Source organism: Blastococcus goldschmidtiae (assembly GCF_031845325.1).
GTDB classification, from domain to species: domain Bacteria; phylum Actinomycetota; class Actinomycetes; order Mycobacteriales; family Geodermatophilaceae; genus Blastococcus; species Blastococcus goldschmidtiae.
Map to the genome: position 1 here is coordinate 1 of NZ_JAVREI010000020.1, position 54,954 is coordinate 54,954.

Consider the following 54,954-nt stretch of genomic DNA (forward strand, 5'->3'; position numbering starts at 1 on the left):
TCCGGCCGGCCCAGCTCCGCCCGGATCAGCATGGCCATCAGGCCACCCAGGATGAAGAACATGAACGAGACGGCCAGATACATCAGGCCGATGGTCTTGTGGTCCGTGGTCCGCAGCAGGTTCGACAGCCGCGAGCCCCTCTCGACCACGTGAGCCGGGCTCGGCCGACTCACGATGGGCGCCGGTGCAATCGTCACGGCCAGCAGCTTAGACGGGCCCTCCGCCGTCGCTGCCGCGGGACGGGGCGGGCGCGCCGCGCGTCGCCGGGCGCCAGCGGCGGGCCCTCAGCGCGGCCGGCGGTAGGTCGTCAGCCGGACCGCGGCGGTCACCTCGACCCGCTCGGGCAGCACGCCCAGCCGAGCAGCGCGTTCACCGGCCGACAGGTGCCGGGCGTGCGGGCCCATGCCCACCAGCGTGGACACGGCGGCACGGTCCAGCCGGAGGACGTCGCGCCGGTCGGTGCTCGCCACGGGGACCAGGTGCGGCTCCAGCGAACCGGCCAGCCGGGCCGTCTTGTCGGGGTCCACCCGCAGCAGCCCCAGCGGGCCGACCAGCTCGGTCAGGTGGTCGTCCGCCGGCGTCACCACGACCAGCCGGCCCTCCGGACGCAGCACCCGCGCGATCTCCGGGCCGTTGCGCGGGGCGAAGACGACGAGCACGCGGTCGACGGCGCCGTCCCGGACCGGGAGGCGCGCCCAGGTGTCGGCGACGACCGCCATCGCCCGCGGGTGCGCCCGGGCCGCCCGACGCGCGGCGTAGGGCGAGGAGTCCAGGACGACCCCGGTCGCACCGGGGGCGCGCTCGAGGACGGCGGCCAGGTGGTGCCCCGTCCCGCCGCCCAGGTCCAGCAGCCGCTCCGGCGCCGCTCCCCCGGCCTCGAGCACGGCGTCGCCGAGCGCGGCGCTCACGCCGGCGTAGTGGCCGGCGGCCAGGAAGGACACCCGGTCGGCCACCATCTCCGCGGAGTCGCCCGACGGCGCGCGGTGCCCCGGCGGCAGCAGGGTCACGTGCCCCTGCCGCGCCCGGTCGAAGGAGTGACCGACCGGGCAGCGCAGCACGTCCCCGCCGTCGGCCGGAGCGAGCGGGCCGGCGCACACGGGGCAGGCCAGCACCGCCACGGCGGTGTCCGGGAGCTCGGGACGGGTCGTCACGAGCGGGGCGGCACCGCGTGGAACACGACGTCGCGCAGCTGCCCGGCGTCGGCGACCGCGGTGACGAACGTGCCGTGGGGCTGGCGCCGCCGGTCGGTCGGCGACCCCGGGTTGATCAGCCGCAGGCCGGTCGGCGCGGTGGTGTCCCACGGGATGTGGCTGTGCCCGAAGACCAGGACGTCGTCGTCGGGGAAGCGCGCCGCGCAGCGGGCCTCCCGCCCCTTCGCGTCGCCGGTCTCGTGGACGACGGCGAAGCGGAGGCCCTCGATCTCGGCGCGCGCCACCTCGGGGAGGCGCTCGCGCAGCACGCCGTGGTCGTTGTTGCCGTACACCGCTACCAGCCGGCGCGAGCGCTGCTCGAACAGGTCCAGCAGCGCGTCGTCGACCCAGTCGCCGGCGTGCACCACCACGTCCGCGGACGCGATCGCGTCCCACAGGGGACGAGGTAGGTCACGGGCCCGCCGAGGGACGTGCGTGTCCGAGGTGAAGACCAGCGAGACGGGCACGACGACATCGTCGCAGGACGCTGCCTTCCTGCCCCCGGCCGGCGATCCGGCCCGCCCACATGCTGGGCTCAGCGCGACCCGGGGACGGATCCCGGTGGCGACGTCAGCGCTCGGCCATCGCCCGCAGCCGCGCGTTGTAGGCGTTGAGCTCGGCGTCGCCGCTGCGGTCGGCCGCCCGGTCGAGGGCACGGGCGCGCCGCTCGTCGGAGCCCATCCACGACACCAGGACGACGATCAGCACGATCACCGTGGGCAGCTCGCCGAAGGACCAGGCGATGCCGCCGGCCACGGTCTGGTCACCGACGGGATCGATGCCCCAGGCGGCCGGCGGGTCGGCGAAGCTGTCCACGAGCAGCGAGCTGGCGATCATGACCGCGACGCCGAAGAAGGCGTGGAACGGCACCGGGATGAGCAGCTCGAGGATGCGCGTCGGGTGGCTGTGGGTGTTCGGCCAGGGGTCCTGCGCGATGACCGGCCCGAAGAACAGCAGCCCGGTGACCACGAAGTGGGCGAGCATGAACTGGTGCCCGGCCGCGGTGCTCATCAGCGCGTCGAAGATCGGCGTGAAGTAGATGCCGTACAGACTGGCGATGAACAGCGGCACGGTGAACCCCGGCGAGGCGAGGAACCGGGTGAACCGGCTGTGCAGGAAGTTCAGCAGCAGGGCGCGGGGCGCCGCGGCCGCCCCCTCACCACGGGGCAGCGTGCGCAGCGCGAGCGTCACGGGTGCGGCGAGCAGCAGCAGGATCGGCGAGATCATTGCCAGGACCATGTGCTGGACCATGTGCAGGCTGAACAGCACCATGCTGTAGCCGTTGAGCCAGGTGCCGGTCACCGCGAAGACCGACAGCGTCCCCAGGATCCAGGACGCGGTACGCCACCAGGGCCAGCTGACGCCGGTCCGCCTCAGCCGGACGACGCCGACGAGGTAGGCCACCAGCCCGACGATGCTCAGGACGGCGAGCACCGACCAGGGCTCCAGGTGCGGCAGGAACATCCGGCCCCAGGTGGGCGGCTCGTCCGGCACCCACATCCCCGAGTCGTGCCCGTGATCCACCGACCGCCTCCTGCTCCCACCGTCCGCCGTGCCGGCTCCACTGTCCCACCCGGGCGGGCCCGGGGCGGCGTGCGGCCGGTCACCCTGCCGGGGACGTCGAGGGTCCGGGCGTCAGAGGTGGACGCCGCGCTCCCGCAGCCACGGGATCGGGTCGGCCTTCGTGCCGTTCAGCCCACCCTTGTGCACCTCGAAGTGCAGGTGCGGCCCGGTCGACTGACCGCGGTTGCCCAGCAGCGCGATGGTGTCGCCGGCCCGGACGAGCTGACCCGGCTCGACGAGGATCTCGTCCATGTGGCCGTAGACGGTGACGTCGCCGTTGTCGTGCTGGATGTAGACGACGAGGCCGTACCCGCTGGCCGGACCGGCCTCGAGGACGACACCGTCCATGACCGCGTACTCGGGGGTGCGCATGGGCGCCGCCAGATCGATGCCGGCGTGCACGGTTCCCCAGCGGGCGCCGAAGCCACTGGTGAGGCGGGCCCCGTTCACCGGCGCCACGACCTTGGGGCGGGCCGCCTCGGCCGCCAGCCGGAACGCCTCGGCCGCCGCCACCATGGCCTGCCCGTCGGCCGCGGCCTGGGCGTCGACGGCCGCGGTCTGGGCGGCATCGCGCTCGTTGCGGCTGACCACCAGCTCCTGCAGGAGCCGGGTCGACTCGGCGTCCGCCAGCACGTCGGTCGGCTCGGCGTCCACGCCGAGCTGCTCGGCCACGCTGACGCTCTCGGCCACCGCGGGCGAGTCGGCGCGGGCGGAGGAGTCGGAGTCGATGAGCGCACCCAGGCTCAGCGCACCGACCAGACCGGCGGCCAGGTAGAAGGCCGGCCGGCGGCGCACGGCCGGCACGCGGTCACGACCGAGCCCCCGGAGCGCACCGCCCGAGATGCCCGGAGCGGGCGTGGCCGGGTCGCTCTGCAGCGGCGCCGGCGCTTCGTCGACGAACGAGGGGACGACGGCGGGCACCGGCGCGGAGCACTCGTCCGGACCCGCCGTCGTGGCGACCACCGGTGCATCGACGGGGACCGGGGTGTTCTCGGGCGAACTCGCGGCCGGCCGGGGACGCGGGTGCGGCGTGGGACGCGGGTGCGGCGTGGGCCGCCGGACCACCGCAGCGGCCGGCTCGGCGGGAGCGACCGCCTCAGCCGCGGCCGGCTCGGCGGGGGCGAGCGGCTCGGCCGGAGCGATCCGCTTCGCGGCCGAGGTCGCAGCGCCTCCCGGAGCAGGTGCCGGCCGGGCGGCGGCCGCCTTCGCTGCGGTGGCCTTCGCCGCGGTCGCGCTCCGTGCGGTGGTGGTGCGCCCCCTGGTCGCGCCGGCCGTGGTCGCCTTCGCGGCGGCCCGCGACGTGGCAGCGGCGGTCCGTGCGGCGGTCGACCCCGCGGCGGCAGTGCCGGCGGCCTTCGCCTTCGCCGCCAGCGAACCGGCAGCGGTGACCGCCCTGGCCGCCGGGCGATTGGCCGACGGTCGCGTGGCCGTGGGGCGCTTCGTGGCCGGACGCGCGGCGTCGTCCCCCTCGGCATCCACGTCGGCCCCCGCGCGCGACGCCTTCCCCTGGCGCTGCGTCGGGACCTGCGGGGCGATCGTCCCGGCCGGGCGACGCGAGCTCCGACGGGCCGGGGCGGGCGTCTCGGCCGGTGCCGCCGGAGCGGCGTCCCGACCGTCGTCGACGGGTCGATCGTGGTGGAGCGAAGTCATGCACCTGGAGCTTCCGTAGGGGGCATTGCCGCGCTCCCGGGGAGAGGAGCGGGGCCCATGTAAACACGCCGTGATCGGTTCGTGATCTACGTCCTGGGGTATCGACCAGCAGTTCTGTGGTGTGAGCCACCGAACAACAATTATGTTGTTCGGCCGCCTGTAGATGGTTCGTGACGCACTGTGAGTGCCGCGCCGAAGCTGGTTGAAAGTTGCGCGACACAGTTCACGGGCGGGCAGGAAGCCGTCCTGGCGGCCGGAACACGGCCCGATCGAGGGAGACGAACCGCATGCGCGCAGTGACCTGGCACGGCCGAGGCGACGTCCGGGTGGAGACCGTCCCGGACCCGACGATCCAGGAGCCCACCGACGTGATCGTGGAGATCACCTCGAGCGCGATCTGCGGCTCCGACCTCCATCTGATCGAGGTCATGGCGCCGTTCATGTCCGTGGGCGACGTCATGGGTCACGAGCCGATGGGCGTCGTCCGGGAGGTCGGCCGCGAGGTGACCGAGCTCAAGGCCGGCGACCGCGTCGTCGTCCCGTTCAACATCTCGTGCAACACCTGCTGGATGTGCTCGCAGGGGCTGCAGTCGCAGTGCGAGACGACGCAGAACCGGGAGCAGGGCTTCGGGGCCTCGCTGTTCGGCTACACGAAGCTCTACGGGCAGGTGCCCGGCGGTCAGGCGGAGTACCTCCGCGTGCCCTTCGGCAACACCCTGCCGATCAAGGTGCCCGACGCCCCGCTCGACGACCGGTACGTGTACCTCTCCGACGTCCTGCCCACCGCGTGGCAGGCGGTGCAGTACGCGGGGATCCCGCAGGGCGGCAGCGTGCTGGTCCTCGGGCTCGGGCCCATCGGTGACATGTGCACCCGGATCGCCAAGCACCTCGGCGCCGGGCAGGTCGTCGCCGCCGACGTCGTCCCCGAGCGACTGGCGCGCGCCCGGCGCAACGGCATCACCGTCATCGACTCGACCACCCAGGCCGACGTCGTGGCCCAGGTGCGCGACCTGACCGACGGCCGCGGCCCCGACGCCGTGATCGACGCCGTCGGCATGGAGGCGCACGGCTCCCCGCTGGCGACCTTCGCCCAGAAGGCGACGGCGATCGTCCCGGACGCCATCATGGAGAAGGTCATGCAGGTGGCCGGGGTCGATCGGATGGCGGCGCTCAACACCGCCATCGAGGCGGTCCGGCGCGGCGGCACCATCTCGCTGTCCGGCGTCTACGGCGGCGCCACCGACCCGATGCCGCTGATGCGCATGTTCGACAAGCAGATCCAGCTGCGGATGGGGCAGGCCAACGTCTGGCGCTGGGTGCCCGACATCCTGCCGCTGCTGCTCGAGGGCGATCCGCTGGGCGTCGACGAGTTCGCCACCCACCGGGTGCCGCTCGAGCAGGCTCCCGAGGCGTACGCCAACTTCCGCGAGAAGAAGGACGGCGCCGTCAAGGTGCTGCTCCAGCCCTGACCGGCTCACCGGGGGCGGGCGGCTCCCCGCCCCCGGTGTGAGCAGCTCCACCTCCCCGACCGGGCATGGCCGGCGACGGTCGACCGCTGCACCGCGGAGGACGAGGCGCAGCGCCTCGCCCGGCCGCCCAGGACGATGTGGTCCGCCGGCTCCGCCCCGACCGCGTCCCTGGAGTCCCCGCCCGTGCCCCGCGCCCTGCTCGCCCTCGCCATCGGCGCCTTCGGCATCGGCACCACCGAGTTCGTCGTCATGGGCATGCTGCCCGAGATCGCCGACGGCCTCGACGTCTCCGTCTCCGCCGTCGGACTGCTCATCTCGGCCTACGCGATCGGGGTGGTCGTCGGCGCACCCACGCTCACGGCCGTGGGGCTGCGGTTCACCCCGCGCCAGACGCTCGTCGCGCTGATGGTCGTGTTCGTGGTCGGCAACCTGCTGGCGGCGCTGGCCCCCACCTACGGCACCCTCGCGGCGGCGCGGGTGCTCACCGCGCTCGCGCACGGTTCCTTCTTCGGTGTCGGTGCGATCGCCGCCCGCAGGGTCGTCGCCCCCGAACGCGCGACGCAGGCGATCTCGCTCATGGTGACCGGCCTGACGCTGGCCAACGTCGTCGGCGTACCGGCCGGCACGTGGGTCGCCCAGCAGACCTCCTGGCGGCTCGTCCTGGCCGCCATCGCCGGCATCGGCGTGCTCACCATCGCCGGGCTGCTCGCCTGGCTCCCGGCCGACGGCGGTGAGCCGGCGGACCTCCGCACCGAGCTCGCCGCGTTCCGCAGCCGGCAGGTCTGGCTCGTCCTCTCCCTCACGATGGTCGGCTTCGCGGCCACCTTCGCCGTCTACAGCTACGTGACCCCGATCCTCACCGACGTCGCCGGCTTCTCCTCGGCCGGCGTGACGCCGGTGCTCGCCCTCTTCGGCGTCGGCACCACCGTCGGCACGCTGCTGGGCGGGCGGCTGGGCGACCGGTTCGGCTTCGGGTTCGTCGCCGTCGGCATGCTCGGCGTCGCCGCCGTCCTCGCGGTCTTCGCGTCCACCGCAGGCAACCCCGTCGCCGCCGTCGTCCTGCTGGTGCTCTTCGGGACGCTCGGCTTCGCCATGGGGCCGATCGTGCAGAACGGTGTCATCGAGGCCGCCGACGTGCCCGGCGGCGGCAGCCTGGTCTCGGCGGCCAACCAGGGCGCCTTCAACGTGGCCAACGCGTTCGGGGCCGCGCTGGGCGCGCTGGTCATCTCCCAGGGGTACGGGCTCACCGCGCCGATGTGGGTCGGCGCCGCCCTGGCCGTCGTGGGCGCCGGCATCGCGTGGTGGGCCGGGCACGCCGACCGCCGGCAGGGGACGGCCCCGGTCCCCGAGCGCGCCGTGCCCGCGACGGAGCCGGTCGCGGCGCGCTGAGTCGCGCATACCCGGCCCTCCCCGGGTAGGGAGGCGCCATGACCATCGGCACCGCAGAACCCTCCGGCAGCTACCCGCTGGGCGATCGCCCCGTCTTCCGCCTCGGCTACGGCGCGATGCAGCTGGCCGGGCCGCACGTCATGGGACCGCCGGCCGACCGGGCCGAGGCCGTCGCGGTGCTCCGCCGCGCCGCGGAACTGGGCGTGAACCACATCGACACCAGCGACTACTACGGCCCGCACGTGGTGAACGAGCTCATCCGCGAGGCGCTGCACCCCTACCCGGAGGACCTCACCATCGTGACGAAGGTGGGCGCGCGGCGGACCCCCGAGGGAGACTGGCCCGAGGCGCTCTCGGCGGCGGAGCTCCGCTCCGCGGTCGAGGACAACCTGCGCAACCTCGGGGTGGACGCGCTCGACGTGGTCAACCTGCGGATGCCCGGGTTCGCCGAGCCGGTGGAGCGCTCGCTCGCCGAGCCGTTCGAGGCGCTGGCGCAACTGCAGCAGGAGGGGCTGGTCCGCCACCTCGGGATCAGCAACGTGACGACGCAGATGGTGGCCGAGGCCCGGGCCATCGCACCGGTCGCCTGCGTGCAGAACCACTACAACCTCGTGCACCGCGCCGACGACCCGCTCATCGACGCCCTCGCCCGCGAGGACATCCCCTACGTCCCCTTCTTCCCCCTCGGCGGGTTCAGCCCGCTGCAGTCGGCGGCGCTGGACACGATCGCCCGGCGGCTGGAGACCACGCCGATGCAGGTGGCGCTGGCCTGGCTGCTGGCCCGCTCGCCGAACCTGCTGCTCATCCCGGGGACGTCGTCGGTGGCACATCTCGAGGAGAACATGCTGGCCTCGGCGCGCGAGCTCGGTCCGCTGGAGCTGCAGGAGCTCGACCGGATCGGCGGGACCGGGGAGCCCGACGTCGACCTCTGATCAGGCCGGCTACGCCGCGTGCGCGGCGACGAACGACCCGACCGCCGCATCCAGCACTTCCCGGGTCGCCGAGGTGTCCCGGTCGACCAGCCACGTCGTCGTCGCGCCGTCCACCACGGTGACCAGCAGGCGGGCCAGCTCGGGCACCGGGCGGTCCCACCGCCGCCCGGTGAGTTCTGCGGCCCGTGCCAGCAGCCGGGAGGCCGCGTCGGTATAGGCGCGGTACTGCTCTCGTGCCAGTGACTGCAACGACGGATCGCGCAGGCGCGTGCAGGGCTTCGGCGACGATCCCCCGCGCGTGATCCCGGCGGCGAGCCCGTCGCGCACCATCACCCGGAGGGCGGCCTCGACCAGCGCCGCGCGGCGCTCCGGACCGCTAGCCGGGGCACCTCAGCCCGCCACGGGACCGAGCACCCGGTCCAGGTGTGCGTTGCCCAGCACGCCCGCGGGGTCCAGCCGGGCGCGCAGGGCGGTGAACTCGTCGAACCGGGGATAGCGGCTGCGCAGCGCATCGACGTCGAGACCGTGCAGCTTGCCCCAGTGGGGGCGGCCCCCGACGCTGCCGGCGACCGACTCCAGGGCGGCGAACCACGAGCCGGGATCGGTCCGCGCGGGGACGTGGGCGGCGATGTAGGCGGTGTCGCGGCCCGAGGCCGTGGACGGCGCGATGTCGTCGGCCGCCGCCACCCGCACCTCGACCGGGAAGGCCGCCCGGAACTCCCCCGCCGTCGCCACGCGGTGCAGCTCGGCCAGCACCGCGGGCGCCGCGTCGCGCGGAACGGCGTACTCCATCTCGACGAAGCGCACCCGGCGCCGGCTGACGAAGACCCGGTGCGAGGCATCGGTCCACGTGCGTGCGCCCAGGGCCCGGGCCGAGACGGCCGCGAGCGGGGGGATCAGCGCCGGCACGCGCCGGCCGGCCGCCACGACACCGGCGAAGACGGCGTTGGAGAGCACCTCGTCCTCCCAGACCGCGCGCCATCGGGGCAGCGGCTCCAGCTCCGCGCCCGGCGGCAGCCGGGTGTTGCGCTTGGTGAGGCACCGGTCGGTGTGCGGGAACCAGTAGAACTCGACGTGGTCGGTCGAGGACATGAACTCCTCGAACCCGTCCAGCAGCTCACCCAGGCGGGCGGGGCGCTCCTCGGCCCGCAGCGCGAACGCGGGCTCCGCCTGCAGGGTCACCGTGTCGATCACCCCGAGCGCGCCCAGCCCGACGCGGGCGGCGGCGAAGACGTCGGGGTGCTCGTCGGCCGAGCAGCGCAGCCGGGAGCCGTCGGCCAGCACCAGCTCCAGGGCGCGGATCTGCGTGGCCAGCCCGCCGAAGCGTGCGCCGGTCCCGTGCGTGCCCGTGGACAGGGCGCCGGAGACGGTCTGCCGGTCGATGTCGCCGAGGTTGGTCAGCGCCCAGCCCCGCGCGGCGAGCTCCACGTTGAGCCGGTGCAGCGGCATACCGGCCTGCACGGTGACCAGGCCGGCGTCGTCGACGTCCACCAGACCGGCATGCCGATCGAGGACCAGCTGCACGTCGTCGGGCCGCGCGATCGCCGTGAACGAGTGGCCCGAGCCGACCGGCCGCACCCGGCGGCCGGTGGCCGCGGCCCGTCGGAGGGCCGCCGCGATCTCGTCGGCGCCCGAGGGGTGGACGACGTCCACACCGGTCGCCCGCTGGTTGCCCGCCCAGTTGCGCCAGCTGCCGCTGCCCGTCACGAGGACTCCCGTCCCGGTCCCGCTCGCCGCGGCCCGCACGGCGGCAGCGTGGCGGTCACCGGGGACCGGGTCAAGCGTCTGGGACGGTCGACCCACTCGGCGCCGCCACACCGACCCATCCCCTGTTGATCATCGGCACCTGGCGGCACCCATCGGCGTGGCGATCAGCCATTCGCCGATGATCAACTGTGGCGGCAGGGAGGGCGGCCTCAGCGGGCGCGGGCGACGCGGGTCTCGTCGAAGACCGGCTCGGCCGACTCGTAGACCCGCCCGTCGGCACCGAAGACCACGAAGCGGTCGAAGGACCGGGCGAACCACCGGTCGTGGGTGACCGCCAGCACCGTGCCCTCGAACGCCTCCAGCGCCTCCTCGAGCGCCTCGGCGGAGAGGACGTCGAGGTTGTCCGTCGGCTCGTCCAGCAGCAGCAGCGTCGCCCCGCCCAGCTCGAGCATGAGGATCTGGAAGCGCGCCTGCTGACCGCCCGACAGGGTGCGGAAGGACTGGTCGGCGGAGTCGCTGAGCCCGTAGCGCCGCAGCGAGGCCATGGCCCGTCCGCGGTCGACGCCCGGACGACCCGGCTCCCCGTGCCACAGCAGGTCGACCGGCGTCCGGTCCTGCCACTCGGGATGCGCGTGGGTCTGCGCGAAGATGCCGGGGACGACGCGCGCGCCCAGCCGCCAGGAGCCGGTGTGCGCCACGTCCTGCCCGGCGAGCAGCCGGAGGAAGTGCGACTTGCCGGCACCGTTGGCACCGAGGACCCCGACGCGGTCGCCGAACCACAGCTCCAGGTCGAAGGGCTGCATGAGCCCGGTCAGCTCCAGCCCCTCGGCGATCACCGCCCGCACGCCCGTGCGCCCGCCGCGCAGCCGCATCGCGACCTTCTGCTCCGGAGGACGGTCCGGCGGCGGCCCCGCGGCCTCGAACTTGGCCAGCCGGGTCTGCATCGCGTGGTACCGGTTGGCCATGTCGGGCGAGTTGGCCGCCTGCTGCTGCATGGTCCGGACCAGGTCGATCAGCCGCTGGTGCTCCTCGTCCCACCGCCGCCGCAGCTCCGCCAGCCGCTCGTGCCGCGCGCTGCGTGCCTCGGGGTAGGAGGTGAATCCACCGCCGTGCACCCACGCCGTGCCGCCCTCGACGGTGATCACCCGGTCGGCGACCCGCGCCAGCAGCTCGCGGTCGTGGCTGACGAACAGCACGGTCTTGCGCGTCTCGAGCAGCCGCTGCTCCAGCCAGCGCTTGCCCGGGACGTCGAGGTAGTTGTCCGGCTCGTCGAGCAGCAGCACCTGGTCGGGGCCCCGCAGGAGCGCCTCGAGGGCCAGCCGCTTCTGCTCCCCACCGGAGAGCGTGGACAGCTCGCGGTACTTGCAGCGGTCGTAGGGCACGCCGAGCGCGGCGACCGTCACGGTGTCCCAGGTGACCTCCGCGTCGTACCCGCCCGCATCGCCCCACTGCGCGAGCGCGTCGGCGTAGGCCATCTGGGCCCGCTCGTCGTCGGTCTCCATGAGCGCGAGCTCGGTGGTCTGCACGGCGTCCCACGCCGCGCGGACGGCCGGCGGGGACAGGTCCACCAGCATCTGCTGGACGGTCGTGTCGTCGCGGACCGATCCGATGAACTGGCGCATCACGCCCAGGCCGCCGGTGCGGGCGATCGCGCCGGCCTCCGGCACGAGATCTCCGGCGATGATCCGCAGCAGGGTCGTCTTGCCGGCGCCGTTCTCCCCGACGAGCGCCGCGCGGGCGCCCTCACCGACGCGGAACGAGACCTCGTCCAGCAGCACCCGTCCGTCGGACAGGGTGTGCCGGACCGCGCTCACGTCGACCGAACCCGAACCGATGCCCACCCGGACATCCTCCCGGCACGGGCAACCGGGTTCCGACCGGCCCGGCGGCTCAGCTGACGTGCATCCCCAGCCGGTAGCGCGCCAGCCGCTCGACGAGCTCCGGCATCGCCCCGACCGGGGAGCCGCCGAGGTCCCGCCGGCTCTCCCGGACCACGCGCACCACCAGCTGCGGCCGCACCCGGCCGGCGTACTCAGCGCGCAGGCGGTCGACGGCCTGCTCGACGGCCGGATCCGCCGGACCGTCGAGGGGCAGCTCTGGCGACGAGCTTTGGGTGCTGGGCGGGACGGCGAGGGTCATCGACGGTCCTCCGAGGCGGTGCACCGGTGCTGTCCCGGTGACTCCCCCACCGTGCCGGGCCGCGCGCCCGGCGGCCAGGGACCTAGGTCACCGGGGCGGTCAGCCCAGGGCGATCGAGAGCACCGTCGCGCCCGCGGCCAACACCATGGCGAGCACGATCACGGCCGCCACCAGCCGGCGACGACGCTCCGCGGACGGATCTCCGGCACCACCCATCCCCATCACGGGGTGCACGCTACCGCCGGCCCCGCCCGGCCGTCCGACGTTCGGCCCGCGCGCCCCGGCGGTAAGGGACAACCCATGGCAGCCGTCATCACGCTGATCGTCGTCGTCACCCTGGGTCTGCTCGTCACCCGCGTGGCCACCGTCGCCCTGACCATGACCGGCATGACCCTGCAGCACGCCCGGTTCCAGGCGCGCTCGGCGTTCACGGGCACGGGGTTCACCACCTCGGAGGCCGAGGCGGTGGTGAACCACCCGGCGCGCCGGCGCATCGTCATGGTGCTGATGCTGGTCAGCGGCGCCGGTGCCGTCTCGGTGATCGGGACGCTCGTCCTCAGCTTCGCCGGCGTCGACTCGACCGGCGGCGGGCTGCAGCGGGCGGCGGTCATCGTGGTCGCGCTCACCGGTCTGCTGTGGCTGGCGAAGAGCCGGGTGGTGGACCGCTACCTGCGGCGGGTCATCGAGCGGCTGCTGCGCCGGTTCACCGACCTCGACGTCCGGGACTACGCGGCGCTGCTGCACCTGCGCGGGCGGTGGCGGGTGGTGCAGGTGCCGGTCCGCGAGGACGACTGGATCGCCGCGCACCCACTGGGACAGCTGCGCCTGCCCGAGGAGGGGGTCACGGTGATGGGCGTGGAGCGCGACGACACCTGGATCGGCGCCCCCAACGAGGAGCTGCACCTGCGCACCGGCGACGTCGTCGTCCTCTACGGCCGCCAGGCCATCCTCGATGACATCGCCGACCGGCTGCACGGGGAGGAGGGCGATGAGTCCGGGGAACGGTCCCGTGCCTGGCACGCCGCCACGCCACCGGTGGAGAGGTTCGAGCGGGCCCGGCCCTGACCTGTCGTACCCCGGTGCCAGGGTGGCCGGCGTGGACACACGGCACGAAGTCGGGCTGCTGCGGCTCGTCGCGCAGGGGCTGGCCGGCCCGCAGGCGGCCGGCCCGGCCGAGGCGGTCCGCCGGCTGACCGCCGCCCAGGGGCAGGACTTCCCGGGCGCGGTCACCGCGATCGCGCTGCGCACCACCGGGCGGTCGCGCGACGACGTGCTGGCCGCCCTCGACCGCGGCGAGCTGGTCCGCTCCTGGCCCATGCGCGGCACCCTGCACCTGACCGCCGCCGAGGACCTGCCCTGGCTGCTCGACCTGCTCGGCGAGCGGGCCATGGCCGGCCTCGCGAAGCGCCGGGCCTCCCTGGAGCTCACCGACGCCGACGTCGGCCGGGCGTGCGACGCCGTGGTGGCCGCGCTGTCCGGCGGACGGCGGCTGACCAGGGCGGAGCTGCTGGCCGCCATCGAGGCCGGCGGGGTGCCGGTGACCGGACAGCGCGGCTACCACCTGCTGTGGTTCGCGGCGCAGACCGGCCACACCTGCCTGGGCCCGACCGAGGACGGCGAGCAGCTCTTCGTGCTGCTCGACGAGTGGGTGCGCAGCCCCCGCCGGCTCGATCGGGACGAGGCGCTGGCCGAGTTCGCCACCCGGTTCTTCACCGGCCACGGGCCGGCCACCGTGCAGGACCTGGCGCGCTGGTCCGGCCTCCTGGTCCGCGACGCCCGGGCGGGGCTCGCCGCGGCGCGCCCGGGGCTGGGATCGCTCACCGTCGAGGGCACCGAGCACTTCCTCGACCCGGCCACTCCCGAGCTGCTGGCCGGCTGCCGGGAGGAGGCCCGGGCGACCTTCCTCCTCCCGGGCTTCGACGAGTACGTCCTCGGCTACGGCGATCGCAGCGCCGTCCTCGATCCCGCGTTCGCGACGCACATCGTGCCGGGCGGGAACGGCATGTTCCGGTCCACGGTCGTCGTCGACGGCCGGATCGTGGGCACCTGGCGGTACGAGGGCCGCGGCCCCCGCCGCGCCGCGGTCGGCACCGCCTTCCGCCCGGAGGACGCCGCCCTGGTCGCGGCGGTGCCGGAACTCGCCGCCGCGCTGCCCTGAGGCCGGTGCCGAGCGGTCAGCGACGCTCGAAGAGGAAGACCGGGATCTCGCGATCGGTCTTCTGCTGGTACTCGGCGTAGGGCGGGTAGGCCGCGACCGAACGGTCCCACCACACCCGCTTCTCCTCGCCGGTGATCTCGCGGACCACGCCGTCCCACGGCTCCGGGCCGTCCTGGACCGTCACCTGGTCGGGCGCGGCGCGCAGGTTGTGCACCCAGCCGGGATCCGTGGGCGCACCGCCCTGGGAGCCGACCAGCGCGTAGACGCCGTCGTGCTCGACCCGCATGAGGCCCTGCTTGCGCACCTTGCCGGTCTTCGCGCCGCGCGTGGCGATGATGATGATCGGCAGACCGGTGTCCATCAGCGTGTTGGCCTCGCGGCCACCGGTCGCCTCATAGCGCTCGACCTGCTCGCGGACCCAGTCCCACCTGCTCGGCTCGTACTCACCTTCCAGCGGCATGCCCCGAACCTAGACGAAGGACCCCGCCCTCCTCCCGCCGCGCTCCGCACGGCGCGAGCCTCGGGGCGAGGCCGTTCCACGACTCAGCGCGGAGCGGTGAAGTCGATGGTGTGCGGCACGAAGAAGCTCAGGTTGTCGGTGATCAGCCCGTCGCTCTCCCGGATGCCCAGGCCCGCCGGCTCGCCGTCGACGACCCAGGCACCCAGCACCGGGTGGTGCGGACCGTCGACGCCGGCGAAGTCGGGCAGCGGCGCGAACTCCTGCACGACGAACCCCTCGGTGCCGTACCGCCCGGGCAGCTGCACGGTCACCTCGCCGTCCCTGACGATCGCGACGTTCGCCCCCTCCCGTCCCCACAGCGGCTTGCGGACGTAGGTGCGCCAGGTCGAGGGCATCTCGTCGGCGAAGTAGGCCGGGAGGAGGTACTGGCCCAGCACCGGATCCGTACCGAACAGCTGCCACAGCACCGGCAGCAGCGCCTTGGTGCTCCACAGCATCTTGTAGGCGGGCTCGACCCACGTCGTGCCGCCGGGCCGCATGCCATCGGCGAGGACGGCCGGCCCGAACTCGTCCTCGACCAGCCACTCCCAGGGGTAGAGCTTGAAGACGACGTCGAGGTGGCGGCCCTGCTGGTCGTAGAACCGGCCGTCGCCGTCGTCGAGCACGATGTCCTCGACGACGAGCTCGATCGCCTCGTAGCCGGCCTGCACCACGGTGTCCATCAGGTAGGCGACGGTCATCCGGTCCTCGCCGGACGTCTCCTCGCTGGTCCAGGCCAGGTGCACGCGGGGACGCACGCCGGTGCGCCGCTCCCACCTGGTGAGGTTGCGCCGCCAGGCCGAGACGAGGGTGTCGTGCAGCGCGTTCCACTGGTCGCGGCCCTGCCCGGTGAACAGGTGCCAGTTCCACTGGGTGACGGCGGACTCCACCAGCCCGGTCGGGGTGTCGGCGTTGAACTCCAGCAGCTTGGGCGGGCCCTCGCCGTCGTAGCGCAGGTCGAACCGGCCGTAGATGCTCGGCGGCTCCTCGGCCCACGTGCGGCGGATCTGCGGCCGGGCCATCGGCGGGATGTGCAGCCGGTCGAACAGGTCGTTGTCGACGAGGTGGTCCCCGGCGGCCACGCACATCTGGAACAGCTGGCTGACCGCGCCCTCGAGTTCCTGGACCTCCGCCATCGAGAAGTCGTAGAAGGGCCCCTCGCGCCAGTAGCTGCGCACCGCGCCGCCGGGCAGGTGGGTGCGGTTGTAGACCAGCCCCTGGGACTCGATCTCCGCCTCCCAGCCGGGACGGACGATGCCGCTCTCGATCCGTCGCACGGGGCGAGGCTCAGCTCCCGGCGCCGGTGCCGGCCCGGTTGCCGATGCCGCTGCCGATGCCGCCGCTCACCCGCTGCCCCGCGCTCACCTTGCCGGTCGCCGGCAGACCGGCACGCTGCCGGGCGACGCTGTCACCCGGGTTGATCCGCGTGCCCCCCGGGGGCAGCACGGTGCCGACCGGCAGGCCGGAGCGGAAGCCGCCGAGGTAGAGGAAGAACAGGCCACCGCCTCCGAAACCCCCGCCGCCGTCGTCGTCGCAGAGGTCCTCGTCGACGATCTCGCCGTTCTCGTCGGTGCAGTAGGCGACCTGCTCCTCGTCGTCCTCGCCGCCCGCGGCGCACCCGGCCATGAAACCGGTCGCGGCGGTGGCGAGCACCGTCGTGGTGAGCGCGGCGCGGACGCGGTTGGAGACCGCCATGACCAGGTTCCTCCTCGGGTTCCCCCCCGACCCTAGGTCCTCCTCCCCCGCGACCGCTCGGCCCCTGCCGCGGGGCACCGCCGGGGGTGCCGGCACGGGCGGCCCGCCGGCGCCGCGGCATCCCCTCGGGTCGCGGGACCGCAGCCCCCGATGGCACGGTTCTCGCCAGTCCGCCGGACGCACGCCGACCGCCCCACCGGGGCCGCAGACCACGGAGGTCCGCCGAGCATGAGGTACCGCGAGAGCGGCAGCCTGGACACGTCCGGGGTCAGGGACACGCGCGGACGGAGCGGGCTCGGGGGCGGCCGGGGCATCGCGGTGGGTGGCGGTGGCCTCGGCCTGGTCGGACTCGTGGTCGTGGTGCTCCTGCAGGTGCTCGGCGGTGGGGACGGCGGCGGAGGCGCGGCCGCCGGCGCCTTCTCCGGCCTCGGACAGGACGGGACGGTCGACAACTCCGCCCTCGAGCAGAGCTGCCGCACCGGCGCCGACGCCAACGAGTCGGTCGAGTGCGCGGTCGTGGCCGACGTCGAGTCGATCCAGGACTACTGGACCGGCGTGCTCGGCCAGCAGTACGTGCCCACCGAGACGGTCTTCTTCACCGGCGGCGTCCAGACCGCGTGCGGTGCCGGCTCCAGCGGATCGGGCCCCTTCTACTGCCCGGCCGACCACCTGGTCTACATCGACCTGACGTTCTTCGACCAGCTCCGGCAGCAGTTCGGCGCCCAGGGCGGGCTGTTCGTCGACGCCTACGTGCTCGCGCACGAGTACGGCCACCACGTGCAGAACCTGCTGGGCATCAACGCGCGGGTCACGCCCGGGGAGAGCGGGCCGACCAGCGGAACGGTCCGGCTGGAGCTGCAGGCCGACTGCTTCGCCGGCACCTGGGCCCACCACGCCGAGACCGTGCCCGACGACTCGGGCGAGCCGCTGATCGCCGACATCACCGACGACGACATCGATCGCGCCCTGGACGCCGCCGCACGCATCGGCGACGACTTCATCCAGGAGAACCTGGGCAGCGGCACCGTGGACCAGGAGGCCTTCACCCACGGCAGCTCGCAGCAGCGGCAGCGCTGGTTCCGCACCGGCTACGAGACCGGCGACCCGTCGGCCTGCGACACCTTCTCCACCGACGACCTGGGCTGAAAGAAGGACCCCCGTGCCCCCCACCGCTCGCAAGCTCGCGCCGGTCCCCTGCACGGGGGCCGACAACCTGACCGTGACCCGCGACGGCGACGCGGCCGTCCTGACCATCGACCGTCCGGCGAAGCGCAACGCCATGACCCAGGCGATGTGGGCCGCGCTGCCCGGGGTGCTGGCCGGACCCGCCGCCGATCCGGCGGTGCGGGCGCTCGTGGTGACGGGTGCGGGACCGAGCTTCTGCGCCGGCGCCGACATCGCCGGCCTGCTCGGCGGCGCGGACCCGCGGGACCCCATGGCCGACCTGCGGGCGGACAACCTCGCGGCACAGGCCGCGCTGCGGACCTTCCCCAAGCCGACCATCGCCATGATCCGCGGGCACTGCATCGGCGGCGGCGTGGAGATCGCCGCCGCGTGCGACCTGCGCTTCGCCGACCCGTCCAGCGTCTTCGGGGTCACCCCCGCCAAGGTCGGGATCGTCTACCCGCCGTCGTCGACGAAGGCCCTTCTCGACCTGGTGGGCCCGGCGACGACCAAGTACCTGTTGTTCAGCGGGGAGCTGCTCGACGGCGCCGCCGCACTGCGCACCGGGCTGGTCGACCAGCTGGTCGAGGCCGACGAGCTGGAGGCCGAGGTCCGGCGCTTCACCGGGGTGCTCGCAGCCCGGTCGGCGCTCACCCAGCGGGCGACCAAGGAGGTCGTCGCGGCCCTCACCGCCGGCGCCGGTGCCGACGCCGTCGTGGCCCGCTGGTACGAGGAGACGATCAGCGCCGGGGAGCTGCCGGAGGGGGTCGCCGCCTTCGCCGAGCGGCGCCCGCCGCGCTTCGGCTGGACAGGCTGACCTGCAGATCCGGTTTCGAGACCCACCGGGCAGGGGTACCTAGACCTTCGCGGCGCTACCACGGAGACGGAGCACGGCGCGGCGTCCAGCCGCGCACCGGACCATCTCCCCGCCTGCCGCGGCGCACGGATGCGCCGGGCGGAGAAGCCGGTCGACCCGCACCGCTGAAAACAGTGGCACGTGTGGGAGGACCGCTCCAGGGTAGCGCCCCTCCGATTCCGAGTACTGCCCACGCACACAGCCGAGGAGGACCGATGACTCACTCCATCGACGCCCCGCTCCCCCCGCCCACCACCACGACCGGGGGCACGGGCCAGAGCTCGTCGAAGCCGACCGACGTCGCCAAGGGCGAAGCCCGGGACGCCAAGGACACCGCGAAGAACGAGGCGAAGCAGACCAAGGACACCGCCAAGAACGAGGCCAGCAAGGTCGGCCAGACCGCGGCCCAGGCCGGTAGCGAGGTCGCGTCGACCGCCGCCGACCAGGCGAAGAACGTCGCGCACGAGACCCAGCGCCAGGCGCAGGACCTGCTGAAGCAGGGGCAGGACCAGCTCAAGGAGCAGGCCATGTCCCAGCAGCAGAAGGCTGCCCAGGGCCTCAGCGCGCTGGCCGGCGAGCTGCGTGGCCTGGCCGACGGCAGCAGCGAAGGCGCCCCCGGTCCCGCCCGTGACCTGCTCCAGCAGGCCTCCGGCGTCATCGACGGCTTCGCCGACAAGCTGCAGAACCGTGAGCCGGCCCAGCTGCTGGACGAGGTCCGGTCGATGGCCCGCCGTCGCCCCGGGATGTTCCTGCTCGGAGCGGCCGTGGCCGGTATCGCCGCCGGCAGGCTGACCAGCGGCGTGCGCGCCGCGCACAGCGACTCCTCCCCGTCCGGCACCACGGGCGGCTACCCGACGACGAACTACGTCGACCCCACGCCGACCTACTCGGACACCACGAGCACCTACACGGGTACCGGTGCGGCCTACTCCACGGCCGGCTCGGCCCCGCTGCCGCCGCCCCCGTACGGGACCGTGCCGCCCGAGGGCGTCGTGCCCCCGGTGCCCGCCCCCGGCTGGGACGACCCGGCGCGCCGCCCGGGCGGGGTGGTCTGAGCCATGTCCACCCCTTACTCCGGGGCCACCCCGGCAGGTGGCCAGGCCGGTTACGCGCCCCCCGCCGACCCGGCAGCGCAGCAGAACTACGCCAGCGACTACACCGAGAACACGGCCCACAGCGGCGCCATGGGTACGCCCATGACCGCTGCCGGTAATCCGGACATCGAGGGCATCTCGGTCGGCACGCTCATCGGCGAGGTCACCAAGGACCTCTCCACCCTCATGCGCCAGGAGCTCGAGCTCGCCAAGGTCGAGATGAAGGCCGAGGCGAAGAAGGCCGGGCAGGGCGCCGGGATGTTCGGCGCCGCGGGCTTCGCCGGCTACATGGTGGCGCTGTTCCTCTCCCTCGCCCTGATGTGGGCGCTGGCCAGCGCCATCCCCACCGGGTGGTCGGCACTCATCGTGGCGATCCTCTGGGGCATCGTCGGCGCCGTCGCCTTCGTGATGGGCCGCAAGAAGTTCCAGCAGGTGAACCCGAAGCCAGAGCGCACCGTGGACACGCTGTCCGAGGTGCCCGGGGCCCTCAAGCCCAACTGACCCGCCGACCTCCCCCACTCCCGAAGGAGTCCAGACATGACCAGCAGTGACCCGGAAGTCATCCGCCGGCAGATCGAGGACACGCGGCGCGAGCTCAGCTACGACGTCGACGCCCTCAACGAGAAGGTCAACCCCTCCCGCGTCGTGGACCGGCGGGTGACCGCCGCCAAGGGCCGCGTGAGCAACCTCAAGGACAAGGTGATGGGTTCCGCTCACGAGACCACCCAGCAGGCGCACGGCATGGCGTCCAACGCCGCCGGCTCCGCACAGGGTGCGGCCCACTCCGCGGCCGACAGCGTGCAGGGGGCGGCGTCCAGCGCCGCCGGCGCCGTCCAGCAGGCTCCGGACCAGGTGATGCGCCAGGCGCAGGGGAACCCCCTCGCCGCGGGGCTGATCGCCTTCGGCGTCGGCTGGCTGGTGTCGAGCCTGCTGCCTGCCACGCAGAAGGAGCAGCAGCTCGCGCGGCAGGCGGAGTCGGCGGTCCGTGAGAACAAGGACATGCTGATGGCCCCGGCCAAGCAGGCGGCCCAGGAGATCGGCGAGGAGCTCAAGCCGGCGGCCCAGGACGCCGTGGAGTCGGTCAAGTCGACCGCCCAGGACGCGGCCACCACCGTCAAGGGCGAAGGCCAGTCCGCCGTGCAGGACGTGCAGGGCCAGGCCCAGCAGTCCAAGGACACGGTGCAAGGCCAGGCCCAGCAGTCCAAGGACACGGTGCAGGGCCAGGCCCAGCAGTCCAAGGACAAGGTGCAGAGCCAGACCTCCGGCTCCTGACCCTGACGGGTCGCTGACCCGCTCGCTCGATACCGCGCCCCGCCGGGTTCTCCCGGCGGGGCGCGGTGCTGTCCTGGGGGCGGTGGACGGTCCGCCGGCGCTGACCCGTTGGGGTGAGGACGCCGTCCGCGTCCCTGCTGCCGCCGGTGCGGGAGGCCGAAGACCACGGCATGACCGCCGCCGTCCTCGACCGGGGCCTCCCCGCGCCCGCGTGGCGCGCCGCCCTGCGGGGTCCCCTGCCGGCCACGCTCCTCTTCCTCGCCACGACGGCTCTGCTCGCCATCGGCGTGCTACCCGTCGTGCACACCGGAACGGTGCTGGCCGGCCTCGCGACGGCCGCACTCGCCGTCGGCACCGACTGGCTGACCCGCGGGTCGACCGCTGCCCTGCGCGCCGTCGCGGTCCCGATGGCCGGCACCGCCGCCGTCGCGCTGCTGCACTCCGGCACCGAGGTCCCCGGACTCCTCCTCCTCGGCGCCGCCCCCGCGAGCGCACTGGCCGCCACGGCGCAGCGCCTGGGCCGCCAGGCCGCGGTCATCGACCGGCTGCAGACCGAGCAGCAGACGCTGCTGGAACAGGTCCAGAGCCGCGCCGACGAGCTGGACCAGGCCTCCCGGATCCTGGCTGCCCGCGCGCAGACCATGACCAGCGTCATCGACGCGGTCACCGAGCAGTCGATCATCGGCACGGACCCCGACGGCACCATCCGCGTCTGGAACCCGGGGGCGGAGAAGCTGCTCGGCCTCCCCCGCGCCGACGTGGTCCGCAGGCGCTCGATCCTGGACTTCCACCTCGCGGAGGAACTGGAGGACGCGGCCGGGAACGGCGGCGCCGCGGTCGGGCTCTTCGCCCTCGTGCAGGCCGCGCAGGAGCACGGCAGCGACGTCCGCGACTGGACCTACGTGGGCGCGGACGGCCGGCAGCGCACCGTCTCCGTGGCCGTCACGCCCCGCACCGACGACCGCGGCGTGCACGCCGGCTGGAACTTCGTCGGCACCGACATGACCGAGGTGCGGGCGACCGAGCGGATGAAGGACCAGTTCGTCAGCCTCATCTCCCACGAGCTGCGCACCCCGCTGACCTCGATCCTGGGGTACCTCGAGCTGGTGCTCGACGACGACGAGCAGACGCTCACCGACGAGCAGCGGCAGTACCTGACGACGGTGGAGCGCAACGCCGACCGGCTGCTGCGCCTCGTGGGCGACCTGCTGTTCACCGCGCGCGTCGAAGCCGGCCAGTTCACGCTGCAGCCGGAGGACGTCGACCTGGTGACCATCGTGCAGGCCGCGGAGGACACCGCCCGCGTCTCCGCCTCGACCGCGGGCGTGCAGCTGCGGGTGGACGCGCCCGCCGAGCCGCTGGTGATCCCGGGCGACCCGGTGCGGCTGGGCCAGGCCTGCGACAACCTCGTCTCCAACGCCGTGAAGTTCACGCCCTCGGGCGGGCAGGTCACCCTGACCGTCGCGACCGGCTGGCAATCGGCCGACGGTGCGGTGACCCCGGACGAGCGGCCCGGCACGGTGCCGGTCGCCCAGCTGTCGGTGCGGGACACCGGCATCGGCATCCCGAACGACGAGCAGGGCAAGCTGTTCACCCGGTTCTTCCGCGCCTCGACCGCCCAGCGCGCCGCCGTCCCCGGTGTGGGGCTGGGCCTGTCGATCACCAAGGCGATCACGACCGCCCACGGCGGCACGCTGGACCTGGTGAGCGCGGAGGGCCAGGGCACCACCTTCACCCTCACGCTCCCCCGCGACATGCGCTGATCCCGGCGCCGACAGCGCCCCCCGTCCCCGCCCGGGGCCGGGGGCGCTCTGCTTCCGCGGGAACGCAGCGCGCCCGGAGGCCGTCAGCGCGCCCAGCCGCCGGCCCCCTCGCAGGGGCCCGCTCCGAGCGTGCGAGGAGTGGGGGGCGAGGGGGTCCTCTTTCTTGCGGATTCCTTGCGCTTTCCGGGCGGGTGGCCTGCGGAAGGGCCTCCAGAGTTCTCCTTGTCGCCGGAAGAGCCGGTGGCACGGACACAGGGAGAACGAACGACATGAGCGCCACGGTCACCGGCACCACCACCCGCAAGGTCATCGGCTCGCTCGGTGTCATCGGCGCCGCGGCCGCCGTCGCCGGCATGGGGACCTTCGGTTCCTTCACCGACAGCACCACCCCGGTCGCCACGACCATCTCCTCCGGCACGGTCTCCATCGACCTCGCCCAGGCCAGCACCCTCGACTTCGTGGCCGGCGACCTGATCCCGGGCGACTCGGTCACCCGCACCTTCACGCTGAAGAACGACGGCGGCAGCGACCTCGCCTCGATCAACCTGGCCTCGGTCGCCACCACCTCCAGCGTCCTGACCACCGACACGACCAACGGCCTGCAGCTGGCCGTCAAGTCCTGCCCCGTGGCCTGGACCCAGAGCGGCACCTCGTTCACCTGCGCCAGCGGCGAGCAGACGCTGCTGTCCGGCTCCGCCGTGAACAACCGCGCCCTGACCGCCCCCGCGTCGCTGGTCGCCGGCCAGTCGGACAACCTCGCCATCTCCTACTCGCTGCCCACCTCGGCGGGCAACGAGTTCCAGGGCAAGCAGGCCGCGTTCAGCCTCACCTTCACCGCCACCCAGCGCACCGCGCCGGCCGCGCGCTGACCCGGCTGATCCGACCGGAGATCACACCATGACCGCCGTCCTCCCCGTCCGTGGCCCGGGGGCAGCACAGACGCTGCCCCCGGCCGAGGACAACCGCTCCGCGCACGACCGGTCCGCCGGTCCGGCCCGCACGCTGGGCCTGCTCGCCCCGTGGCTGGTCCGCGGAGTCGTCGGGCTGGCCGTCGCGGTCTTCGCACTGCTCGCCGTGGGACCCCACGCCCTCGGCTACCGCACCATGACGATGCTCACCGGCTCCATGGCCCCGATGATCGAGCCCGGCGACGTCACCGTCGTCACACCCATCGCCGTCGAGGACGTGACCGAGGGCATGGTCATCACCTACCACCAGCCGATCGGCGACCGCTCGCTCGTCACCCACCGGGTGGTCGAGGTGGAGCGCGGCGCGGACGGCAGGGTCAGCGTCCTCACCAAGGGCGACGCCAACGAGGCGGTCGATCCCTGGACCGCGACCCTCGAGGGCGACACCGCCTACCAGGTCCGGGCCGTCGTGCCCGAGCTCGGCCACCTCATCCAGGCGCTCCGCGCCCCCGTGATCACCCAGGTGCTGCTCTACGGCGCCCCGGCCCTGCTGGCCGGCTGGCTGCTGCTGACCATCTGGCGGCCCACGACCGAGACCCCCGGCACCACCGCGACCCGCGACGAGGAGCACCAGGCATGAACGCGATCCGCCGCACGGCCGTCCTGATCGGCCTGACCGCCTGCGTCGTCGTGGGCAGCAGCATCCCCGCCTCGGCGACCTTCACCGACATCGTCTCCACGAGCCCCGCCACGCTGCGCGCGGCCACCGTCGCCGCCCCCACCGGGCTGGTCCTCGACGACTCCTGCATCACGACGACGACGACGGTGAAGCGCACCGTCCACACCCACCCGGGTACCGGCGTGCAGACCACGACGTACTACAACTCCTCCACGTCGCAGTCGGTCAGCTCCAGCAACGTGCAGGGCACCACCACCTCGACGGTCGCCGGCCCCCGCCCGAACGAGACGACCACCACCACGGTCACCAAGAACACCGACCTGCACGTGTCGCTGAGCTGGACCGCCAGCCCGTCCCGCGGCGTGAGCGGCTACGCCGTCTCCGCCCACCTGGGCATCAACGGGTCGGTCGCTCCGCTGATGACCACCGGCAGCGGCACGACGTCGGTCACGCAGGTGCAGGACGCCGACGCGCTCTACTACCAGCCGAGCCTGTCGGTCACCACCCGCACCACCTACGGATGGACCGCCGCCTCGGCACCGACGCGGGTGCTGTCGTGCTGACCGCCCTCGTCGTCGACGCCGACGACCTCGCCCGCCGCCGCGCCATGGGGCTCCTCCGCCTCGGCGGCTGGCAGGTCCACGAGGCCGCCGACGTGGGAACCGCCCTCCGGCTGGCCGCCGCCTCTCCCTTCGACCTGGTCGTCACCGACGCGTCGGTGGCCGGGGAGGACGGGCTGGAGCTGCTCCGGCAGCTGCGCCGCGACGGATCGCGGGCCCGCTTCCTGGTGGTGACCGCGGCGGACCCGGAGGCGCTGGCCGCGGAGGCGGCCGCCGCCGGAGCGTGGGCCTGCCTCACCAAGCCGGTCGACGCCGGCACCCTCCTCAGCTTCCTGCGCAGCCGGACCACGGGGCCGGCTGCGCGGGGCGACCAGTACGAGATCCACGAGGTCGGCGACCTGCACGACGCCGACATCGAGGACGACCTGATGGACCGACTCCAGGAGATCTACGTGACCGCGCTGCCGGGCCGCCTGTCGGCCATCGACATCCACACCCGCGAGGGCAACAGCCCCGCCGTGGCCTCGGCCGCCTACACCCTGGCCGGCGCCAGCGGCCAGCTCGGGCACCCCGAGGTGGCCTCCATCTGCCAGGCGATCGCCGCCGATGCCCGTCGCGGCGTCCTGGCCCACTCCCGGGTGCAGCACCTGCATGCACTCGCCGGCGTCTGAGCCCTGACCCCGCTCAGCCGCAGCACGACGGAGGGCCCGCAGACGAGGGGGAATCGTCTGCGGGCCCTTCGGCGTGCGGCCCCCTCGCAGGGGCCCGCCGCGAGCGTGCGAGCGGTGGGGGGCGAGGGGGTCCTTCTTCAGGCAGCCACGAGGCGGTAACCGACCCCGCGCACGGTGCGGATCTCCGGTGAGTTCAGGCCGGCGGCGACGAGCTTGCGACGCAGGTTGGACATGTGCGCCTCGACCAGCCGGAGGTTGCCCTCCCAGTCGGTCTGCCAGACCTCGCGCAGCAGCGTCTCGCGCTGCAGCACGCGGCCCGGCCGCGAGGCCAGCGCCGCGAGCAGGTCGAACTCCGTGCGGGTCAGGTCGACGACGGCGCCGTCGACCCGCACCTCCCGGCTCTCCTCGTCCACCTCGAGCTCGGCGAGCCGGCGGACCGACTCCTCCACCTCGGGCGCCACCTGCGGGATGGCCGCGGTGCGCGGGAAGCGGAGCATCGCCTGCACCCGCGCCACCAGCTCGCGGGGCGAGAACGGCTTGGCCATGTACCCGTCGGCACCGACGGCCAGCCCGATGAGCAGGTCGACCTCCTCGGCGCGCGCGGTCAGCATGAGGACGTAGCAGGCGGTCTCGGCACGGATCTGCCGGCACAGCTCGGTCCCGTCGGTGTCGGGCAGGCCGAGGTCCAGCACGATCAGGTCCGGCGCCTCGCGGCGCACCTCCGCCATGCACTCGGCTCCGGTACCGACGGCCCGCACGTGCATCCCGGCGCGGCCCAGGACCGTGCTGACCAGCTCACGGATCTCTTCGGTGTCCTCCACGACGAGCACGGATGGCTTCTCCACGATCCTCCTCCCTCCGATGCCTCCAGGGACGCCCGGGACCGAACCGGTCGGGGTCACCTGCTCCAGTGTTCGGCGGACGCACCGGCCAGCTTGAGCCGAGCCGGGTGGAGGGGGTGCTCACCCCTCACCCCTCCGGGTGACGCCGGACGCGCTCGGCTCAGCTACTCCGACGGCGGGGCCGTTGCGGAGTGCGGGGCACGACGTGCCCTCCTCCCCCGTGGAGGCGCGCTCACCCGCTGAGGAGCTGGTCATGGACGGCAACGTCCGCGTGCTCGTGGTCGACGACGACCCCGACATCGCCCACTTCGTGCGCACCGTCCTGCACAAGGCCGGGATGACCGCGGTGGCCTGCTTCGATCCGCTGGAGGCTCTCGCGCTGGCCGCCCGCGAGCCCTTCGACGCGGTGGTCACCGACATCGAGATGCCGGGCATGAACGGGCTGGAGTTCCTGGGCCGGCTGCGCGAGCTGCAGACCGACCTGCCCGTGGCCGTCATGACCGCGCACGCGTCGGTCGACTACGCCGTGGAGGCGCTCCGCCGCAACGCCGACGAGTTCATGGTGAAGCCGGTGCGCCGCGACGAGGTGGTGACGACGGTGCGCCGGCTGGTCGAGCTGGGTGCCAGCCGCCGGGCCACGGCGCGGCACCAGACGGTGCTGGCCATCGGCGCCCACCCCGACGACGTCGAGCTCGGCATCGGCGGCACCCTGGCCGCACACCGGTCGGCCGGTGACCAGGTCGTCGTCCTGACCCTGTCCCGCGGTGCCCGCGGTGGCGAGGCCGGTGACCGCATGGGCGAGTCCATCGCCGCCGCCGAGCTCATCGGCGCGCGGTTGTTCATGGAGGACCTCGAGGACACCCGCATCAGCGAGAGCGACCCCACCGTCTCGATCATCGAGCGCGTCGTGGCCCAGGTGCAGCCGACGATCGTCTACACCCACTCCAAGCACGACCGCCACCAGGATCACCGCGCCGTCCACCAGGCGGCGACGGTCGCCACCCGGAACGTGCCCACGTTCGCCTGCTACCAGAGCCCGTCGGCCACGGTCGACTACCGGCCGACCCGGTTCGTGAGCATCGACGGGTTCACCGACACCAAGCTCGCCCTGCTCGCGTGCTTCGACTCGCAGGTCGGCATCCGCAGCTACATGCAGGACGACTTCGTCCTCGCCACGAGCCGCTACTGGTCCCGCTACGGCGGCGGTCAGCACTGCGAGCCGCTCGAGGTGATCCGCGAGGCCAGCGCCGTCGTGGGCGCGCAGAACGCCTCCTCCACCACCTCCACCGCCATCCCCGTCCAGTTCTCGAACCTCTCGGAGCGCTCCGGTGTCTGATACCTCTCCCGTCCGCGTGCTCGTGACCGGCGCCGGGGGGCCCGCGGGCGTCGCCGTCCTCCGGTCCCTGGCCCGGCGTCCCGACGTCACGCTGCTGGCCGCCGACATGGACCGCTACGCCAGCGGCCTGTACCTCGTCGACGCCGGTGCGCGCTTCCTCGTCGAGCCGGGCCTGTCCGAGACGTTCGTCGACTCCCTCGTCGCCCTGTGCGAGCGGGAGCGGGTCGACGTCCTGTTCTCCACCGTCGACGTCGAGCTGCCGCGGATCGCCGCCGAGCGCAAGCGCCTGGACGCCGCCGGCACCGCGCTGGCCGCGCCCAGCCTGGAGACCCTCGAGGTCTGCCTGGACAAGCTCGCGCTCGCCCGCCGCTGCGCCGACGTGCTGCCGACGCCGCGCACCGAGCTGCTCGGCACGACCGACCCGGAGTCGTGGGACTTCCCGGTCATCGTCAAGCCGCGCCGCGGCGCCGGCTCGAGGGGCGTCCACCAGGTCGACGACGCCGAGGCGCTGCGGGCGCTGGGTGCCGACGAGGACACCCTCGTGCAGGCGATGCTGCCGGGCGACGAGTACAGCGTGGACACCCTGGCCGACGCCGACGGGCACGTGGTCGCGGCCGTGCCCCGCTCGCGCCTGCGGGTCGACTCCGGGGTCTCGGTGGCCGGCTGCACGGTGGCCGACCGCGAGCTGGAGCAGACCGCGCGCCAGGTGGCCGAGGCCATCGGTCTGGTGGGCGTGGCCAACGTCCAGCTGCGCCGGGACGCCGAGGGCCGCGCCGCGCTGCTCGAGGTCAACCCGCGCTTCCCGGGCGCCATGCCCCTCACCGTCGCGGCCGGCGTGGACATGCCCTCGCTGGCCCTCGACCTGGCCCTGGGCCGCCCGCTGCCGGACTCGGTGCCCTTCACCGAGCTGGCCGTCGTCCGGTACCTCGAGGACGTCTTCCTGGACCCGGCCGACGTGCTGGACGAGGCGATCCGATGACCACCGAGCTGGTCCGCACCGACCACCACGTGCACTCCACCTGGTCCGACGACGCGGTGAGCACGACATGTGCGAACCTGGCCGCCGCGCGCGACGCGGGGCTGACCAGCATCCGCATGGTCGACCACGTCCGCACCTCCACGACCTACGTGCCGGAGTTCCTGGCCGAGGTCGCGGCCCTGCCGCCGATCGAGGGTCTCGAAGTGCTCACCGGTGTCGAGGCCAAGATCCTCGACGCCTCCGGCCGCCTCGACGTGCCCGACGACCTCGTCGTCGGCGCCGGCGGGGTGGACCGCGTGCTCATCGCCGACCACCAGTTCCCCGGGCCGGACGGGCCGTGGAGCCCGCGCCGCACGCTCGAGGAGATGGAGCGCGGCCTCGCCGCGCAGGACGCGCTCGGCATCCTCGTCGAGGCCACCGTCCGCGCCATGGACCGGGCCGGCCGCGGCCAGCTCGCCCACGTGTTCTCGCTGCTGCCCAAGATCGGCCTGACCGAGTCCGACCTGACCGACGAGCACGTCCACGCCGTGGCGCGGGCCGCCGTCCGCACCGGGACGACGGTCGAGGTCAACGAGAAGTGGCGCTGCCCCGGGCCCCGCGTGGTCCTCGCGTTCGCCGCCGCCGGCGTGACGCTCGTCGGCTCCACCGACAGCCACGAGGCGTCGTCGGTGGGCCGGTACTCCTGGGTCGCCGAGGCGGACTCGGCCCGACGTCTGGTGGCTGCCCGATGAACGAGGTCCTGGCCGCCGGCCCCGAGCTGGCCGAGATCGGCCGCGGCGTGCTGGTCGGCGTCCTGCTGCTGTTCGTCGCCTTCGGCGCGATCCCCGTGCTCGCCGGCCTGGCGCAGTTCCTGATCATCCCGGTGCACGCCGTGCGCAACCACTACCGCGAGACGGGGCCCTACCTGCCCAACGTCGCGGTGGTGGTGCCGGCGTGGAACGAGGCGGCCGTGCTGACCACCTCGGTCGAGCGGCTGATGGCGCTGGACTACCCGCCGGACCGGCTGCGGGTCTACGTCGTGGACGACGCCAGCACCGACGACACCCCTGCGGTCATGGCCGCGCTCGGCGACCGCTTTCCGGGGCGGGTCGTGCACCTGCGCCGCGAGAAGGGCGGCGAGGGCAAGGCGCACACCCTGAACCACGGGCTGCGCGAGATCCTCACCGACGACTGGATGGAGGCGCTCCTGATCATGGACGCCGACGTCATCTACGCACCGGACTCGCTGCGCAAGATGACCCGCCACCTGGCCGACCCGACCGTCGGCGCGGTCACCGCCTACATCCGTGAGGGCAGCCGTGACCCCAACGGCATGACCCGCTTCATCGGCTTCGACTACCTGGCGGCGCAGGCGGCCTCGCGGCGGGCGCAGAACGTGGCCGGCGCGATGGCCTGCCTGGCCGGCGGCGCCCAGCTGCACACCCGGGAGAACCTCGAGGCCATCGGCGGGCAGATCGACACCTCCTCGCTGGCCGAGGACACCGTGACCACCTTCCGCACCCAGCTCGCCGGGCGCCGGGTCGTCTTCGAGCCGCACGCCCGCGTGCTGGCCGAGGAGCCGGCCGGCATCGACGCGCTGTGGAAGCAGCGGCTGCGCTGGGCGCGGGGCAACGTGCAGATCACCTCGATGTACCGCCACCTGTGGTTCCGGAAGTCGGTCCACCCCGGACTCGGCGGCTTCTTCTTCGGGGTCTTCTGGTTCGCGATCCTGCTGCTGCCGCTGGCCATGCTGCTCACCTCGATCGGCCTGATCGGGCTGTACATGCTGGACAGCGACCTGGCCGCATCGGTCTTCGGAGCCGCGGTCTTCGTGCCGGTGGCGACCTTCGTCTTCATGATCACCATGACGATCTCGGTCGACCCGCGGGTCGGGCTGAAGGTCTGGCGGGAGGCCCTGCTCTTCCCGGGCCTCATCTCCTTCACCGTCCTGGCCGGGGCCACGTTCCCGATGCTGGTGCCGTGGGGCGGTGGCACGAGCAGCGGGTGGACGCTGTTCGTCTACAGCTGGCTGGTGCTCTGCGTGCCGACGGCGTTCCTGGTGCGGAAGCTGGAGCTGTCCCGTTGGGGCCGGCGGCTGGCCCCGATCGGGCTCTACCTCGTCGGCTTCGGCCCGATGATGTGCGCGATCACCGTGGACGCCTACGTCAAGGAGTTCCGCGGGGCCGCGATGACCTGGGACAAGACCGAGAAGACCGGGAGGGTCACCGTATGAGCCGGGGCCGCACCACCTCCGACCGGGCCGCGACTGCGATCGCGCAGTCCCTCGCCGCCCGCCCGTACCGCATCTCGCCGCCGGTCGTGCTGACCGACGAGGAGCTCGCCGCCCGCGGCGGGGTCATCCCGGTCTGGGCCGATCCGATGGCGCTGGCCGACGAGACCGAGGTCGACCGGCTCCGCGAGCGCCGGCTGTTCGCCGGACTCGTGGTGGCGATCACCGTCGTCGTCCTGCTCTGGACGGTGCGCTCGCTGCTGATGTGACCACCTGCGGCCCCCTGACCCAGGGCCACGATCAGGTCAGCTGACCCCGGGCCACGATCAGGTCACCTGATCCCGGCGCGTCCTCCCCCACCGTGTGCGGTGAGGGAGGACGCGCTGCGGTGCGGGAGGACGCCGGTGACCGGGCGCCCGGCTCAGACGAAGGCGCTGATGCCGGTCAATGCCCGCCCCACGATCAGCTGGTTGATCTCCCGGGTGCCCTCGTAGGAGTACAGCGCCTCGGCGTCGTTGAAGAAGCGGACGACGTCGTTCTCGAGCAGGATCCCGTTGCCGCCGAACAGCTCGCGCGCCAGGCCCACGGTCTCCCGCGCCTGGTTGGTGACGTAGCTCTTGGCCAGCGCGGCGTGGTCGTCGCGGAACACGCCCTCCTCCTGGAGCTGAGCCACCCGCACGGCCATGCCGAGGCTGGCCGTCACGTTGCCGGCCATCCGCGCCAGCAGGTCCTGGATCAGCTGGAAACCGGCGATCGGGCGGCCGAACTGCTCGCGCTCCTTGGCGTAGGCCAGCGCCGCCTCGAACGCGCCCATCTGGCAGCCGACGGCGCTCCAGGCGACGCCGCCCCGGGTCAGCTTGAGCACCCGGTTGACGTCCTTGAAGGTGTTGCCGTCCGCGAGCTTGTTCTCCGCCGGGATCCGGCAGCCCTCGAAGGTGATGTCGGCGTTCTGCACCGTGCGGAGCGCGTACTTGCCCTCCATCTTGGTCGCGGTGAACCCGGGGGTGCCCTTCTCCACCACGAACGTCTTCACCGAGTCGTCGTCGACGTCGCGGGCGAAGACCACGACGAGGTCGGCGAAGGTGCCGTTGCCGATCCACCGCTTGGCGCCGTCGATGACCCACTCGTCGCCGTCGCGGCGGGCGGTCGTCTCCAGGCCGAGCGCGACGTCGGACCCACCGTGCGGCTCGGTGAGCGCGAAGCAGCCGATCTTCTCCAGCGAGAGCATGCCCGGCAGCCAGCGGCGCTTCTGCTCCTCCGAGCCGAGGGTGACGATCGAGCCCATCGCCAGCCCGTTGTGCACGCCGAGGAAGGTGGCCATCGACGGGTCCACCCGCGAGGTCTCCAGCGCGATGAAGCCGGTGAACAGCCGGGAGCCGCGCGGGGAGCCCTCGGTGTCGTAGCTGCGACCGACCAGCCCGGCCTCGGCGAACTTCGGGATCAGGTCCATCGGGAAGGTGGCGGCCTCCCAGTGCGCGTTGACCCCTGGCTTGATCTCGGTCTGCAGGAACTCGCGGATGCCGGCGAGCTCCTCGCGCTCGTCATCCGGCAGCAGTGACTCGTACGCGTACAGATCCCCGGGGATCAGGTCCTCGGTCATGGGCGTCCTCTCGTCGATGGCACCCAGCCCCTACCCGTCGTGCCCGGCCCGCAACTCGATCGCCGCCGACGGAGTGGACAGGTCCCCGGCCCGGTGCACCGCGTGCTCGGTGAAGCCCCGCTCCCCCGCCAGCCGGCGCACCGCCGTGCGGATGCGCTCGTCGGCGCCCGGGCCCATCACCGAGAAGGCGACGACGACCCGCCCGCCCGGGGCCAGCACCCGGCGGACGACGTCCCACTCGGGGGCCGGGGGCGTCCAGAACGCACGGACGTCGAACGAGGTGACGACGTCGAAGGGTGTCGTGCCCAGGTCCGCGCCGAGCAGCGTCGAGGTGACCAGGCGGACCCGCCCCTGCGCCACGGCGTCGGTGTTCCGGCGCTGCGCGGCGGTGGTCATGGTGGCGGACCGGTCGACGGCGACGACCTGACCGCGGGCCGTCCGCGCCGCCAGCAGCGAGACGAGGACGCCGTGACCGCAGCCGACCTCCAGCACCCGGTCGGTGTCGCCGGGCGCCACGATCCCGGCCGCCCACGCGAGCCGCTCCGAGGCGCGCACCGGCGGCTAGTTCAGCTGCCGCGTCGCGGCCGGCAGCCCGCCGCCGCCCACGAGCGCGGCGGTCGCGTCCTGCAGCGCGGTGAGGGCCACGCGCTGGGTGTTCGGGCCGGCCGAGACGCGGGCCACCCCCAGCTCCGCCAGCTCCCGGATCGACGGTGACCGGCCGGGAACGGTGATCAGGCTGAGCCGGCCGGGGCCGAACGCCTGGGCCAGCACCGCGATCTCCTCCCGGTCGACCACCCCGGGGACGAAGACCACGGGGGCACCCGCCTCCAGGTAGGCCCGCCCGCGGCGGACCGCCTCGGTGAGCACCTCGGTGCGGTCGGCGCCGGCCTCGGCCCGCAGGACGGCGTCGGTGCGCGCGTTGAGCACGAAGCCGATGCCGGCGTCCCGCCCGGCGGCGAGCACCGCCTCGACGGCCGCCACGGCCTCGTCCAGGGGCCGCATCGCGTCCTCGAGGTTCCCGCCCACCGCACCGGCCTGGATCGCCCGCCGCGCGGTCTCCCCCGGGTCGCCGTAGCCGGCCTCCATGTCCATGGAGACGGGCAGGTCCACGGCCGCGGCGATGCGGGCGACCATGTCCAGGTGCAGGTCCAGGGGGATCCGCTCGCCGTCCTCGTAGCCGAAGGTGGCCGCGATCGAGTGGCTGGCGGTGGCCAGGGCACGGACGCCGTCGGTGCCGGCCACCACCCGGGCGGAGACGACGTCCCACACGTTGGCGAGGACCAGGATCTCCGGGGCGGCGTGCAGGCCGAGCAGGGCACGGGCGCGGGCGGCGGGGTCGGGCACGGCCCGAACCTAGCCAGTGCCCGCCGTGCTGACCAGGAGGGCTGGCGCAGGTGGTTCAGGTAAGGCTAACCTGCCCGCGATGCCCCGACCCCGGTCCGGGCAGCCCGCTCCCTCCCGGTTAGGCGACTCCGCGCATGTACGTGTGCCACTGCAACGTGGTGACCGACCAGGACATCCTCGAATCGATCGCGAACGGGGCCCGCTGCGTGGCCGACGTCGCCCGCGAGACCGGAGCCGGCCGCACGTGCGGCGGCTGCGTGGAGACGATGCGCGAGCTCGTGTGCCAGCATTGCCCGGTCATGACCGAGCGACAGCTGGGAGTTGCAGGTGCAGCCCGTTAGTCCCCGAGTGGTCGAACTGCTCAACGATGCGTTGACCTTCGAGCTCACCGTCACCAACACGTACTTCCTCAACGCCCGCATGCTGGACGCCTGGGGACTCCCGAAGCTGGGCAAGGTCTTCTACGACCTGTCCATCGACGAGATGCGCGACGCCGACGCGATCATCCAGCGCGTGCTCCTGTTCGACGGCCACCCCAACCTGCAGCGCCTGGGATCGATCCGCGTCGGCGAGACCGCCGAGGAGATGCTGGTCCTGGCGCTCGACAGCGAGAAGGCCGCCGTGGCCCAGTTCAACGCCTCGGCCAAGGAGTGCCACGACCTCGGCGACCACGGCACCGCCGCCGTCTTCGAGGAGATGGTCCGGGACGAGGAGAAGCACGCCGACTGGTTCGAGGCACAGCTGGGCGCCATCGAGCGGGTGGGCGCGGCGCAGTACCTGGCCGCGCAGATCTCCACCGAGACGCCCTGACGGCTGCTCGGCACGCACCCACCGAGGGCCGCCTCCCGATCCACCGGGAGGCGGCCCTCGGCGCGTCAGTCGACGAGCAGTTCCCGGAGCTGCTCCAGCTGCAGCGTCGCGGCACGGAGCCCGATGCCGGTGTAGAAGACGTCGTCGTCCACCTGGAACGCCTGACCGTTCTCCACCGCGGTGAGCAGCGGCCACAGGGGTCCGGCGACGACGGCGGCCTCACCTGACTCGTCGGCCGGCCCGTAGGAGGAGTACAGGACGACGTCGGCGTCGGCGTCGGTGAGCCGCTCGGGGCTCAGCTCGGCGAAGGTCGTCGTCTCCCCCGTCGGCAGCTCGACCTGGTCGAGTCCGATGTCTGCGAGCACCGTGCCGATGAACGACTGCGGCTGATAGGCGCGGATGGGGCCGCCGACGAAGCGCAGCGGGCTGACCGTCGTCCCTGCGGGGTCTCCGATCGCCTCGCCGAGGTCGGCCGCCTGCTGCTCGTACTCGGCGAGCAGCTCTTCGGCCTCCTCCTCCTTTCCGAGCGCCTCCGCATCGAGCAGGAGGTTCTCCTTCCAGGTGTCACCGAGGTCGGCGGCGAAGACCGTCGGTGCGATCTGCGACAGCTGGTCGTAGATGGCCTCGTGCCGCACCGAGTTGGACAGGATCAGGTCCGGCTCCAGCGCAGCGATCTCCTCGAGGTTCGGCTCGGCGATGGTCCCGACGACCTCGACGTCGGCGGCGTCCTCGGCCAGGTAGCTGAGGAATTCCTGGGAGACGTCGGTGGTCACCGCGCCGACGGGGGTGACGCCGAGGGACAGGACCGAGTCCAGCTCCCCGGTGTCCAGGACGACGACCCGTTCCGGCCGCTCGGGGATCTCCGTGCTCCCCATGGCGTGTTCGACCGTACGCGGGAAGGCCTCGTCCGCGGCCGCGGTGGAGCCGGCCTCGGAGTCGGGCTCCTCGTCGCTCCCGCAGCCGGTGAGGGACAGAGCGGCGGCCAGGGCCAGGCCGGTCATCGAGAGGGCAGGGCGTCTCATGGTTCTCCTCGTGGTGGTGCGCACGTTCGACCGAACGTGCCTCTGGATCTGTTCGCCTCCGTGTGCGAGACTCGGCGCGAAGCTAGGTGAGGCTAGCCTAAGTCGGCGTCGTCGCCGCACCTGCCGCCAACCGGGGAGAACGCATGACCGAGACAGTGCAGATCCCGGTCTACCGGCCCTTCGCCGCGCAGGTCTCCCGCCTGCAGCGGCTGAGCCCGAGCTTCCTGCGCGTGACGTTCGCCGGGGCCGACCTCGACGAGTTCGGCAACAACGGCTACGACCAGCGGATCAAGGTCATGCTGCCGCTGCCCGGGCGGGGCATCGACGACTGCCCGACCGACACCGACTGGTACGGCGCCTGGCGGGCGCTGCCGGCCGAGCGGCAGATGCCGATCCGGACGTACACGATCCGCGCGATGCGTCCCGGGCTGCGCGAGGTCGACGTCGACTTCGTCCTGCACGGCGCGACCGGTCCCGCCTCGGCGTGGGCCGAGGCGGCCACGGTCGGAGACGAGGTGGTGCTCATCGGTCCCAACGCCCGCTTCCCCGGCCCGACCGGCGGCTTCGAGTGGCACCCGCCCGTCGACGCCTCCTGCCTGCTCCTCGCCGGCGACGAGACCGCGGTGCCGGCGATCTGCGCCATCGTCGAGTCTCTGCCGGCCGGTCAGCGGGCCCGCGTGCTCCTCGAGGTCCCCGAGGCCGGCGACGTGCTGAACCTGGCCGCCCCGTCCGGCGTCGAGGTCACCTGGCTGCCCCGCTCGTCCGGCGACGGCTCCCCCGCTCCCCGGGGCGCGCTGCTCACGGCGGCGGTCGTCGCGGCGGTGGCCGAGCTCGCCGAGGACCTGGCCCCCTCCCCCGTCGCGACGCTCGAGGACGTCGACGTCGACAGCGGGATCCTCTGGGAGGTCCCCACCGAGGGGAGCACCCCGGCCCGCTCCTCGGGCGTCTACGCCTGGCTGGCCGGCGAAGCCGGCGTGGTCAAGGGCCTGCGCCGTCACCTGGTGCAGGTGGCGGGGGTCGACCGGCGCTCGGTGGCGTTCATGGGGTACTGGCGCGAGGGCCGCCGGAGCGACTGACGCTCGGTTTGACACCGTGTCAGAGCCCGGTGTCACATGGGTCCGTGCCGAACACGCAGCTCGTCGCCATGGACGGCCTGAGCATGATCGGGACCCTCGGCTTCTTCGTCCCCGCGGCGCTCCTCGTCGCACTGGTCGTCGGAGCCGTGGTCCGGGACCGCCGGATCAGTGCCCGGGAGGCCGCCGAGGAGGCGACCCGCGAGGGCCACGCCCGCGAGGCGCTCCCGGACGGCGACGGGCCTACTCCTCGTCGAGCTGACTGAGCGCAGCCTCCACCGCCGCCGCGACCTCCGCAGCCATCTCGGTGCGGAAGGCGGCCAGCACGGCCTGCGCGGCGACCGGCTGCAGCCGCGTCACCGTCGCGAGGATCTCGTCGAGCCGCTCGCGCGGCGCCCCGGCCTCCACGAAGGCCCGCCAGCCGGTGTCGACGAACATCTGCACGTAGGTGCGCGCGATCGCCTGGACGTGCTCGTTGACCTCCGCCTGGGCGGCGATGAGGGCGGCGGGCGGCACACCCAGGGCGACCACCTGCAGGCCGGCCGTCAGCAGGGCCGGGTCCATCACCCGCATCCGGCCGTCGTCCAGCCGCTCCACCAGGCCCAGCTCGACGAGCTGGTCGACCACCTCGGGCTGCTCGGGCACGCCCGCGCGCGCGGCCAGCTCGGCGCCCGTGGTGACCTCGGGCTCCGGTGGCAGCCAGGGCGCCAGCAGCGCGCGGTGCAGCGCCAGGGTCGCGGAACTCGCGGTCGGAGGTGCGGTGGACAGCGTCCGCTGGATCATCGCGAGCGAGTAGCCCTCCGCCAGCATCTCGCGCACCAGCAGCAGCCGGGCGACGTGCTCGCGGCCGTAGTGACCGGTGCGGCCGACCATGCGGGGCGGCGGCAGCAGCCCGCGGGCGGAGTAGGCCCGCACGTTGCGCACGGTCAGCCCCACCCGCGCGGCCAGCTCGTCGACCGTCAGGTCGTGCTCGGAGGGCTCCCTCGCGGGGTCGTCCTGCGCTGCGCTCACCCATTCCCCCTTCCCGTCGTGACCTCACCGTAAGCCGCTCGTTCTATGTATCAGTTGTCGATGTCACCGTGATGGGTGTTCCATGAGCCCCATGCCTTGAGGGGATGCCATGTCGTTGGACGTGCTGCCACTGGCCGCCGAAACTCGTCCCGCGGGGGGAGCCGCCATCGGCGAGGTCCTCGCCGCCACCGCGATCGGGGCGGGCCTCACCGCCGTCCTGCTCGCCCTGGTCTTCGTGCACCGCACGCGGCGCTCCGCCGTCCTGACCCGCGTGGGCGACCGTCTCGGCGCCGCGACCGGCGTCCCGGCATGGGTGGCGCTGCCGACCGTGCTGACGACGATCTCACTGCTCGTGGCCCTGCTCGGGATGCTGTGGGACATCAGCCTGCACATCGGCATCGGCCGGGACGAGGGCCCGCTGGCCAACCCGGCCCACTTCCTGATCCTCTTCGGCCTCTTCGGTGTCTTCGCCGGCGGCGTCCTCGCGTGCGCCATGCCGCTGGACGAGAAGCCCGGCCCGTCCGCGGTCCACTTCCTGCGCGGCTGGGACGTCCCGGTCGGCGGCGTCATCCTCACCGCGGCCGGCTTCTACGCCCTGCTCGGCTTCCCTCTGGACGACGTCTGGCACCGCATGTTCGGCCAGGACGTCACACTCTGGGGCCCCACCCACCTGATGCTCATCGGCGGCGCCGGGCTCTCCATCGTCGGGCTGCTGCTGCTCGAGCAGGAGGGCCACGGCGGGCTGTCCACCGACGACGGCGACCGCAAGGTGGGCCGGACCGCCCGGTTCCTCCGGCAGGCCTCGGCGATGGGCGGGCTGCTCCTGGGGCTGTCGGTGTTCCAGGGCGAGTACGACTTCGACGTCCCGCAGTTCCGGCTGGTCCTGGAGCCGCTGATGATCGCCGGCGCGGCCGGCCTCGCGCTCGTGGCGGCCCGGCTGTTCATGGGCCGGGGTGGTGCCCTGGCCGCGGCCGCGTTCTTCCTCGTCATCCGTGGCGGCATCGCGCTGATCGTCGGCCCCGGCTTCGGCGAGATCCTGCCGACCTTCCCGCTCTACCTCGGCTCGGCGATCCTCGTGGAGCTGCTGGCCCTGTCGGTGGCGCTGCTCCGTAAGCCCCTGGCCTTCGGCGCGGTCGCCGGCGTGCTGATCGGCACGATCGGGCACGCGACCGAGGCCGGCTGGACCCGGTTCACCCAGACCCTGTCGTGGAACAGCGACATCCTGGTCGAGGGAACGCTGATGGCCCTCGTCGGCGGCGTCGTCGGCGGCCTGCTCGGCGCGCTGCTGGCCACCGGCCTGCGCAGGCAGCTCCCCCGCCCTGCGGTCGCCCGCACCGTCCTGGTGGGCTCCCTCGTGGTCCTCGCCGCGGCGGTGGCCAACGGTCTGGTCGCGACCGTCCCCGACGACGTCCAGGCCACCTTCGGCATCGAGGACGTCGAGACCGACCCCCGCACGGCGGACGTCACCGTCCAGCTCGACCCGGCCGGCGCCGTCGACGACCCAGCGTGGGTGCAGATCACCTCGTGGCAGGGCGACGGCCTGGTCGTCACCGCCCTCGAGCGGACCGGCGAGGGGGCCTACCGGACGACGCAGCCGGTCCCGCTGCACGGCACGTGGAAGACCCTGCTGCGGCTGCACGACGGCCGGACCCTGACCGCGATCCCGATCTACCTGCCCGCCGACGAGGCCATCGGCGAGGAGGAGGTGCCCGCCGAGGACGGCATGACGCGTTCGGCCATCCCGGAGATCGAGATCCTGCAGCGCGAGCTGAACGGCGCGACGGGCGGCCTGTGGACGATCTCCAACCTCGTCGTGCTGGTGTGCACCCTGGCGCTGATCGCGACCATCGCCTGGGGCGTGGGCCGCTACGCGCGGCGGGCCGGGGACCGCGACCCGTACGCCGACACCGCTCCGGACCGCCCGGCGGAGGACGTCGGCGCGCCCTCCGGGACGGGCCGCCGATGAGCCGGCGCACCGTCCTCGCGGCCACCCTGCTCCCGCTCGCCCTGGTCGTGTCCGGCTGCGCCGGCACGGATGCGCCGGACGATCCCGCCGCGAGCGGCTCGCCCGCGAGCAGGGCGCAGGACACGCCGGAGAGCGAGGCGACCACCAGCCCGCCCGCCGAGCCCGCGGGGACGACGCTGGCGGTGCAGGTCGCCGGCGGCCGGGTCACCGGGGACACGGGCCGGGTCACGGTCCCGCTCGGCGACCCCGTGACCGTCACGATCACCAGTGACGCCCCGGACGAGGCGCACCTGCACGGCTACGACGTCACCGCCGACCTCGCGGCCGGCGCCCCGACGGAGCTGGCCTTCGACGCGACGGTCCCCGGGGTGTTCGAGCTGGAGCTGCACGAGGCCGGGACGGTGCTGCTGACGCTGCAGGTCTCGTGACCGAGCGTGCGAGGTCACGTAGGAGCAGAGCACGCGGCGGCACGAGACCGACGAGCCCCGGCGAGGCGGTCTCGTGACGCGACCGACGAGCCCCGGCGAGGAGGTCACGTGACGCTGCTGGCGCACGGGGTCGGCTCACGCACCGACCTCCCGATCCCCCTGGGGTTGGCGCTGTACGGCGCGGGTGCGGCCATCCTGATCAGCTTCGCCGCGCTGCTGCTCTTCTGGCGCACCCCGAAGCTGGGCGGTCCGGACGCCGGGCGGCCGCTCCCGCAGGCCGTCCAGCGGATCGCGGACAGCGGCGCCGTCCGCCGCGCGCTCCAGGGGGTGGCTCTGGCGCTGTCCGTGCTGGTGGTCGCCGCGACGATCGGTGGGCCGCCGGAGACGGCACGCAACCTGGGACCGTGGGCGCTGTACGTGACCTTCTGGGTCGGCCTGGTGCCGGCCAGCCTGCTGCTCGGCCCCGTCTGGCGGGTGGTCAACCCGCTGCGCCTCCTGCACGCCCTGGCCGGGTCCGTCCTCCGCACCTCCCCCGGTGTGCACCGTCTCCCGGCCCTGGGACTGTGGCCGGCGGCGGTGTCCCTGCTGGTGTTCCTGTGGTTCGAGCTCGTGTACCCCGGCCGGGCCGAACCGACGACGGTCGCCGCCTTCCTCGTCGGCTACGCGGTGGTGCAGACCGGCCTGGCCCTCTGGTTCGGCGAGGACTGGTTCGCCCGCGGCGACGGCTTCGAGGTCTACTCCACGCTCGTCGCCCGGCTGTCGCCGTGGGCACGCCGCAGCGACGGCCGGCTGGTCGTGCGCAGCCCGCTGACGAACGCGGTGTCCACCCCGGAGCTGCCGGGCCTGGCTGCCGTCGTCGTCGTCCTGCTCGGTTCCACGGCGTTCGACGGGATCTCCCGCACCGCCTGGTGGCAGACCGGACCGGGTTCGGCCGAGGACGCGCTGTCGGGGACCATCGCCCTGCTCGCCTCGATCGCCCTCGTCGGCGGCCTGTACCTGCTCGGCACCCGGCTCTCCGGCCGGCTGGCCGGCCGGCCGGGCGCGATCCAGCCGCGCCGGTACGCCGCCACCGTCATCCCGATCGCGCTGGGGTACACGGTCGCGCACTACTTCAGCCTGCTGGCACTCGACGGGCAGACGACGTGGATCCTGCTGAGCAACCCGTTCGGCCTGTCCGGCGTGGACCTGTTCGGCACCTACGACAACGTCGTGGACCTGACCGCGGTCAGCCCGGACACCATCGCCTACGTCCAGGTCGGCGGGGTGATCGCCGGCCACGTGGCCGGGGTGACCCTCGCCCACGAGCGTGCGCTGCGCACGGAGCGGCACGCCCGCGCCTCGGACCAGCTGCCGCTGGTGGTCGTGATGGTGCTGTTCACCATCGGCGGGCTCGGACTGCTCTTCGGCTTCTGAGCCCCGGCGGGTGATGCGGTCCGGTCCGGCTTCAGCTCCGGGTCCGGCCTGCCGATGCAGGAAGAGCCGCATCAGGCGCATCCGGGGCATCCCCCCGCCGAGCGGAAGGATCGCGTTCGTGATCGCAGTCACCTGTCGCAACGGCGAGCACTTCACCATCGACCCCGGCGAGATCGAGCGCGCCGAGGCCGTTCCCGACACCGTCGTCCACCTGGTCGGCGGCCGCACCTTCGTGCTGGCCATGAGCCTGGACGAGCTGCTGCTGGCCATCCGGGATGCCCGCGCCGAGCGGATGGTCGTCCAGAAGCGGCTGGCCGGCGGCACGGCCGAGCTCGCCGACTCCGCCTCGACCGTGCGGACGGCGAACCTGCGGGTGGAGCGGCGCGCGCACCTCCGGGACGGCGACAGCCCCGGCTCGCCGGCCGACCGGCGCCCGGTCGGGGCGCCGCCCGAGGACTGAGGCGCTCAGCCGGCCGGACGGCCCGTACGCGCCAGCGCCGCGAGCAGAACCTCTGCGACCTCCCCGGGCGATCCTGCACCCGAGACCGTCGCCCCCGGCTCGTCCGGTGCCAGCGGTTCCAGGGTGGCCAGCTGGCTCTCCAGCAGCGAGGACGGCATGTAGTGGCCCGTGCGGCGCTCGACCCGCTCGCGCAGGATCTCCGCGTCGACCGCGACGTGGGCGAACCAGACCGACGGCCGGCCGTCCCGCAGCAGGTCGCGGTAGCTGCGCTTGAGCGCCGAGCAGGTGATCACCCCGCACCGCCCCGCCGCCTCCCGCGCGCCGATCCACGCGGCGATCTCGCGCAACCAGGGGCGGCGGTCGTCGTCGTCCAGCGGCTGCCCCGCGGCCATCTTCTCGACGTTGGCGCGCGGATGGAGGTCGTCCCCCTCGGCGAAGTCCCATCCCAGCCGCTGCACCAGCTCGGCCGCGACGGTGGACTTCCCCGAGCCGGAGACGCCCATGACGACGATCGTGCTGGTCGCTGCTGATCCATCCGGCTGCATCGACGCAACCGTAGAGACCCCGCAGCCCGCGTGCGACACCGGCCGCTCACCGGCCGGGAAGTCGCTCCAGGAGCTCGGCCACCACGTCGTCGACCGACCCCTGCGCGCCGATGCGCAGGCACGTGCCCTCCGGCCAGGGCACGTAGGCCGCCGCCCGCGCCAGCACGTCCTCCCACGACGGTTCGGGCAGGTGCCCCAGTGGCCGACCGCGACCCTCCAGCCGCCGACGGTGCTCACCCGCGTCGTCCAGGACGAGCAGCACGGACACGAGCTCGGCCCCGGTCCCCTCCACTGCCGCACGCCACGTCTCGCGGGCGGGCTCGCTGTCGTTCACGGCGTCCACCACGACGGTCGCGCCCAGCCGGAGGTTCTGCTCGGCCGCCACCCGGACGACCTCGTAGGCGGCCACCCCGGTCGCCCGGCTCCGGAGGATCCCGGCGCCCAGGAGGGCGTCCTCGACCGGGTCGACGGACAGGTGGGTCGCCGCCAGTCGTCCGGCCAGTGCCGCCGCGACCGCCGTCTTCCCGGTACCCGGCAGGCCCGAGACGACGATCAGCACCCGCTCACCGCGCCCGACGTGGGGCCAGCGCGGCGAGCAGTGCCGGCCAGGCGGTGCTGCGCGGGTCGATGACGACGAAGTGGCCGCCCTCCACCTCCACGAGCCGGGCCGCGGGGTGGGCGGCGACGTAGGACCGGCCCACGGCGAGCGGGACGATCGCATCGGTCGCGCCGTGCACGATCGTCACGGCGGTGTCCGGAGCGGGCTGCCGCACCGGGTCGAGGTCGGGTCGCTCGGCAGCGGGCCGGCCGAGGAACGCGCGCACCGCGTCGCCGTCGAGGGCCAGCTCCTCCGCCAGCCCGAGGTCCGCGACGGGCGCCAGCGCGACCACGCCGGCCGGCACCGGGGTCCGGGGGTCGGCGGCGGCCTGCAGGACCAGGTGCCCGCCGGCCGAGTGCCCGACCAGCACGAACCGTCCGTCGCAGGCTCGTCCCAGCTCGGGGACGTCGGCGAGGAACCGGATCGCCGCGGCGACGTCGTCCACCGTGTCGTCGGGCCGGCCGGGCACCCGCCGGTACTCGAGCGCCGCCGTCGTCCAGCCGGCGGCGGCGAGGGCTGCGGTCAGCGGGCGCCCGTGGATGCGGTCGTAGGCCGGCCGCCAGAAGCCGCCGTGCACGAAGACGACCAGGGGTCGCGCCTCGGCACCGGGAGCTCCGAGGTAGAGGTCGACGACGTGGTCGGGGTGGTCGCCGTAGCGCAGTTCCCGATCCGGCCCGGGCGCGGGCAGGCCCAGGACCGACCGATCCTCCGGCGCCGGCATCTCAACCCTGGACGTCGGCGCGGAGGCTCTCCACGGCCGGCGCGTACATGCGCGCCTTGATGGTGCCCAGCGTGGCGCCGGCCTTGCCGGTCAGCCCGGCCGCGATCTCCACCGCCGTCGAGCGGACGGCGTCCTCGGCCACGGCCTGGTCGACGATGCCGGCCTCGACGGCCTCGGCACCCCCGTAGCGGCGGCCGGTGGTCATCGCGATGTGCGCGGTCTGCGGCGCCAGCCGGGACTGGATCAGCGCGGACATGCCCGGGGTGAACGGGATAGCGATGTCGACCTCGGGGAGGCACCAGAAGCCGCGGTCGGCGCGCATGACGCGGACGTCGTGCGACAGCGTGAGCATGGCGCCGGCGGCGAACGCATGGCCCTGGATCGCGGCCACGGTGGGCAGCGGCAGCGCGAGCACGCGGGCCAGGAGGTGCTGGACGCCGGACACGTACCCGCCCCACTGGTTCTCGTGCGTGGAGAGCCACTCGAGGTCCAGGCCGTTGGAGAAGAACTTGCCGGTGGCCGTGGTGACCAGGGCCCGAGCGCCCTCGGCCTGCTCGACCTCGTCGAGCGCGGCGCCGACCGAGGTCAGCCAGTCCGGGGAGAAGCGGTTCTCGGTGTCGCCGAGGTCGAGCACGAACACGTCGCCGGAGCGATCCAGCGTGGGCATGGCGGGTCCTTCCGGAGCAGGCGGTCGGCGGGCCGCGGCGCGGCCGTGTCGATGCCGATCATGCCGTCCGGTGGCGTGGACATCGCCCGGGGCACCTCGTCAGGCCGGTCTCCGCCAGACCGAGACGGAGCTCCCGCTCTCGCCGGTGAAGGCAGCGCCGTGCCAGTCGGCCATCCGCCGGTCCAGCTCGAGGCCGGCCAGTTGCGCCATGAGGTCGAGCTCGGCGGGCCAGACGTAGCGGAAGTTGCTGGCCGCGTACCGGACGGTCCCGTCGTCGGGACGCCAGTAGTGGTGGGAGGTGCCCTGCTGGGTGACCGGGTCGAGGGTGTCGAAGCCGGTGTGGTGGGCGCCGACGTGGAAGGGCACCGCCGTCTGCCCGGGCGGGAAGCGCCGGAGCTGCGGGACGCCCAGCTCGACGACGAAGTAGCCGCCCGGCGCGAGGTGGCGGGCGGCGTTGCGGAAGCACTCGACCTGCTCGGCCTGGGTCCGCACGTTCCCGAGGCTGTTCCAGACCACGTAGACCAGCGAGAACTCCCCGGGGACGGTGCTGGTAGCCATGTCACCCACCACCACCGGGATCCCGGAGCCCTTCCGGTGGAGCTCGTCGGCCATGGGTCGGGACAGTTCGATGCCGGTCACGGGCACGCCCCGGGCGGCCAGCGGGATGGCGACGCGACCGGTGCCGATCGCGAACTCCAGCGCCGGCCCCTCCCCGGCCAGCCCGGCGAGGAGCGCGACCGCGGGGTCGAGGACCTCGGGCGCGAACATGGACGCCGCGGTGTCGTCGTAGCTGGTCGCGGTCGCGTCGTCCCAGACGTCGCTGCTGCTCACGGACCGCAGCTTGGACCCGTCGCCGGCCGTGACGCCACCGGTTTCCGGCCGCTTTGTGCGCAACGCATGGCGGGCCCGAGAACATCGGTGCGCTGCGCACAGTGATCCGCATCACGGACCGAGTCAGACTTCGAGCAAGCGCTCTGCGCTCGCGCAGGTGCGCCGGTCTCCGGTGCGCCGTGCTGTCTGTGGATGACCGATCGAGGAGTGGACACATGCGAGGACATCGACGCCCGATGGGAGCCCCGTGGAAGCGGACTCTCGCTTCGGTAGGGCTCGTAGGGGTCCTGCTCGGCAGCGCTGCCTGTGGTGGTGGCGGCGACGAGGAGAGCGCCGGCCCGGCCCAGGAGGGCACGGTCGACGACGTCTCCGAACAGGGTGACCCGGTCACCGGCGGCACCATCGACGTCGGCCTGGAGGCGGAGACCAACAGCTGGCTGCCCGGCGAGGGGAGCTTCGGCAACCCGGGCCTCGCGGTGGCCTACTCGATCTACGACCCGCTGATGAAGCGCACCGAGGAGGGGGACGTCAAGCCCTACCTCGCCGAGTCGATGGAGCCCAACGAGGACCTCACCCGCTGGACGCTGAAGCTCCGGCCTGACATCCAGTTCCACGACGGCACGCCGCTGAACGCGCAGGCGCTGAAGTCGAACTTCGATGACTACCTCACGACCGCGACGTCCAACGTGGGCGCAACCCTCAAGGGCGTCTCCATGGAGGTCGTGGACGACCTCACGGTGGAGTACGTCCTCGAGGAGCCCAACGCCGCCTTCCCCGACGTGCTGACCCTGGCACCGGGCTGGCCGTTCTCGCCCACCGCGGCGGCGGAGTTCGGCCCCGACGCCGGCTCCAACCCCGTGGGCACGGGCCCGTTCCAGTTCGTGAGCTGGCAGCGCGACAACGCGCTCGAGGTGGAGCGGAACGAGAACTACTGGCGCGACGGCCTGCCCTACCTGGACGGGATCACCTTCCGGCCGATCCCCGACGAGGACACCCGCCTGGCCAGCCTGGAGAGCGGTGACATCCAGGCCATGCAGTCGCTGCGCCAGAGCACCATCGCCCGGGCCCGTGACCTGGAGGGCGTGGACAACTACGAGTACCTCGGCAACAACAGCGGTGGCTCGCTGCTCAACACCAGCCGGCCGCCGTTCGACGACGTCCGGGTGCGCCAGGCCCTGGCGTACGCCATCGACCAGGAGGAGCTCATCGAGGTGCTCGGTGGCACGGGCATGGTTCCGCCGGCCTCGCAGTACTTCAGCCCGGACAGCCCGTTCTACTCCGAGGAGGCGGACGAGGCGTTCCCCGGCTTCGACCCGGAGCGGGCCCAGGAGCTCTACGACGAGTACATCAACGACCCGGAGCGCTCCGACGGCAAGCCGGTGGGCACCCCGATCTCCTTCACCTACAACTGCCCGCCCGACCCCAGCCTGAACGAGCTGTCCCAGCTCTACCAGGCGTTCTGGAGCGCCCTGGGCATCGAGGTGGAGCTCAACGCGGTCGAGCAGGCCGCCCACATCCAGAACGCCATCGCGCGGGACTACGACGCGGCGTGCTTCCGGTTCAGCTCGGAGCGCGACCCGTACTACATCTTCGACGACGCGTTCACGGAGGGTCCGCTCAACTTCACCGACTACACCGACCCGGTGATCGACGAGCAGCTGGAGGTCCTCCGCTCCACCACGGACCTGGAGGAGCGCCAGGCTGCGGTCGAGGAGATCAGCCTGCACCTCTCCGAGAACGTGCCGAACCTCTTCACCGGCTACACCCTCACCGACATCGCGGTGCAGGAAGAGCTGAAGAACGTCGACGGCTGGGAGTTCCCGGACGGCACGGCAGGTGACGGCGTCCCGGGTGCGACCGCCATGTGGGGCGAGGTGTGGCTGGCGGAGTAGCCCGAACGGGAACCGGCGGCCCGGGCGGAACCACGCCCGGGCCGTCGCACACCGCAAACCGGTAAGACCCGAACAACGACTCAGGCCGTCCTCACTTCCGGAGGGCGGCCTGAGTTGGTTCCGGCTGGAGCCGATCGACGAGTACGCGGTCGTCACCCACCCGGTCCTACTGGGCGGCGGCACACCGTTCTCCACGGCACCGGCGCCGGGTGCCCGACGTCGGGTCGGCGCAGGCTCCGGGCGGCCCCGACGAGCTCGCGGATGACCTCGGGAACGAGTCAGGCCATCCTCCGGATCGGAGACGGCTTGCTCGACGGGGTGGAGCTGAGGGGACTCGAACCCCTCACCCCCACACTGCCAGGCCGACCTGACGGCGTTCGCCGACGTCCGCCGTAGTCCGAAAGACCTGGTGAGCAGGGGGTTTTCCACTTCGCCGAACAACGGCGAACGACCACGAACCAAGATCGGGATAGGCCAACTGCAACCACAGGCGCCTGTCCTTGATGCAGCTCATTAGCCGAGGTGTGGAGTTGGCTGAAGTTCAGCGCAGCCTGCTGGGGCCCGGGAACTGTCGCCGCGGCGACTGGCTGACGAGGAGGGCGCCGCTCACGTCTGGCATGGTCACCGTCAGGTTCTACCAGAGGGCGCCTGAAACTGAGCCTCCCGCGACGTGGAACTGCACGCGATCGGGGAAGCGCCGCCTGCCAGTCCCGAACCGACTGACACCTACTCACGAGGTTCGCCTGCTCCGTTCGCCGCACAGCGCGAGCGCACGCGCGGCGGCGAGTGAGCAGCTGGGGCATCCTGTCGGCCCGGGACGAGACAGCTCGAGACGAGAAGGACGGAACGATCCGTGACGGAGTCGCAAGGAGTCGACCACGAGCGAGTTGCTCCGCCAGATGCGTCAGAGGCCGCGGAGGCGCCACTCGCCACCGCTGGCGCCGTTCCGGACCCAGCAGCGGCCGCCGCCGAAGAAAGAACCCGGCGCACCCCCTCCAAAGTGTCGCCCGTCAAGAAGGCTGCGGCCAGCAAACCTCGACCAACGAAGACTGATGCGAAAAAGCGCACCGCTAAGAAGGCGAAGCCGACCGCAGCTGCGACCGGGCAGCAGGCGAAGTTCCCAAGGCATTCCGTTGAGAAGGCGCTCCGTATACCAAAAGCCGTTTACGACCAAAACGGCGGGAAACCAGCAACTCGAGCTGAGGCTGTCAAGTTCGCGGGGGCGCAGGCACTCAGCGGCGCGTTGAACGTTGAGATCAGTTCGTCCTTAAAGTATGGCTACTTCAAGGCCGACGGTCAGACTCTCGTGCTGACGGACCGCGCCCGGGCTGCCGTCGCGCCGCAGTCGGACAACGAGCGCGTGACGGCATTCCGCGACGCGGTGTTGGCGGCGCCGGACCTCTCCGACGTCTACAACTACTACCGTGGCGAAAGTCTGCCGGACGCCCAGTATTTTACGAATGCTCTTACGGATCGATTCCGCATCCCGTCCGACAAGGTCGCGGAATTCCAGCAAGTATTCGATGAGTCCATCAGGTCAGCCGACCTGCTCGACGTGTCAGGTCCGCGCCCAAGGCTGATTGACGTTGGCCGCGATGAAGAGCACCGTGGGCAGCAGTCGACGAAAGCCCTAAGCAAGTCCAGGGCGGCAGTCCCGATCGGCAGTAGCTGTTTCGTAATGCAACCATTTGCCGGACCTTTGGGCGCGTACTACGAGTCCATCTTCAAGCCGGCCATCTTACAGGCGGGATTGACACCGCTTCGCGCGGACGCAGAGATCTTCGCAACAGGCAAGATCATCGACCAGATCTGGCGCGGCATTCGTGAGGCCACCGTACTCGTGGCGGAATTGACGACGAAGAATGCGAACGTGTTTTACGAACTCGGCTTGGCTCACGCTTTGGAGAAGCCAGTTGTGTTGGTCTCATCGAATGAGCAGGATGTCCCCTTCGACCTCCGCCACATTCGAGTAATCGTCTATGACCAGACGGACCCCTTTTGGGGTCAGAAGTTGATCGACAAGGTTGCGGACAACATTCGAAGCGCCATCAGTAACCCTGAAGAAGCCATCTTCCGGGTTGATGGGTCAGGGCCAGAGCGCCAGAGCCACTGATTTGACTGCCTCAAGTTGACTGCGCCGACGGCTGACAGCTGGGGATTGCAACCGCCCCGGACACTCCCCCGGAGCTCATGGGCGGAAGCGACCACAGGGTTGGGGCACGCAGAGTCGGGGTTAGGGAGCTCTACGAACCGACCATGTCGTGGAAGTTACGGCATCGGTCCTGTCAACCCATTCTGCTCCGCAAACTCTGCGAAGCCACCCGGACCGAACGGCAGCCGGTACTGACCCGACAGCAAGTCGTCCGCGATGGCCGACGCGAGCGCGACGGTGAGTAAGCCCGAATGGATGGCTTGCATCATGAGGCCAACGGTGCCCGTGAGCGGCAGGCCGTCGCGCTGGGCAGCCGTTCGCCCGGCCATGTCATCGACAACTGCGGTGCCTCCTGTAGTAGCCGCCAGAGCGAGGACACCCGCCTCACCCCTGTTTCGCTCACCCGCTACCAGCAAGGAGGAGTAATAGCCGAACCGCTCGATCTCCTCTGGGGACTGAAGATCTCGCCTTCCAATCCACGGCGCATCCAGCACTGCCTGCAGGAAGCTGTTGTGAGCTAGCCCCCGCTTCAGCTCATCGACGACAACGTCTGGGATGACGGCAGTCCTCTCTCCGACCACAGCCTTGAGGGCTCCTAACCAGTTCTCTCGGGCGAAGTGGCTCAGAGGACTGGTGTCAAAGATAAGCAAGTCGGCCCGAGGCATCGGCTAGGACACAAAACCCCAGACGGCCTCCGCGCTGAGCTGCGGGGGCACGGGCAAGTCTTCTTCAGCCCATGTATCGAGCAGGAGGTCGATCGCCCGGGCCGCGGCAATCACGTCAGACCGATAGAGGTCCAAAACGGCCTTTATATACGGCTTTGGGAGAGTCGGCGAGGCGAGTTCATCGCGCGGGACAAGATTGTAGTCTATGATATCCGCACGGGTTGTACTGACCTGCCGAATCGTCCGTGATTCTCCGGCGGTCACCAGTCCTAACTCTCCGAGACGTCGACTGAGCGTTGCCATGTCCACACGGAAGAGGCTTGCCATGCGGACCGCGGCCACACGGAGCGCATCGGACGAATCAACCAACTGTCGCCAGGTCCGCTCAACGCCAAGATGCGGAAGCAGCAAGGCACGGGCGAACCGGTCGACTCGCGCCTCCCATGGTGCGGCGTCGATGCCTGCGGTCACGCGCCAATCGATGGTGTACTCGTCGGCGAACAGGTGGTGCCCTAGTTCATGCGCAGCAGCCAGCCGTCGACGCCCGACCTGCTGGGAGCCGTTGACAACAGCGAGACCGCCAGACCGGAGCGCAATGGATGCAGCGTCGGCGGTGTCGCTGCCCAGCTCGATGCTGAAGAGGAGCAGGCCGGCTGCTGGGGAAGCTGAATCAAGGTCTAGCACCGGTTCGTGCTCATCGAGCCCTAGGAGTGACCGCGCGCGTGCTGCGGCTTCATCTGCATCAGCGTCGGTAGCTGGCCGTTCGATGACATCTAGGTCAGCTAGCGGCAAGTTCCCGTGAAGCTGAAGGAACTCCACGTTGCGAGCCAGCCGCTCCAGCAGCGCGTCGATGGCCGGACTCGCAGCGCCTGGCTCTTCGCGATTCCTGTGCGACAGGATGGCGGGCGCCACCTCCTCGAGGAACCACTCGATTCGAGCGCCGACGGCATCCGCGATCCGCGCCAGTTCGAGCGCGGACACACGGCGTGCCCCGGATTCGATCTTCGCCAGCGAGGACCGATCGAGCGAGGTTGCCGTGGCCAGTTCCGCCTGAGTGAGCCCAGCGCGGTCACGAGCATCCCTGATGCGAGCGCCTAGGGTTGAACTGTCCACGGCCATGTGTGCGAATTTAGAACATGACCCTGGTCAACGGGAGGCGGGGCGGGCGGGCAACCCTCGATAGTGTGGCCCGTCGCTTCCGTAGGGTCTTGACCGGATGCAGATCGTCATCTTGCGCCAGCCCTTGGGGCACATGGTCGGGATGCTGCCAGAAGAGAGACGTGACGAGTCATCATGGCTGGGCAGCAGCGTGCCAGGTGCTGTCTGACGAGATCGGCAGGAGATGTCGCGTTCGCTGCGCCGGTCTCTTGACGAGCTGCTGCTTGTCCCATCAGCTGAGGTCCCTCGGCCGCTCGCGTCGTCCGCGTCGTAGCTATCCGACGGGTCCAGCGTCTCGAGGAGCAACGCCCAACAACAGGCAAGACCATGACTGACACACCTCTTGCATCCAGGACTCCCGTTGCGTCGTGACGCATCGGGGTGACGTCGGCCGGGACGTTGATCCGGAGTGTCACCGGCATGGGCAGACGTCGGAGTGCATCGGGGCGCCAAGCGACGAGGCAGCAGCCACGGCGGCCGCGCACGCCGCCGTCCGGCGACCCGAGTGCGGATACGGCGGGGACAGGCGAGCCTGTGGCGCAACCTCGGCGCCGCGCCGCCTCCGTGTGCGGGTGGTGTGGTGGACCGATCGCCGTCAAGGCGACGGGGCGCCTCCCGAAGTGGTGCTCGGCGTCGTGCCGGCAACGAGCATGGGAGCAGTCCCGAGCGGCCTCGTCGGGGCTCTCGGCAGTTCAGGCCGTGGAACGACCAGTTGAGACCCCGTGCCGCTTCCGCCGACCCGCCACGACTGGCCCCGCCTGCTCGGCCAGCTCGCCGTCCAGCTCGACACCGGCCGCATCTACAACCGCGACCTCGACGAGTTGTTCGTCGCCCTCGCGGCCGCCGACGTCGCTCGGACCCGCCGGATGTACATCCGCAGCCGTACCACTCCCCACCCGCGCTGACCACGAGCCGAGGGGTGACGTCCCCGCAAGCCCCGGGGTGACGTCGACGATCCAGACGGCACCCCGTCTCGCAGCTCCGCACGGTGCAGGTGCTCAGCGCCGCCCCGGGCGGCCCACCGCTGTTCGGATCGTCGCGTCCAGCCGTCACCAATCGGCCGAGGAAAGCGCCTTCTACGGGTGAGGGGCGACCCGCCCGCCGGTCGCCGTCTCACCGGGAGGACAGCGTGCGCATCGACGACGATCGGCCACCGGCGGACGGGAGCAGCGACCGGCTACTCCTGACGACCGAGGAGGCCGCCGACGTCCTCCGGGTCGGGCGCACCACCGTCTACGCCTTGATCAAGGTGGGCCAGCTGAGGCCGGTGCACATCGGCCGTAGCTGCCGGATCTCCCGTGCCGAGCTCGAGCGCTACGTCAGCCGGCTGGACGCTCCCCCACCGGCCGTCCCGGAACGCCCAGGGCGGCGCCGGCCCACCCCTGTGGACAAGCCGGCGTTGTCCCCATCGAGCGGTGGCCACCCGTCAGTGGGTTGCTGAACACTGCCCGCACCGACGACGACGGGGACAAGACTTGGCAGGGCGCGCAGCGAACGGCGAGTCGACGATCTACAAGGGCGCCGACGGGCGCTGGCACGGCTACGTCTCCGTCGGCTTCAGACTCGACGGCAGACTCGACCGCCCGGCATGTCAGCAGCAAGAGCCGCGCCGTCGTGGTCGCGAAGGTCCGAGAGCTCGAGCGGAAGCGCGAGTCCGGAACGGTCGGCGAGACGTCGACCCCGACCGTCGCCGACTGGCTGGAGCACTGGCTCACCACCATCGCCCCGCGCCGGGTGCGGCAGCGGACACTGGAGAGCTACGAGTCGGCCGTCCGCAACCACCTGATCCCCGGACTCGGCCGGCACCGCCTCGATCGGCTGCGACCCGAGCATCTCGACCAGCTCTACACCGCCCTGCTCGACGCCGGCTACTCCCCCGCTACCGTGCTCCGGCACCACCGCATCCTGTCCCGTGCCCTCACCGTCGCCGTCCAGCGCGGCCACGTCCCGCGCAACGTCGCCGCGCTCGTCGACCCGCCGGCCCAGCGCGCCAGCAACGTCGCCACCGCCCTCGACCTCGGCGAGGCCCGTGCCGTGCTGCACGCCGCGGCCGGCGTCCGCAACTCCGCCCGCTGGACCGTCGCCCTCGCGCTCGGCCTGCGGCAGTCCGAGGCCCTGGCGCTGCAGTGGAAGGACATCGACCTCCTCACAGGCACGCTGACGGTCCGGCGGAGCATCCACCGGGTCCGCGGAGGCGGGCTGATCTACGAGGAGCCCAAGACCCGCCGCAGCCAGCGCACGCTCGCCCTGCCGATGCCTCTCGTCGCCGAGCTGCACCGGCACAAGGCCGCCCAGCTCGGCGAGCGGATGCTGGCCGGCTCCGAGTGGCACGACGAGGACCTGGTCTTCGCCCAGGTCAACGGCCGGCCGATCGACAAGAAGACCGACCACGACGACTGGACGCGGCTGCTGCAGCAGGCCGGCGTCCGCCACGTCCGGCTGCACGACGGCCGGCACACCGCGGCCACCCTGCTGCTGTCAGAGAACGTGCACCCCAGGGTGGTCATGGAGCTGCTCGGCCACAGCCAGATGCGCACCACGATGGACATCTACAGCCACGTCATGCCGGCGCTGGCCCGCGAAGCCGCCGACCGGATGAGCGCCCTGCTGCTGCCCGGTAAGGGTGGGCAAACTGCAACCACAACTGCAACCAGAGACGACTCAGGCCGTCCTCCAGATGGAGAACGGCCTGGTCATCGGGGTGGAGCTGAGGGGACTCGAACCCCTGACCCCCACACTGCCAGTGTGGTGCGCTACCAGCTGCGCCACAGCCCCGGACCGGCCCGCTCTGGTGCGTTCGGGCCGGGAGTCACTGTACAGGGCTGAGCGCGTCCGCCCGCGCAGGGGTGGGCACGGCGCACGGCGCGGCGCCACCCCCGCCGGTGCGGCCTCAGGCGGCCTTCAGCTGCGCGATGCGGATGTGGTTGCCGAAGGGGTCGCGCAGGCCGAAGTCGATGCCGTAGGGCTGGTCGACCGGCTCCTCGGTGATCTCGACACCCTTGGCCTTGAGGTCGGCGTGGGTCTTGTACGCGTCGTCGCAGGCGAAGAAGAGGTGACCGCCGGCCACGCCCTTGCTGATCGCCGTCCGCACCTCGGCGGCGGTCTCCTCGCTCATCGACGGCGGCCCGGGCTTCTCCAGCAGCACGGCGCGGTCGGGCTGGGCGGGGAGGCTGACGGTGAGGAAGCGCATCGGACCGAAGGCCATGTCGGTCTGGACCTCGAACCCGAGCTTGCCGACGTAGAAGTCGAGCGCCTGGTCCTGGTCGGGGACGTAGATCTGGGTGATGGTGATCGCGGTCAGCATGCGCCGAACGCTAGGAGGGCTCACTCCCCGGGCGCTTCTCCGAAACTGCTCGGTCGCAGCCAGGCCATCGCGAAGCAGGACGGCGCCGGCGGCAGCGGGCCGCGCCGCCGGTGGACGCTCGGCGGCTCGCCGACGACGTCCCGGAAGACCCGGCTGAACGTGCCGAGGCTGGAGAAGCCGACCGCCATGCAGATGTCGGTGACGCTGCGGTCGGTGGAGCGCAGCAGGAACATCGCCCGCTCGACCCGCCGCCGCTGCAGGTAGCGGTGGGGCGTCTCGCCGAAGGTGGCGCGGAAGGTGCGGATGAAGTGCGCCTCGGAGACGTGGGCGATCCGGGCCAGCGTCGCGACGTCGAGCGGCTCGGAGTAGCGGCGGTCCATGGCGTCCCGCGCCCGCAGCAGCCGCCGGTTGGACTCCTCGACCGCGCGGCTCACCCCGGGATCACACCACGGGTGGGCAGCGCCTCAGATGTCGACGCCGCGCTCGCGCAGCCAGGGCACCGGGTTGATCCGCTTGCCGTCGATCCCGCCCTTGTGGACCTCGAAGTGCAGGTGCGGCCCGGTGGACTGA

61 protein-coding genes, 1 tRNA gene and 1 pseudogene (1 of these 63 only partly in view) are annotated in these 54,954 nt (G+C 72.6%); 34 read left to right on the forward strand and 29 right to left on the reverse strand.

The window, feature by feature from the left end; all coding sequences use genetic code 11:
* Positions 1 to 284 precede the first annotated feature (284 nt).
* From RM425_RS19575 to RM425_RS19590, 4 genes are all read right to left on the reverse strand, one after another.
* Positions 285 to 1,118, reverse strand: a complete 834-nt coding sequence (locus tag RM425_RS19575; protein ID WP_396137075.1) for a putative RNA methyltransferase — start codon at positions 1,116 to 1,118, stop codon at positions 285 to 287.
* Between the two features lie 29 nt (positions 1,119 to 1,147).
* Positions 1,148 to 1,657: a metallophosphoesterase family protein gene (locus RM425_RS19580; protein WP_311346906.1), complete on the reverse strand. Its 510-nt coding sequence runs from the start codon at positions 1,655 to 1,657 to the stop codon at positions 1,148 to 1,150.
* A gap of 103 nt (positions 1,658 to 1,760) precedes the next feature.
* The gene (locus tag RM425_RS19585) at positions 1,761 to 2,714 is read right to left on the reverse strand and encodes a cytochrome c oxidase assembly protein (RefSeq protein WP_311346907.1); all 954 of its coding nucleotides are present in this window, start codon (positions 2,712 to 2,714) and stop codon (positions 1,761 to 1,763) included.
* Between the two features lie 111 nt (positions 2,715 to 2,825).
* The gene (locus RM425_RS19590; protein ID WP_311346908.1) at positions 2,826 to 3,716 is read right to left on the reverse strand and encodes a M23 family metallopeptidase; all 891 of its coding nucleotides are present in this window, start codon (positions 3,714 to 3,716) and stop codon (positions 2,826 to 2,828) included.
* Between the two features lie 85 nt (positions 3,717 to 3,801).
* Here RM425_RS19590 and RM425_RS19595 point away from each other — a divergent pair, with 85 nt between their 5' ends.
* The 4 genes from RM425_RS19595 to RM425_RS19610 all read left to right on the forward strand — a co-directional run bounded on the left by RM425_RS19595 (position 3,802) and on the right by RM425_RS19610 (position 8,193).
* Entirely contained in the window at positions 3,802 to 4,422 is a 621-nt protein-coding gene (locus RM425_RS19595; RefSeq protein ID WP_311346909.1) for a hypothetical protein, read from the forward strand.
* Between the two features lie 268 nt (positions 4,423 to 4,690).
* Positions 4,691 to 5,872, forward strand: a complete 1,182-nt coding sequence (locus RM425_RS19600; RefSeq protein ID WP_311346910.1) for a zinc-dependent alcohol dehydrogenase — start codon at positions 4,691 to 4,693, stop codon at positions 5,870 to 5,872.
* Positions 5,873 to 6,055: 183 nt separating this feature from the next.
* Positions 6,056 to 7,261 (forward strand): MFS transporter, encoded by a 1,206-nt coding sequence (locus tag RM425_RS19605; RefSeq protein ID WP_311346911.1) that lies wholly within the window; start codon positions 6,056 to 6,058, stop codon positions 7,259 to 7,261.
* A gap of 38 nt (positions 7,262 to 7,299) precedes the next feature.
* Entirely contained in the window at positions 7,300 to 8,193 is an 894-nt protein-coding gene (locus RM425_RS19610; protein WP_311346912.1) for an oxidoreductase, read from the forward strand.
* A gap of 9 nt (positions 8,194 to 8,202) precedes the next feature.
* Here RM425_RS19610 and RM425_RS19615 read toward each other — a convergent pair whose 3' ends face one another.
* From RM425_RS19615 to RM425_RS19635, 5 genes are all read right to left on the reverse strand, one after another.
* The gene (locus RM425_RS19615; RefSeq protein ID WP_311346913.1) at positions 8,203 to 8,523 is read right to left on the reverse strand and encodes a TetR family transcriptional regulator C-terminal domain-containing protein; all 321 of its coding nucleotides are present in this window, start codon (positions 8,521 to 8,523) and stop codon (positions 8,203 to 8,205) included.
* 60 nt (positions 8,524 to 8,583) lie between these two features.
* Positions 8,584 to 9,900: a D-arabinono-1,4-lactone oxidase gene (locus RM425_RS19620; RefSeq protein WP_311346914.1), complete on the reverse strand. Its 1,317-nt coding sequence runs from the start codon at positions 9,898 to 9,900 to the stop codon at positions 8,584 to 8,586.
* 209 nt (positions 9,901 to 10,109) lie between these two features.
* Complete coding sequence (locus tag RM425_RS19625) at positions 10,110 to 11,741, reverse strand: ABC-F family ATP-binding cassette domain-containing protein (protein ID WP_311346915.1); 1,632 nt, start codon at positions 11,739 to 11,741, stop codon at positions 10,110 to 10,112.
* A 49-nt stretch (positions 11,742 to 11,790) separates the two neighbouring features.
* Complete coding sequence (locus RM425_RS19630) at positions 11,791 to 12,039, reverse strand: three-helix bundle dimerization domain-containing protein (RefSeq protein ID WP_311346916.1); 249 nt, start codon at positions 12,037 to 12,039, stop codon at positions 11,791 to 11,793.
* 99 nt (positions 12,040 to 12,138) lie between these two features.
* Positions 12,139 to 12,264 (reverse strand): hypothetical protein, encoded by a 126-nt coding sequence (locus tag RM425_RS19635; protein ID WP_311346917.1) that lies wholly within the window; start codon positions 12,262 to 12,264, stop codon positions 12,139 to 12,141.
* Between the two features lie 75 nt (positions 12,265 to 12,339).
* Between RM425_RS19635 and RM425_RS19640 the strand changes: the two genes are divergently transcribed.
* Both RM425_RS19640 and RM425_RS19645 read left to right on the forward strand, forming a co-directional pair.
* Positions 12,340 to 13,104: a TrkA C-terminal domain-containing protein gene (locus RM425_RS19640; protein ID WP_311346918.1), complete on the forward strand. Its 765-nt coding sequence runs from the start codon at positions 12,340 to 12,342 to the stop codon at positions 13,102 to 13,104.
* A gap of 31 nt (positions 13,105 to 13,135) precedes the next feature.
* The gene (locus RM425_RS19645) at positions 13,136 to 14,197 is read left to right on the forward strand and encodes a winged helix DNA-binding domain-containing protein (RefSeq protein ID WP_311346919.1); all 1,062 of its coding nucleotides are present in this window, start codon (positions 13,136 to 13,138) and stop codon (positions 14,195 to 14,197) included.
* A gap of 16 nt (positions 14,198 to 14,213) precedes the next feature.
* Here RM425_RS19645 and RM425_RS19650 read toward each other — a convergent pair whose 3' ends face one another.
* The 3 genes from RM425_RS19650 to RM425_RS19660 form a co-directional block, all read right to left on the reverse strand.
* Positions 14,214 to 14,657 carry a nitroreductase family deazaflavin-dependent oxidoreductase gene (locus RM425_RS19650; RefSeq protein ID WP_311346920.1) on the reverse strand — a complete coding sequence of 148 codons (444 nt, stop codon included), beginning with the start codon at positions 14,655 to 14,657 and terminating at the stop codon, positions 14,214 to 14,216.
* A gap of 83 nt (positions 14,658 to 14,740) precedes the next feature.
* The gene (locus RM425_RS19655; RefSeq protein WP_311346921.1) at positions 14,741 to 15,973 is read right to left on the reverse strand and encodes a glutathionylspermidine synthase family protein; all 1,233 of its coding nucleotides are present in this window, start codon (positions 15,971 to 15,973) and stop codon (positions 14,741 to 14,743) included.
* A gap of 10 nt (positions 15,974 to 15,983) precedes the next feature.
* Positions 15,984 to 16,391, reverse strand: a complete 408-nt coding sequence (locus RM425_RS19660; protein WP_311346922.1) for a hypothetical protein — start codon at positions 16,389 to 16,391, stop codon at positions 15,984 to 15,986.
* Between the two features lie 228 nt (positions 16,392 to 16,619).
* Here RM425_RS19660 and ypfJ point away from each other — a divergent pair, with 228 nt between their 5' ends.
* From ypfJ to RM425_RS19710, 10 genes are all read left to right on the forward strand, one after another.
* Positions 16,620 to 17,537 (forward strand): KPN_02809 family neutral zinc metallopeptidase, encoded by a 918-nt coding sequence (ypfJ, locus tag RM425_RS19665; RefSeq protein ID WP_311346923.1) that lies wholly within the window; start codon positions 16,620 to 16,622, stop codon positions 17,535 to 17,537.
* 13 nt (positions 17,538 to 17,550) lie between these two features.
* Positions 17,551 to 18,372 carry an enoyl-CoA hydratase/isomerase family protein gene (locus tag RM425_RS19670; protein ID WP_311346924.1) on the forward strand — a complete coding sequence of 274 codons (822 nt, stop codon included), beginning with the start codon at positions 17,551 to 17,553 and terminating at the stop codon, positions 18,370 to 18,372.
* Between the two features lie 254 nt (positions 18,373 to 18,626).
* Positions 18,627 to 19,466, forward strand: coding sequence for a hypothetical protein (locus tag RM425_RS19675; RefSeq protein WP_311346925.1), 840 nt, complete (start codon positions 18,627 to 18,629; stop codon positions 19,464 to 19,466).
* Between the two features lie 3 nt (positions 19,467 to 19,469).
* Positions 19,470 to 20,006, forward strand: a complete 537-nt coding sequence (locus RM425_RS19680; protein WP_311346926.1) for a phage holin family protein — start codon at positions 19,470 to 19,472, stop codon at positions 20,004 to 20,006.
* Between the two features lie 36 nt (positions 20,007 to 20,042).
* Positions 20,043 to 20,777, forward strand: a complete 735-nt coding sequence (locus RM425_RS19685; protein WP_311346927.1) for a DUF3618 domain-containing protein — start codon at positions 20,043 to 20,045, stop codon at positions 20,775 to 20,777.
* A gap of 170 nt (positions 20,778 to 20,947) precedes the next feature.
* On the forward strand, positions 20,948 to 22,540 hold the full coding sequence (locus RM425_RS19690; protein WP_311346928.1) for a sensor histidine kinase: 1,593 nt from the start codon (positions 20,948 to 20,950) through the stop codon (positions 22,538 to 22,540).
* A 269-nt stretch (positions 22,541 to 22,809) separates the two neighbouring features.
* On the forward strand, positions 22,810 to 23,409 hold the full coding sequence (locus tag RM425_RS19695) for a TasA family protein (RefSeq protein ID WP_311346929.1): 600 nt from the start codon (positions 22,810 to 22,812) through the stop codon (positions 23,407 to 23,409).
* Positions 23,410 to 23,437: 28 nt separating this feature from the next.
* Complete coding sequence (locus RM425_RS19700) at positions 23,438 to 24,088, forward strand: signal peptidase I (RefSeq protein WP_311346930.1); 651 nt, start codon at positions 23,438 to 23,440, stop codon at positions 24,086 to 24,088.
* Positions 24,085 to 24,690 carry a hypothetical protein gene (locus RM425_RS19705; protein ID WP_311346931.1) on the forward strand — a complete coding sequence of 202 codons (606 nt, stop codon included), beginning with the start codon at positions 24,085 to 24,087 and terminating at the stop codon, positions 24,688 to 24,690. The genes RM425_RS19700 and RM425_RS19705 overlap by 4 nt, the downstream gene beginning before the upstream one ends.
* Complete coding sequence (locus tag RM425_RS19710) at positions 24,648 to 25,358, forward strand: response regulator (protein WP_311346932.1); 711 nt, start codon at positions 24,648 to 24,650, stop codon at positions 25,356 to 25,358. Before RM425_RS19705 ends, RM425_RS19710 begins: the two co-directional genes overlap by 43 nt.
* A gap of 137 nt (positions 25,359 to 25,495) precedes the next feature.
* Here the strand turns inward: RM425_RS19710 and RM425_RS19715 are convergent, their stop codons facing one another.
* Positions 25,496 to 26,203, reverse strand: coding sequence for a response regulator transcription factor (locus tag RM425_RS19715; protein ID WP_311346933.1), 708 nt, complete (start codon positions 26,201 to 26,203; stop codon positions 25,496 to 25,498).
* Between the two features lie 250 nt (positions 26,204 to 26,453).
* Between RM425_RS19715 and RM425_RS19720 the strand changes: the two genes are divergently transcribed.
* The 5 genes from RM425_RS19720 to RM425_RS19740 are packed head-to-tail and all read left to right on the forward strand — an operon-like array spanning position 26,454 to position 30,993.
* Positions 26,454 to 27,536, forward strand: coding sequence for a response regulator (locus RM425_RS19720; RefSeq protein ID WP_311346934.1), 1,083 nt, complete (start codon positions 26,454 to 26,456; stop codon positions 27,534 to 27,536).
* Complete coding sequence (locus tag RM425_RS19725; RefSeq protein WP_311346935.1) at positions 27,529 to 28,515, forward strand: ATP-grasp domain-containing protein; 987 nt, start codon at positions 27,529 to 27,531, stop codon at positions 28,513 to 28,515. The genes RM425_RS19720 and RM425_RS19725 overlap by 8 nt, the downstream gene beginning before the upstream one ends.
* Complete coding sequence (locus RM425_RS19730) at positions 28,512 to 29,246, forward strand: PHP domain-containing protein (protein WP_311346936.1); 735 nt, start codon at positions 28,512 to 28,514, stop codon at positions 29,244 to 29,246. The genes RM425_RS19725 and RM425_RS19730 overlap by 4 nt, the downstream gene beginning before the upstream one ends.
* Positions 29,243 to 30,727 (forward strand): glycosyltransferase, encoded by a 1,485-nt coding sequence (locus RM425_RS19735; protein ID WP_311346937.1) that lies wholly within the window; start codon positions 29,243 to 29,245, stop codon positions 30,725 to 30,727. The genes RM425_RS19730 and RM425_RS19735 overlap by 4 nt, the downstream gene beginning before the upstream one ends.
* Complete coding sequence (locus tag RM425_RS19740; RefSeq protein WP_311346938.1) at positions 30,724 to 30,993, forward strand: hypothetical protein; 270 nt, start codon at positions 30,724 to 30,726, stop codon at positions 30,991 to 30,993. The genes RM425_RS19735 and RM425_RS19740 overlap by 4 nt, the downstream gene beginning before the upstream one ends.
* 152 nt (positions 30,994 to 31,145) lie before the next feature.
* Here RM425_RS19740 and RM425_RS19745 read toward each other — a convergent pair whose 3' ends face one another.
* The 3 genes from RM425_RS19745 to RM425_RS19755 are packed head-to-tail and all read right to left on the reverse strand — an operon-like array spanning position 31,146 to position 33,668.
* A complete protein-coding gene (locus RM425_RS19745) occupies positions 31,146 to 32,324 on the reverse strand; it encodes an acyl-CoA dehydrogenase family protein (RefSeq protein WP_311346939.1) in 1,179 nt (392 codons plus the stop codon).
* Positions 32,325 to 32,354: 30 nt separating this feature from the next.
* Positions 32,355 to 32,879 carry a class I SAM-dependent methyltransferase gene (locus tag RM425_RS19750; protein WP_311346940.1) on the reverse strand — a complete coding sequence of 175 codons (525 nt, stop codon included), beginning with the start codon at positions 32,877 to 32,879 and terminating at the stop codon, positions 32,355 to 32,357.
* 6 nt (positions 32,880 to 32,885) lie between these two features.
* Positions 32,886 to 33,668: an isocitrate lyase/PEP mutase family protein gene (locus RM425_RS19755; protein ID WP_311346941.1), complete on the reverse strand. Its 783-nt coding sequence runs from the start codon at positions 33,666 to 33,668 to the stop codon at positions 32,886 to 32,888.
* Positions 33,669 to 33,802: 134 nt separating this feature from the next.
* Between RM425_RS19755 and RM425_RS21740 the strand changes: the two genes are divergently transcribed.
* Positions 33,803 to 34,009 (forward strand): (2Fe-2S)-binding protein, encoded by a 207-nt coding sequence (locus RM425_RS21740; protein ID WP_396137074.1) that lies wholly within the window; start codon positions 33,803 to 33,805, stop codon positions 34,007 to 34,009.
* A 7-nt stretch (positions 34,010 to 34,016) separates the two neighbouring features.
* Positions 34,017 to 34,478, forward strand: coding sequence for a bacterioferritin (gene bfr, locus RM425_RS19760; RefSeq protein WP_311346942.1), 462 nt, complete (start codon positions 34,017 to 34,019; stop codon positions 34,476 to 34,478).
* Positions 34,479 to 34,543: 65 nt separating this feature from the next.
* Here the strand turns inward: bfr and RM425_RS19765 are convergent, their stop codons facing one another.
* Positions 34,544 to 35,500, reverse strand: coding sequence for an ABC transporter substrate-binding protein (locus tag RM425_RS19765; RefSeq protein WP_311346943.1), 957 nt, complete (start codon positions 35,498 to 35,500; stop codon positions 34,544 to 34,546).
* Between the two features lie 143 nt (positions 35,501 to 35,643).
* Between RM425_RS19765 and RM425_RS19770 the strand changes: the two genes are divergently transcribed.
* Together RM425_RS19770 and RM425_RS19775 are read left to right on the forward strand one after the other, a co-directional pair.
* On the forward strand, positions 35,644 to 36,576 hold the full coding sequence (locus tag RM425_RS19770) for a siderophore-interacting protein (RefSeq protein WP_311346944.1): 933 nt from the start codon (positions 35,644 to 35,646) through the stop codon (positions 36,574 to 36,576).
* Positions 36,577 to 36,620: 44 nt separating this feature from the next.
* Entirely contained in the window at positions 36,621 to 36,839 is a 219-nt protein-coding gene (locus RM425_RS19775) for a hypothetical protein (protein ID WP_311346945.1), read from the forward strand.
* Here RM425_RS19775 and RM425_RS19780 read toward each other — a convergent pair.
* On the reverse strand, positions 36,817 to 37,584 hold the full coding sequence (locus RM425_RS19780) for a MerR family transcriptional regulator (protein WP_311346946.1): 768 nt from the start codon (positions 37,582 to 37,584) through the stop codon (positions 36,817 to 36,819). The two genes, RM425_RS19775 and RM425_RS19780, sit on opposite strands and share 23 nt — an antisense overlap.
* 109 nt (positions 37,585 to 37,693) lie before the next feature.
* On the opposite strand from RM425_RS19780, the gene RM425_RS19785 reads away from it, so the two are divergent.
* The 4 genes from RM425_RS19785 to RM425_RS19800 all read left to right on the forward strand — a co-directional run bounded on the left by RM425_RS19785 (position 37,694) and on the right by RM425_RS19800 (position 41,851).
* Positions 37,694 to 39,550: a hypothetical protein gene (locus RM425_RS19785; RefSeq protein ID WP_311346947.1), complete on the forward strand. Its 1,857-nt coding sequence runs from the start codon at positions 37,694 to 37,696 to the stop codon at positions 39,548 to 39,550.
* Positions 39,547 to 39,978 carry a cupredoxin domain-containing protein gene (locus RM425_RS19790; protein WP_311346948.1) on the forward strand — a complete coding sequence of 144 codons (432 nt, stop codon included), beginning with the start codon at positions 39,547 to 39,549 and terminating at the stop codon, positions 39,976 to 39,978. The genes RM425_RS19785 and RM425_RS19790 overlap by 4 nt, the downstream gene beginning before the upstream one ends.
* Before the next feature lie 108 nt (positions 39,979 to 40,086).
* Positions 40,087 to 41,391: a hypothetical protein gene (locus RM425_RS19795; RefSeq protein ID WP_311346949.1), complete on the forward strand. Its 1,305-nt coding sequence runs from the start codon at positions 40,087 to 40,089 to the stop codon at positions 41,389 to 41,391.
* Positions 41,392 to 41,509: 118 nt separating this feature from the next.
* Entirely contained in the window at positions 41,510 to 41,851 is a 342-nt protein-coding gene (locus RM425_RS19800) for a flagellar FlbD family protein (RefSeq protein WP_311346950.1), read from the forward strand.
* Positions 41,852 to 41,856: 5 nt separating this feature from the next.
* Here the strand turns inward: RM425_RS19800 and RM425_RS19805 are convergent, their stop codons facing one another.
* From RM425_RS19805 to RM425_RS19825, 5 genes are all read right to left on the reverse strand, one after another.
* Positions 41,857 to 42,396: a gluconokinase gene (locus RM425_RS19805; RefSeq protein ID WP_311346951.1), complete on the reverse strand. Its 540-nt coding sequence runs from the start codon at positions 42,394 to 42,396 to the stop codon at positions 41,857 to 41,859.
* Between the two features lie 46 nt (positions 42,397 to 42,442).
* A complete protein-coding gene (locus RM425_RS19810; protein ID WP_311346952.1) occupies positions 42,443 to 42,955 on the reverse strand; it encodes an AAA family ATPase in 513 nt (170 codons plus the stop codon).
* Positions 42,956 to 42,959: 4 nt separating this feature from the next.
* Entirely contained in the window at positions 42,960 to 43,715 is a 756-nt protein-coding gene (locus RM425_RS19815) for an alpha/beta hydrolase (RefSeq protein ID WP_311346953.1), read from the reverse strand.
* 1 nt (position 43,716) lies between these two features.
* Positions 43,717 to 44,382: an enoyl-CoA hydratase-related protein gene (locus RM425_RS19820; protein WP_311346954.1), complete on the reverse strand. Its 666-nt coding sequence runs from the start codon at positions 44,380 to 44,382 to the stop codon at positions 43,717 to 43,719.
* A gap of 99 nt (positions 44,383 to 44,481) precedes the next feature.
* A complete protein-coding gene (locus tag RM425_RS19825) occupies positions 44,482 to 45,213 on the reverse strand; it encodes a class I SAM-dependent DNA methyltransferase (RefSeq protein ID WP_311346955.1) in 732 nt (243 codons plus the stop codon).
* A 236-nt stretch (positions 45,214 to 45,449) separates the two neighbouring features.
* Between RM425_RS19825 and RM425_RS19830 the strand changes: the two genes are divergently transcribed.
* The gene (locus RM425_RS19830) at positions 45,450 to 47,105 is read left to right on the forward strand and encodes an ABC transporter substrate-binding protein (RefSeq protein ID WP_311346956.1); all 1,656 of its coding nucleotides are present in this window, start codon (positions 45,450 to 45,452) and stop codon (positions 47,103 to 47,105) included.
* An 853-nt stretch (positions 47,106 to 47,958) separates the two neighbouring features.
* Positions 47,959 to 49,218 (forward strand): hypothetical protein, encoded by a 1,260-nt coding sequence (locus RM425_RS19835; RefSeq protein ID WP_311346957.1) that lies wholly within the window; start codon positions 47,959 to 47,961, stop codon positions 49,216 to 49,218.
* Positions 49,219 to 49,373: 155 nt separating this feature from the next.
* Here RM425_RS19835 and RM425_RS19840 read toward each other — a convergent pair whose 3' ends face one another.
* Entirely contained in the window at positions 49,374 to 49,922 is a 549-nt protein-coding gene (locus RM425_RS19840) for a nucleotide-binding protein (protein ID WP_311346958.1), read from the reverse strand.
* Positions 49,923 to 49,925: 3 nt separating this feature from the next.
* A complete protein-coding gene (locus RM425_RS19845; RefSeq protein WP_311346959.1) occupies positions 49,926 to 51,041 on the reverse strand; it encodes a helix-turn-helix domain-containing protein in 1,116 nt (371 codons plus the stop codon).
* 761 nt (positions 51,042 to 51,802) lie between these two features.
* On the opposite strand from RM425_RS19845, the gene RM425_RS19850 reads away from it, so the two are divergent.
* The 3 genes and pseudogenes from RM425_RS19850 to RM425_RS21745 all read left to right on the forward strand — a co-directional run.
* Positions 51,803 to 51,985: a hypothetical protein gene (locus RM425_RS19850; RefSeq protein WP_311346960.1), complete on the forward strand. Its 183-nt coding sequence runs from the start codon at positions 51,803 to 51,805 to the stop codon at positions 51,983 to 51,985.
* 224 nt (positions 51,986 to 52,209) lie between these two features.
* On the forward strand, positions 52,210 to 52,521 hold the full coding sequence (locus tag RM425_RS19855) for a helix-turn-helix domain-containing protein (RefSeq protein ID WP_311346961.1): 312 nt from the start codon (positions 52,210 to 52,212) through the stop codon (positions 52,519 to 52,521).
* Between the two features lie 293 nt (positions 52,522 to 52,814).
* Positions 52,815 to 53,582, forward strand: a pseudogene (locus RM425_RS21745) (tyrosine-type recombinase/integrase); the annotation flags it as partial.
* Positions 53,583 to 53,782: 200 nt separating this feature from the next.
* On the opposite strand, the gene RM425_RS19865 reads toward RM425_RS21745, so the two are convergent.
* The 4 genes from RM425_RS19865 to RM425_RS19880 all read right to left on the reverse strand — a co-directional run.
* Positions 53,783 to 53,855 (reverse strand) — tRNA-Ala (locus tag RM425_RS19865).
* 115 nt (positions 53,856 to 53,970) lie between these two features.
* Positions 53,971 to 54,384, reverse strand: coding sequence for a VOC family protein (locus RM425_RS19870; RefSeq protein WP_311346963.1), 414 nt, complete (start codon positions 54,382 to 54,384; stop codon positions 53,971 to 53,973).
* 20 nt (positions 54,385 to 54,404) lie between these two features.
* Positions 54,405 to 54,818 carry an AraC family transcriptional regulator gene (locus tag RM425_RS19875; RefSeq protein ID WP_311346964.1) on the reverse strand — a complete coding sequence of 138 codons (414 nt, stop codon included), beginning with the start codon at positions 54,816 to 54,818 and terminating at the stop codon, positions 54,405 to 54,407.
* Between the two features lie 30 nt (positions 54,819 to 54,848).
* Positions 54,849 to 54,954: the 3' end of a M23 family metallopeptidase gene (locus tag RM425_RS19880; RefSeq protein WP_311346965.1), read on the reverse strand. It continues 689 nt past the right edge of the window; 106 of the gene's 795 nt are visible here — the last part of the coding sequence; its start codon lies beyond the right edge, outside the window; the stop codon is at positions 54,849 to 54,851.

What these genes read in the sequence shown, in the direction of transcription:
- RM425_RS19685 (WP_311346927.1), top strand. Translation starts at nt 20,043, where the DNA reads ATGACCAGCAGTGACCCGGAAGTCATCCGCCGGCAGATCGAGGACACG.
- RM425_RS19610 (WP_311346912.1), top strand. Translation starts at nt 7,300, where the DNA reads ATGACCATCGGCACCGCAGAACCCTCCGGCAGCTACCCGCTGGGCGAT.
- RM425_RS19700 (WP_311346930.1), top strand. Translation starts at nt 23,438, where the DNA reads ATGACCGCCGTCCTCCCCGTCCGTGGCCCGGGGGCAGCACAGACGCTG.
- RM425_RS21740 (WP_396137074.1), top strand. Translation starts at nt 33,803, where the DNA reads ATGTACGTGTGCCACTGCAACGTGGTGACCGACCAGGACATCCTCGAA.
- RM425_RS19695 (WP_311346929.1), top strand. Translation starts at nt 22,810, where the DNA reads ATGAGCGCCACGGTCACCGGCACCACCACCCGCAAGGTCATCGGCTCG.
- RM425_RS19675 (WP_311346925.1), top strand. Translation starts at nt 18,627, where the DNA reads ATGACTCACTCCATCGACGCCCCGCTCCCCCCGCCCACCACCACGACC.
- RM425_RS19680 (WP_311346926.1), top strand. Translation starts at nt 19,470, where the DNA reads ATGTCCACCCCTTACTCCGGGGCCACCCCGGCAGGTGGCCAGGCCGGT.
- RM425_RS19705 (WP_311346931.1), top strand. Translation starts at nt 24,085, where the DNA reads ATGAACGCGATCCGCCGCACGGCCGTCCTGATCGGCCTGACCGCCTGC.
- RM425_RS19660 (WP_311346922.1), bottom strand. Translation starts at nt 16,391, where the DNA reads ATGGCGGTCTCCAACCGCGTCCGCGCCGCGCTCACCACGACGGTGCTC.
- RM425_RS19740 (WP_311346938.1), top strand. Translation starts at nt 30,724, where the DNA reads ATGAGCCGGGGCCGCACCACCTCCGACCGGGCCGCGACTGCGATCGCG.
- RM425_RS19690 (WP_311346928.1), top strand. Translation starts at nt 20,948, where the DNA reads ATGACCGCCGCCGTCCTCGACCGGGGCCTCCCCGCGCCCGCGTGGCGC.
- RM425_RS19600 (WP_311346910.1), top strand. Translation starts at nt 4,691, where the DNA reads ATGCGCGCAGTGACCTGGCACGGCCGAGGCGACGTCCGGGTGGAGACC.
- RM425_RS19615 (WP_311346913.1), bottom strand. Translation starts at nt 8,523, where the DNA reads ATGGTGCGCGACGGGCTCGCCGCCGGGATCACGCGCGGGGGATCGTCG.
- RM425_RS19785 (WP_311346947.1), top strand. Translation starts at nt 37,694, where the DNA reads ATGTCGTTGGACGTGCTGCCACTGGCCGCCGAAACTCGTCCCGCGGGG.
- RM425_RS19640 (WP_311346918.1), top strand. Translation starts at nt 12,340, where the DNA reads ATGGCAGCCGTCATCACGCTGATCGTCGTCGTCACCCTGGGTCTGCTC.
- RM425_RS19790 (WP_311346948.1), top strand. Translation starts at nt 39,547, where the DNA reads ATGAGCCGGCGCACCGTCCTCGCGGCCACCCTGCTCCCGCTCGCCCTG.
- RM425_RS19630 (WP_311346916.1), bottom strand. Translation starts at nt 12,039, where the DNA reads ATGACCCTCGCCGTCCCGCCCAGCACCCAAAGCTCGTCGCCAGAGCTG.
- RM425_RS19845 (WP_311346959.1), bottom strand. Translation starts at nt 51,041, where the DNA reads ATGGCCGTGGACAGTTCAACCCTAGGCGCTCGCATCAGGGATGCTCGT.
- RM425_RS19745 (WP_311346939.1), bottom strand. Translation starts at nt 32,324, where the DNA reads ATGACCGAGGACCTGATCCCCGGGGATCTGTACGCGTACGAGTCACTG.
- RM425_RS19770 (WP_311346944.1), top strand. Translation starts at nt 35,644, where the DNA reads ATGACCGAGACAGTGCAGATCCCGGTCTACCGGCCCTTCGCCGCGCAG.
- RM425_RS19870 (WP_311346963.1), bottom strand. Translation starts at nt 54,384, where the DNA reads ATGCTGACCGCGATCACCATCACCCAGATCTACGTCCCCGACCAGGAC.
- RM425_RS19805 (WP_311346951.1), bottom strand. Translation starts at nt 42,396, where the DNA reads ATGCAGCCGGATGGATCAGCAGCGACCAGCACGATCGTCGTCATGGGC.
- RM425_RS19840 (WP_311346958.1), bottom strand. Translation starts at nt 49,922, where the DNA reads ATGCCTCGGGCCGACTTGCTTATCTTTGACACCAGTCCTCTGAGCCAC.
- RM425_RS19830 (WP_311346956.1), top strand. Translation starts at nt 45,450, where the DNA reads ATGGGAGCCCCGTGGAAGCGGACTCTCGCTTCGGTAGGGCTCGTAGGG.
- RM425_RS19735 (WP_311346937.1), top strand. Translation starts at nt 29,243, where the DNA reads ATGAACGAGGTCCTGGCCGCCGGCCCCGAGCTGGCCGAGATCGGCCGC.
- RM425_RS19650 (WP_311346920.1), bottom strand. Translation starts at nt 14,657, where the DNA reads ATGCCGCTGGAAGGTGAGTACGAGCCGAGCAGGTGGGACTGGGTCCGC.
- RM425_RS19765 (WP_311346943.1), bottom strand. Translation starts at nt 35,500, where the DNA reads ATGAGACGCCCTGCCCTCTCGATGACCGGCCTGGCCCTGGCCGCCGCT.
- ypfJ (WP_311346923.1), top strand. Translation starts at nt 16,620, where the DNA reads ATGAGGTACCGCGAGAGCGGCAGCCTGGACACGTCCGGGGTCAGGGAC.
- RM425_RS19820 (WP_311346954.1), bottom strand. Translation starts at nt 44,382, where the DNA reads ATGCCCACGCTGGATCGCTCCGGCGACGTGTTCGTGCTCGACCTCGGC.
- RM425_RS19730 (WP_311346936.1), top strand. Translation starts at nt 28,512, where the DNA reads ATGACCACCGAGCTGGTCCGCACCGACCACCACGTGCACTCCACCTGG.
- RM425_RS19710 (WP_311346932.1), top strand. Translation starts at nt 24,648, where the DNA reads ATGGACCGCCGCCTCGGCACCGACGCGGGTGCTGTCGTGCTGACCGCC.
- RM425_RS19815 (WP_311346953.1), bottom strand. Translation starts at nt 43,715, where the DNA reads ATGCCGGCGCCGGAGGATCGGTCGGTCCTGGGCCTGCCCGCGCCCGGG.
- RM425_RS19720 (WP_311346934.1), top strand. Translation starts at nt 26,454, where the DNA reads ATGGACGGCAACGTCCGCGTGCTCGTGGTCGACGACGACCCCGACATC.